Source organism: Bartonella sp. CL435QHHD (genome assembly GCF_042195095.1).
In the GTDB taxonomy this organism is placed as follows: Bacteria; Pseudomonadota; Alphaproteobacteria; order Rhizobiales; family Rhizobiaceae; genus Bartonella.
In genome coordinates this window covers 1-56,283 of record NZ_JBHINS010000054.1, presented here as the reverse complement: position 1 = coordinate 56,283, position 56,283 = coordinate 1, and the positions used below count along the sequence as shown (strand labels likewise).

Here is a 56,283-nt window from a genome sequence, read left to right as displayed (position 1 = left end):
GTTGATTTATTTTTATAACTATTTGAATTTAAATAGCTTTATGATTTCATTTTCTTATACAATGCACAAAAAGAGACGGTCACCTTCCATTCAATTGATTGAAACGTGGGAAAACTTGACTAAATGATGGGAAATTTTACTGCGTGATGAAGCGATCTGATTGAATTGTGAATGAACGAAACGAATTTTTCTCCTATTTGTATATGCCGTTATGTGCTCTATATAAGAAACACGAAAGTTAACGCTTTATTTATAAATTCTCCTCCTATATTACAAGGGGGTGTTCTCACATTTTTCTTGCATTGTTTTAAGCAGTATTAAGGGGTTGTCGTTCCCCAAAATGACTTCTTCTACAGCAATGAATTCACATCCAGTCTTTAAGACTTCATCAAAGGTTGAAAAATCGCTTCCTGCTTGGATAATGGCGGGGGTTTGCATAATTTCTGCCCACCATGTTGCTAACTGGAGATTGCGGGGGTGCGCTTGGGGTTTTTTATCAGCCCCGAGTTTTCCAAAGAACAGGTAATCAACACCTGTTTCCGCTGCAAGCATAGCACTATGGCGATTGCGTAAATTGCCAAAGCCTATGATTTTTTGTTCCTTTTGCTGATTTTTGAAGCTTTCAAGAGCGTTAAGATCATCTTCTATGTGCAATCCATCAGCCTTTATGCGTCCAGCAATGCGGCTGTCATCAGCGATGAGAAGGGCTGCGTCATGATGTTGAATATCTTCTGCGTAAGTTTGCGCTTGTTGTTGTAAAAAAGAGCCATCATCTTTCAACCTTTCAGAATCATGGAGGATGACGCATGCAAAAGACTTTGTTTGCAAAATTTGCTGCAAAAATGTGTGTGGGGTGTTGCGCCGAACATCAAGTGTTAAAATCAACTGAGGGAAAAGAGGTGGATCAATTGGTTTATTTTTTTGTTGTGTCATGTCAAATCCCTGTTTCTTAGAAAAAATAACGCTTAAAAATTAAAGTTTCATTCTATTATGCTTATTTGTGATAAAAGTGACCACCATTTTCACGTAGTTTAAAGGATTTGTGGGTGTGTGGGAGCCTGCTTATGAGAAATGAAAGTGTTTTAAAGCATAATATGTTGCCTTTTTGTTGTGATACACGTATGGACGTTTTTCGTTCTTTTGCCTTTAAAAAACTTTTGCCTTTTAAAAAATAAACGCTTAAAATGAAACTTGACACTTAAAAATTAAAATTTCATCCTGTTCATGCTTGTTGGCAATAAGGGTAAGCACCATTTTTATGGGACTTCAAGGGGGGTGTGACGTGTGGGAGTCCACTGATGAAATACCAAGGTATTCTTGAGCATAATACTCAACCTTTTCGCCGTGATACACGTATTGATGTTTTTCGTTCTTTAGCCTTATTGACGATTTTCATCAACCATATTCCCAGAACGATCTATGAGTCTTTTACTTATAGAAATTTCGGTTTTTCTGATTGTGCAGAAGTGTTTGTTTTGCTTTCAGGGATTGCTCTTGGGTTAAGCTTTCATGGACGGTTACAGCAAAAATCCTTTGCTTTTATTATCCGAAAACTTTGGTACAGAGCTCTGCAGCTCTATGGTGCATATCTTTTTACTACTTTTGTCACGTTAAGTCTTTTTTTTGCTGCCTTTTTATTATGGAAAACAGAAAAACTTTTATCGATGAACAATTTGGGACTCTTTTTTAAAGAGCCTAGTATCGCATTTTTGAGTACCTTAAGCTTTGGGCATCAATTGGGATATAATAATATTCTTCCTCTTTATATCGTTTTGATGTTTTTTGCGCCTTTTATCCTTTATTTGAGTTGTAAGCAGACAAAATGGCTGCTTTTGGGCTCCTTTACACTGTATCTTATCTGCGGATTTTATAAAATTGCTCCTCCTTCTTATCCTTTAAAGGGAAAGTGGTTTTTAAATCCTTTGTCTTGGCAATTCTTATTTGTCATAGGATTGACCAGTACTTTAGCGCTTAAACAAGGAAAAAAAATCGCTTTTCAGTCTTTTTGGATTGTTTGTGCGGCAGCGTATCTCTTGTTGGCGCTGTTATGGGTTCGCTTAAACTGGTGGGGCATTTTGGGGTGGCTTGGCTGGTCTTCCCCATTGTTGAACTTTAATAAAACCTTTTTAAGCTTGCCACGTTTACTCCATGTTCTTGCATTAGCCTTTCTCATTCTTTCTTTGCCGCGCATCAATAAATGGTTTTATGTCTCTCAGAAACATCTTTTAGCAATTTTAGGAAAACATAGTTTACCGGTCTTTGTAACGGGAACCATTTTTGCGATGTTTGGACAAATTATAAAAACAGTGATGACAGAAACGTTTTTTTCCGATACCCTCTTAATAATAACGGGTATTGCTTTGCAATTTGGAGTCGCTTATTATTGTGAAAAACGGCAATCTTGGCAGTGGTCATTTTCAAGGAAAATGATCCGTTTATAAAAAACATTCCTATAGTGTTTGTTGGGCACGTTAACCTTAGTATAAAAAGTGCGTTGCGCAAAAAAATTAAAAGAGGTAGCAGTTTTAAAAAAAGCGTTCTATACAGCAACAAAAGAAACTTTTTAATACTCTGTTCGTTGAGTGGTATAATTTTGTGCTGATACTTGGAGTATAAAAGCGTGAGTGTACATAAACGTCCATATGATGAACCTATTATCATGATTGAGCATAATGCTTTTGAAAATGCTTTTAATCGTCTCTATGAAGAAACAATGGCGCTGATTGAAAAAACCGCAGCGTATATTGACTCAGAAGGGAAATTAGTAGCACGCTCTCTTTCGGCAGAGGTTTCTGCAATCTATGCAAAAGAGGCTATGTATTTAAGTACACGACTTATGCAAATCGCTTCTCAACTCCTTCTTCTTCGCGCAGAGCGTGAAGGGGAAATGTCATCAGAACAAATAAAAAAAGAAATTGTAAAAGTGTCACTTCATACACTGAACATTGGAACTTGAAACCCCTCATTGGCATGAATTGCCAGAAGTTTTTCGCCAATTTGTTTCTCATTCATTGCGTTTAGAAGCGCGGATAACCTATATGCGTGCTGGGTGGGAAACTGCGGCCTCCTGTGCTCTAGAAGATGATAATCCAGTGGGAAAACAAATCGAATTGCTCAAAACAGCCTTTGGGCGTTCTTAGAGGTACTCCCTTGCTTTGTGCGAAGGGGAAATGTCATCAGAACAAATAAAAAAGACATTGTAAAAGTGTCACTTCATACACTGAGCATTGGAACTTGAAACCCCTCATTGGCATGAATTGCCAGAAGTTTTTCGCCAATTTGTTTCTCATTCATTGCGTTTAGAAGCGTGCATTTTTTTCATTTAGAGATGCTGCTGTAGTTTAAGCACTTTGGTCAATAAGCGGCGGCTTTATCTTGAACGATGATAATCTAGTGGGAAAACAAATCGAATTACTGAAACGACTTGTGGGCGTGCTGAGAATAATAGCTCCTTGCTTCTTTCTTGCGATATTTAGAGCAGTATACCCATTTTTTTTACAACCGAAATTTCACAACTAAAACTAATCTAGAGTGCTTTTTTCTGCCTAATTTCTATTTGAGCGTAGGAAATATCTTGAGCTTATAGCTTAGAGGGGGTGTATAAGTATTGATTGTAAATTATGGCATGGGATGGAGTATGGTTGGTTTTGTGGGAAATCGGCTTTGGTTGATTGCAGCTGGAATACTTTCTGTTGATCTATCGTGTGATTTTGTTTTGGTTATGATAATGATCTGGCTCTAAGATAGAGTAGGGGCTTGTACATCAATTTATTTATGCTCTATAATTTATGCCTATAAAGCTGCTGTAAAGTGTGTGTTAATGAGGATGATACACATTGTTACAGTTTTTGGGCTTCTTTTGTTTTGAATGGAAGGTATTTTCCTTCGCGTAAAATAAAATATCCAAAATAAAATGCCATATAGTGCCATATAATGAATGTCCCATGGGTTCCTTGTGCCCCTATGCAATGTCCCTCTCTACGCAATGTCATTGTGGTGTGATGAGTATATTCAAAAATATTTCTCAGTTCTTATTCATATCCGTTGAGCCTCTCTCATCTTTATGCTTGCAAAGGAGAAAGCCGGCACTATCATCATCTTTGCCAGTCCCCAATGTTGCGGCAGCCTTTGGAACTTGAGACAATTCATTAGAAGCATTATTTTTAGTCCTTTCTTGTACAGTTTCACTCTATACGGCAATCCCACGTTTCATATGTAAGAGAATGGTTTTGATTGCTTCAATATAAACAGATTTGTAATGAGAAAATCTTAGGATATTCGGGATTCTTATGCAACATACAAAATAATTAATTATCTTTATAAATCAACGTGTTGTCTTGTTATGGTAGCGCCATGCTATAATGTAAAAAGTTTTCGCAAAGTGTGTACCATCCGTTTCATAGCCTCTTTACACTTATGAATGTACAATCCAGCACTGCTCTATTTTCTCGCTTGCGATGTTTAACCGTTATGGCATTGGATATGATATAGAAAGGGAATTTTTATGCTTTAGAGGGTGCTTGATAGGGTGCTTGCTTGTGATGTGTGAATGGTTTTGATTGATTTCAGTTATGCTTCATAAAGATGCTGTTCGTTGCGTGTTATAATTGTATAAATTTGGGGGGATGATTATCTTTTTACTGGTTTTGTCTTGGGTTGCTGTTTTCTTTGTGGTCTTGTCTTTATTCACATCTTTATTCACAGGGGGGAAAAGTGTATAGACTGTAGTTTATGGCAGAGACGATTCGTATTATAGGCATTGATCCCGGATTACGGCGTACAGGGTGGGGCGTTATCGATGTTGCGGGTAATCGTCTTCAGTTTATTGCAGCAGGGACGGTTTCTTCTGATGTAAAGTGTGAGCTGGCTTCCAGACTATGTCAGATCCACAAAGGTCTTTCAGAGGTTGTGCATCAATTTATGCCCCATGAAGCTGCTGTAGAACATGTGTTTGTCAATAAAGATGCTACAGCAACTTTAAAACTTGGGCAAGCACGTGCAATTGCACTGCTGGTTCCTGCGCAAGCAAATCTTCCTGTTTTTGAATATGCGCCCAACAAAGTGAAAAAATCGGTTATTGGTGTTGGACATGGGGCTAAAGAACAAATCCATATGATGGTCAAAGTTCTCCTCCCACGGGCTGAATTTGATAGCAGTGATGCGGCTGATGCTCTTGCTCTTGCTCTTTGTCATAGTATGCACCGTAACAGTATTGACCGATCTTATCAGGCAAGGATAGCGATATGAGTGGGGTGGCAACATGATTGGCAAATTAAAGGGCACTCTTGAACATATCTTTGATGATCATATCCTTCTTGATGTGCACGGTGTGGGTTATGTTGTTTTTGTGTCAAATCGGCTGCGTCCTTCTTTACCCTCTGTTGGGGAGGCGTTAAGCCTTTTTATTGAAACGCATGTTCGGGAAGACGCAATCCGCCTTTTTGGTTTTGCTACAAGAGCTGAACAGGAGTGGTTTTGTCTTCTACAAAATGTTCCTGGAGTAGGGGCAAAGGTTGCTTTGGCAATCTTGGGTACTTTATCGCCAGATGAACTTGCACAGGCTATTGCTTTAAACGATGTTGCGATGATTAGTCGAGCGCCGGGCGTTGGTAAAAAAGTCAGTGAAAGAATTGTGGGTGAGTTGAAAAGTAAAACACTCCCCTTTGAACAAGCGCTCAAGACTGTTTTGGTTCCTCAGCGTGAGATGACCAATCAACCTGCGCATGATGCGCTTTCCGCGTTGATGAAGCTAGGGTTTGAACGGGAGCATGCATCCCGTGCTCTTGCTCTTGCGATGAACGCTCTTGAGGGGGAAACTGTTTCTTCTGCCCTGCTGATCCGCCATAGTCTCAAATTGCTTTCTTCTCCTACTTAAAATCAAGGTAACAATGCATAAAGATGAAGATAAACGCCTTCTGGGTTCCGCCTCCCTTCCTAACGATCCAGATCGTTCCTTAAGACCACAAGTTCTCGATGACTTTATTGGTCAAGAAGTGGCACGGGCTAATTTAAAAATATTTATTGAAGCAGCAAAAACGCGGCAAGAAGCGCTGGATCACGTTTTGTTTGTAGGGCCACCGGGGTTGGGAAAAACAACGCTTTCACAGATTATGGCAAAAGAATTAGGCGTTAATTTTCGCTCTACTTCAGGGCCGGTCATCGCTAAAGCAGGAGATTTAGCCGCTCTCTTGACCAATCTTGAAGAACGTGATGTCTTGTTTATTGATGAAATTCATCGCTTAAATCCGGCGATTGAGGAAATTCTTTATCCAGCCATGGAAGATTATCAACTGGATTTGATCATTGGGGAGGGGCCGGCCGCACGCTCGGTGAAAATTGATCTGGCTAAATTTACTTTGGTAGCGGCAACCACACGTTTGGGGCTTTTGACCACACCGCTGAGAGACCGTTTTGGCATCCCAATTCGTCTCAATTTTTATACGATAGAAGAATTAGAATATATTGTGCAGCGTAATGCGCGGCTTTTTGCCGTCAAGATTAGTGATGATGGTGCCCATGAAATTGCACGCCGAGCACGGGGGACCCCTCGTATTGCCGGACGGCTTTTACGGCGCGTTTGTGATTTTGCTTTGGTTAAACAAGCAAAACAAATTGACCAAAAAATCGCCGATGAAGCGCTTTCGCGCCTTGAGGTCGATCATCTTGGTCTTGATCCGCTTGACCGTCGCTACTTGCTTCTGATTGCGGAAACTTTTTTAGGGGGACCGGTGGGGATTGAAACGATTGCTGCTGCTTTATCAGAACCACGCGATGCCATTGAAGATATTGTTGAACCGTATTTGCTCCAACAAGGTTTTATTCAAAGAACTGCTCGTGGACGCATTCTAACTGAAAAGGCTTGGAGCCATTTAGGGCTTTCTGCTCCAGCCTCTACAACGTCTATACAAAGGCGTTCTCAACTTTCTGATGCTCAAGACAATTCATTACTTCAGACGTCTTTATGGGATGGGGAAGATGACTAAGGCATTTCTTCATTAAAAGAAACTATTTGAACATTTTATAGCAAGGTCATAAAATACAAGAGACGTGCTTCCTTTAACATATTCTGGTCGAAAAAGTTTGGCACTATTGAGGGTTTTTTGCTTTCCACAACTTCAACACAAAAATGTGTTCAATCTTTTGATTGATAAACAATTTGCTATATTAGCTATATTAGATGATTTTATGGGGCATGAAGTCGATGACAGAAATAACACCTTTTAAGAGCAATCATACAAACGCTTTTCATAATTTTCAGGTCCGCGTTTATGTTGCTGATACAGATTTTTCCGGTGTGGTTTATCATGCGCGTTATCTTGAGTTTTTTGAACGAGGACGTTCAGAGTTTTTACGAGATGCCGGTTTTAATAATAAGATGTTAGCAGCAGGGGTTGAGGGAGAAAAACTGTTTTTTGTTGTTCGTCATATGGAAATTAATTTTTCAAGACCAGCTAAAATTGATAATCTTTTAGTCGTTAAAACACGTGTTACTCATATCCAAGGGGCACGCTTTTTTATGGAGCAATCTATTTTGCATGAGATGACCACGTTGGTAACAGCCAAAGTTGAAATTGCTCTGATTAATGAGGAGGCAAAACCGCGACGTTTACCCAAAGAACTTTTTGCAAAAATTCTTGGTTAAAAGTATTATTCATTGAACCAGCAGCTTTAGGAGAGATCGGCAGATATAAAGTAATCTACAATCTAAAACTATACATTTATCATAGCCTAAATGTTTTCCAACAAGGTTACACGATACAGCAAAAGAAAACAGCTCTGCTACAACACTACAATAAATTGAAGATGATATTTCACAAAATTAAACACGCCTCATCCATGTTATGATTCAAAATCAATGTTTCATCATCCATTTTCTGTTATAAACTCAAGATATTTTTCTTTCTTTTGAAGAAAGGTTTGTTGGCATCAGAAAACAACAGAAAAGTACAAAAAAAAATAAATAAAAAATGGATTAAGATTTGTTTTTATAAAAATGCACATACCCAGCGCAATATTGCAATAAAGTGATAATAAGCCATTAGGTTGAAAATTGTCTAAAAACGCCCAAAGGGTGTTTTTAAGCAATTTGATTTGTTTTTTTACTGGATTGTCATTTGGCATCACAAGAGCGCGTGTTTCATCCATTTCTATCTATAATGCATCACTTTATGTGCGCTTCTAAGCGTAGTAAATGAGTGAGAGATCAATGTATATAAAGCAGAAATGCATTCTTGATTTAAAGTTTCAAAAGCATATTATTCTATATAATATATTGACTTAGAAAGATAAATTATCACTTCTCACGGGCACAAATTCCAATAGAGGAATAAAATACTTTGCATTTCAAATCTGTTCATGTTGAAACAATTAAAATCATTTGCTTACACATCATAAGAGAGCAATATAAATCATTGAAAAAATTGTAAAAATGTTCCTTATGTATCATTCTCAATGCAATAACGATCAAATATCGCAAGTGAGCAAAGAGAGCGAAGAAGCTGGTTTTCATGAAGTAAAGACGTGAAAAGGCTTTTTTCATATCACAGAAGCTTTTACGTTATACCATAGTGCCAGAGAGATGATAGGCATTGAAAGAGGCAAATTCACAACACAATGAGATTACATGAGACTTACACTAGATTATATAGGACTTGTAGGGGTGCGTGGGGGAGGCGCATTGTTGTGAGGTGTGGTAGGGTGGTTTAGTGTCGTTTTTTTGCCCGATGGTGTGATCTTATTAAAGAATGAGAGAAACAATAGCCTGAGGCAAAGCATAATTTTTCATGATGATAACATATTTATTTATAATGATCATTCACTGCGTTGCAATTTTTAGATAATTCTGAAACTTGTAAGATTTTTTCTTTTCAAGCTCTATTGCTGCGAATTAATTAAAAACATTTTCTTACATGTCACAAGCGGGGTTGATGAGTGGGTACAAAAACACTTAAGAAAGGAATAAAATGCTTCTTATGAATCTTTTCAAGTGCTAAGACTTATTGCAGCATTTTAAGCTTAAAACGCGTATGATGATTTAGCGTTCTTTTCATAAGCGTAAAGATGGTGGTGCATAATAGATTTTATATTATGCATTTTTATATCTTTTATTTTTATAGTATTTATGGAGAAGTTCTTATCGTTATATTTTTCATAAATGCTGTTGTGAAATGAGGAGGGGCCTGCATTGAGGGATGTCTCTCGTCATCACTTTTTAAGGAAATTTAAGAAACAAGTCTTGTTTTAGCGCATGGATTTATGTGAGACTAGAGTTTTTACTTAAATTTAGAAACTATAAAATAATCTGTTTTATAAAACTTTTAAAAATACACCTTTCATTTAGAGGGATAAAAATTATGCCGCATGGTGAACTAACAAATCCGGAAACAATTGGAATGTTGCATTTGTTTATGCAAGCGAGTTGGATCGTGAAAGGTGTTATGATTGGCTTGCTGCTCGCTTCCATCTGGAGTTGGGCAATTATTTTTGATAAAATTTTTACGTATCGGAGAATACGGCGTGAAATAAAGCAGTTTGAACGTACATTTTGGTCCGGCAAAGCGCTAGAAGATCTTTATGCATCATGCAAAAGTCAACGTACCAATAGTATATCCGCAGTTTTTATAGCAGCAATGGTTGAATGGAAAAAATCTCTTGAAAAAGGGACCCATACATCGAAAAGTTTGCAGAGCAGAATTGATAAGGCTATGGATTTGACGCTGGGACGTGAAAGTGAAAAAATAGAATCAAAATTAAGTTTTCTTGCGACACTGGGGTCTGCTGGACCTTTTATCGGACTTTTTGGAACAGTTATTGGTATTATGGAGTCTTTTCTTTCTATTTCAGCTTCTCAAAATACATCACTTGCCATTGTCGCGCCGGGGATTGCAGAAGCGCTTTTGGCAACCGCTATTGGTTTGTTTGCAGCAATTCCAGCCGTTATTGCTTATAACAAGTTGACTCATGAAAGTGCGCGCATCATTGCACAAATAGAAAATTTTGCCGATGAATTTTCAACAATTGTATCGCGGCGTATTGATGAAACACGCACAGCACCTTCCTCTTTATAAAAAGGAGCTTATCCATGGGCGTTTCTGTTGCTTCTTCTTCTTCTCGCAAAAATACACGTAGGCGGCATCATTCACGAAGCCAACTGATGAGTGAGATCAATGTCACTCCTTTTGTGGATGTCATGCTGGTCTTGTTGATTATTTTTATGGTCTCTGCTCCCCTTTTAGTGAACGGTGTTCCTCTAGATTTGCCTCGTAGTCAAGCGGGTCCCGTACGAGCTCAAAAGACACCCCTTACGGTTTCACTTGACGCGCAAGGGCGCTTTGCCATTAATCAAGATTATTATGAAACGTCACAGGCCCTGATTGCACACCTGAAAACTCTTCTGGAAGCAGATGCTACACAAAAAGATCAACGGGTTTTTGTGCGGGTTGCTAAAACTGTTGAATATCAGCAGGTATTAAAACTGCTGGCGGATATTCAAAAAGCGGGGTTTTCTCAAGTTGCGTTAGCAAGTCTAGCACAATAAATAATAAGTAATAAAATTGCGCATAACCGGTTGTTTTTAATTTTTTTTTAAAAAAGAGCATAGAGTGATTAAAAATGAAAAAATGTAAGGCATAAATAAGGCATAAAGAATGAATAAAGACTCCTATCATAGTATGAAACGAGGCTTGGCTTTATCCCTTGTGGTCCATGTCATTTTTCTCAGTTGGGGAGCCATTCAGTTTACAAGCTCTGTCTCTTTACCACAACCATTGGAAGCAATTCCCATTACTCTTGCTCCTTTAGTGGACGAGTTTTCTTCTCAACAAGGAGCCGTGAAGGCTCCTATCCGTGCAATCCCTGCCATAAAACCAACTATGCAGCCACAAGAGAAAGAAGATGCACGCCATATTGGAGAGGGACAAATAGATAGTCTTGCACCATTTCAACCAAAGGAAAAGCCGCGTCCCGTTGAAACAGCATCGCCACCATCAAGCGAGAACACATCAGAAACATTTGCACCAGAACTTACAAAACCAGAATTATTAGAAGCAAAAACAGAGGATGCGCCCAAGGTTGCACCTGAGATGCCTTTGGAGGCACCACCGGAGGATGCGCCCAAGGTTGCACCTGAGATGCCTTTGGAGGCCCCAGAGGATGCGCCCCAGGTTGCACCTGAGAGGCCTTTGGAGGCACCAGCAGAGGATGCGCCCAACGTTGCGCCTGAGATGCCGTTGGAGGCACCAGAGGGTGCGCCCAAGGTTGCGCCGGAGATGCCTTTGGAGGCCCCAGAGGATGCGCCCCAGGTTGCACCTGAGATGCCTTTGGAGGCACCAGAGGATGCGCCCAAGGTTGCGCCTGAGATGCCTTTGGAGGCACCACCAGAGGATGCGCCCAAGGTTGCACCTGAGATGCCTTTGGAGGCACCAGAGGATGCGCCCAAGGTTGCGCCTGAGATGCCTTTGGAGGCACCAGAGGATGCGCCCAAGGTTGCACCTGAGATGCCTTTGAGAGTGCCGGAAGATGCCTCTAAGGTTGCGCTCAAGCCTGCGCACAAAAATGAAGAGATGATATCGCCAAAAGAATTGGCTCCAACGGTCCCAAAAGTACCAGCAGAGCAGATTGTTCATCAAGCGCCCAAAATTGTACTTCCAGAAAAATCTCTTCTTCCACAGTTTAAACCAAAGTTTGACGAAAAATCTCCAAGGAAGAATGAGGCTGCATTGAATCAAAATACGCCAAAGCTTAACAAGAAAAACCAAGAGAAACAGACCATTGAAGATATTTTAGCTCTGGAGGAAAATAATTTGCTTAATCGTGCGCGGTCACAAGGAGGGGGGGCAAAACGTTCTCATACACCAGAAGCTTTGGGTGCAAGAAAAAATATTAATGATACCACAAAAATGGCACAAACATTGGTCAATATTGCGGGGGGATGTATTCAACAGAAGCTTAAACTTGTGGCGCTTGGCGGCGATTTAAAAAACCGTCCGGTTGTGCGGTTGCGATTTTATTTAGACCGTGAAGGGATGGTTGTGGGTGATCCTATCATTGATCCCGTAAGCGGCCTTGAGAGTCAACAAGCTATTATGATAAGGCAGGTGTACGCTGCTGTCTTTTCATGCCAACCTTATGCAGATCTCCCACGTGATCAATATGATCTATGGGGGCAAGGTTTTGACTTTAATGTTGATCCCCTCCAAGAAATAAGATGATAAACGAGAAAAAAGCGCTTAACGAAAGGACACATTCCATGATGACTATAACGAGACATAAAGTTTTTGCTTGGTTTATTGTCACTTGTGGGTTGTGGCTTTCAAGTATTTCATCGGGTTATGCGCAATTGAAAGGAACTATTTCGAGCGCTGATTTTAATCCCATTCCCATTGCAATTACAGACTTTATTTCCAATGATTCGATTGGGTTGAAAATATCTGCTGTGGTGACAGCCGATCTTGAACGGTCGGGGCTTTTTTTACCGCTTGATAAAGCAAATTTTTTTGAAAACATTTCTAATCCTAATAAACAACCGCATTTTGCTTCTTGGCAGAAAATAAAAGCGCAAGGTTTAGTTACTGGGCAAGTCATGAGAGAAATCGATGGACGTTTGAGGGTCGATTTTCGTTTATGGGATGTTTTTGGACAAAGACAATTGAAAGGACGGCGTTTTTATACCGCGACAGAACGTTGGCGGCGTGTAGCACATATGATCGCAGATGAGATCTATAGTGAGATGACAGGAGAAAGTGGTTATTTTGATACACGAATTGTTTTTATCGATGAAACAGGCCCCCAAAATGCACGCATTAAACGCTTAGCAATGATGGATCAAGATGGTGCAAATTTGATTTATATGTCTGATGGAAGTGAATTGGTGCTTACGCCGCGTTTTTCTCCAAAAAGACAAGAAATGACCTATATGGCTTATGAGGACAATCAAGTACCTCATGTTTATCTCCAACAAATTGAAATGGGGCAAAGAGAGTTGATCGGAACGTTTAATAACATGACAATTGCTCCACGTTTTTCTTCTGATGGACAAAAAGTTATCATGAGTTTGTTACAAAATGATGGGAGTGCCAATCTTTACACCATGGATTTACGAACCCGTACGATGACGCGACTTACAACAACTTCTGCTATTGATACTTCTGCTTCTTATTCACCGGATGGAAAACAAATCGTCTTTTCTTCAGATCGTAGTGGAAAGCCGCAAATCTATAAAATGAATGCGGATGGGAGTGATATTCAGCGTATTTCTTCAAACGATGGGAGTTATTCAACACCTATTTGGTCTCCACGGGGTGACTATATCGCCTTTACAAAACAATTAAACGGACAATTTTCTATCGGTGTTATGCGCCCTGATGGACAAGGAGAACGAATTTTAACCACGGGGTTTCACAATGAAGGACCAACTTGGGCCCCTAATGGTCGTGTGCTGATGTTCTTTCGCAAAAATCCCGGTATGGGACCAAAAATTTATACGATTGATATTACGGGTCGCAATGAACGTCAATTACCCACCCCCAATGATGCTTCAGATCCAGCATGGTCGCCTTTGCTCAATATACAATAAAACAAAATGCTTAAAAACAGAATATAGAAGGAATACAGTCTCAAGTTTAAACAATCTCAATAGTTTTTTAATTATTTAAAAGAAGGAATTGATTATAGTGGGCATGGGGAGTTATATAGGTTTCATCTATCATCTACGGTTGTTGATCGATAATGGAATTTCCTTGGGGGAAAATGCTTAAAAAAATTCAAAACAATACCTTGAAAAAATAGAGTCGAAAATTTTGAGATCTCTAGATTTCAATTTTTTATTCAAAGTGTCGCTATATATATTTTTTTAAGCTTCCTCTTCGATTTTGTTTGTGAAGAGTCCTCTTGTCAGGGGGGGCTGTTGCTCTTTGATGTGTTTTATTCAAGTACGCGGTTGTTTTAGGTCTGAATATTGATTGATTGGTAAGAGCAAAAGGACAGATTTTTAAGATAAATGACGTTATTTTAGAAATATACGATGCCATAAAGTTAATGCCATAAAGTCAAAAATTTATCCGCAACAGATTAGAGAGATGTACCGCCTTTTTGTACAATACTTTGCTAAACAATCAGCTCTGGCTTTCTATTTGCTTATTTTTATTCTGTGATGTTGTAAAAACACTGTCCTTTGAAGTGTGGTGATATAGGGCGTATAAATAGGACGTATAAATAGGACGTATAAACCTCCTTGATATATTCTAAGTGTTTTTAAGTGCGTGGCGAATATTTAGGGGAGTGCATGTTTGTTGAGCCTTAAGTTTCAAGCGAATTCCATGGGTGATTCGTCATAGGAATACGTTAGGAAAATCCCAATTGTTTAGAGGCTAGATCATTTTCATCACTTGAGAGCGGAGAGGAGGTTCATCTTAAAGAACAAAAAGATCAAATAGAGAGGGGATATAGGGATAATTTTTGGGGCATGTAAGAAAGGCGTGAGGCTACAGAGTTTTGTATGCTTTCTTTTTTTGGTTATGTTTTCTGAAATTAATTGCGGTTTTCTTGTTGCACTGACAGCTTTTCCCCGCTATTGACGCGGGGCTTTTATATGTGCGGATAAAGAGGAGAGGTGACAGATGCTTTTGAAGCCCTCATGAATGAAGAGAGGGCTTATGCAAATGATGGGAATTATACAGACAATTTTGCCAAAATCTCATCACTGACATCAAAATTGGCATAAACATTTTGCACATCATCATCTTCTTCTAATGTTGAAATCAGCCGTAAAACGGACAAAGCTTTTTCTTCATCTATTGGTGCAAGGGTGGTGGCTTTCCAAATCGTTTTAATCGATTCTGCTTCACCAAGTTTTGCTTCAAGTGTTTTGGAAACTTCACCAATATCTTCAAATGCGCAGGTAATATGATGTCCGGTTTCTTCTGATTGCACATCTTCGGCACCGGCTTCAATTGCTGCATCCATGATGTTATCGGCTGTCCCTGCTTCTGGCTTATAGATTATTTCACCAATCCGATTAAACATGAAACTGACCGATCCTGTTTCCCCTAAGGCTCCTCCTGATTTTGTGAAGGCGGCGCGCACATTTGAAGCGGTGCGGTTGCGGTTATCAGTTAAAGCTTCAACAATGACGGCAACGCCACCTGGTCCATAGCCCTCATAGCGTACTTCATCATAATTTTCGACATCGGCGCCTGACGCTTTTTTAATCGCGCGTTCAATATTATCTTTCGGCATCGATTGTGCTTTGGCATTTTGAACAGCCAGCCTTAAACGTGGATTCATGGCTGGATCAGGAGCACCTTGTTTTGCTGCTACGGTAATTTCGCGTGCAAGTTTAGAAAATATTTTCGAGCGCATTGCATCTTGACGCCCTTTACGGTGCATAATATTTTTAAATTGTGAATGGCCTGCCATAGTTTTCCTTCCTATTTGAGGGCTTTCTTTCCAGTTGGATACTCTTTAGAATTTAAGGCGATAAAGCACGCATCCCACCAGAATAAATGTGCCACAGCATGAGGTGAAATAATCGAATAAACCCTTTATAAGAAAATTCATCTTAAAGGTAAAGACACCTTAGTTGAGGATCATTACAAGAGAGATCTCTTGTCGTTGAGCAAAAATAACGCTATAACAGAATGTAATCTCATAGCAAAATGGTTTATTCCATGCCTCGCTTTGTTTTAGGAGTGGTTGGAGAGACCTAAACATATAAAAAAGTTCCAGTGCTCTTGAGTGGGCGGTAACCTGCCTCATAGAAGAGGCGCAGAAGAGGATTTATAAAAATGGCAACGCAACTTTTGATGCCCAAAGCAACAGCTGTTTGGTTGGTTGATAATACAGCTCTTTCTTTTGATCAGATTGCAGAATTTTGTAAATTGCATGTCTTGGAAGTAAAAGCTATTGCCGATGGTGATGCGGCTTATGGTATTAAAGGTTTAGATCCGATTAGTTCTGGGCAATTGACGCGCAGTGAAATTGCACGGGTGGAGGCTGATCAAAACGCACGATTGAAAATTTCTCAATCTAGGGTGCATATTCCTGAAAAAAAACGTAAAGGGGCGCGCTATATCCCTCTTTCTCGACGCCAAGATCGTCCCAATGGTATCCTATGGTTGGTTACAAACCATCCCGAGTTGAAAGATGCACAAATTGCACGGTTGATTGGGACAACAAAAGCGACAATTGAACAAATCCGCCTTAGAACCCATTGGAATAGTGCAAATTTGGTTCCTCTTGATCCTGTAGGGCTTGGTTTGTGTTCGCAAATCGATTTAGATTTTGAGCTCCAGCGTGCGGCGAAAAATCGCCCTGTTGCTGCAGAAGAAGATAGGTCGTTGCTTCCCGCTTCTGTGACGGAAAACGCTGCTCTAGAGGAAAATGAGAGTGAAGACAATCTGCATAAGACTTTTGACGCTGATAAAGTTTTTGCAAAGCTGAACGCGCTGCAAAAAAATCGTCAAGATCAAGATCAAGATGATGCATAAAAAGCCATGACGCATAAGGGAAACATTTCTTATGGAAATGTTAGAGGAATGGCCAAAGAGAAGAAAAATTGGCAGAGACTTAAAAGTAAAAATGAGGACGAAAAAAAACAGAAAAAATTTCGTCTTCATTAGGAATTAACGGTTATTCTTAAAAATATTTTTAAGAATTGACCCTTCTTTACGAAATTCAAGGAGAAACGGACTATGCGCTCTACCAAAAAAACCATCTCTCATTCCTTAGCTATCCTCTTTCTTTTCTCACTATGCTTGGGTGGGTGTGGCAAAAAAAATGTTGGTGCACTTAACGGTATGAATGGCGCTTATATGAATGATGCTGGTTTGAATCAGATGTCACCAGGTTCAGGACAAGAATTTACGGTTAATGTGGGTGATCGCGTGTTTTTTGGTCTCGATTCTTCTTCACTTGATGCTGATGCTGAACGTATTTTAACGCGCCAAGCAGAATGGTTGCTTCATTATCCTTATTATTCTATTATGATCGAAGGTCATGCTGATGAGAGGGGAACACGTGAATATAACTTGGCACTTGGACAGCGCCGTGCTGTTGCTGTGCGAAACTATTTGGTGTCTCTAGGTGTGTCTGCACAACGGATTCAAACAATTTCTTACGGAAAAGAAAGACCTGTAGCAGTATGTGATGATATTTCCTGTTGGAATCAAAATCGACGTGCTGTGACAACGTTGAATGACATGAATAGTCATTAAAAAGAAGATTGTTTGTTTCAACTATTTAATAAGCTCTTAAGGGGAAAAAAGAATGTATCGTAAAATCAATTGGAAAACACTCTTTTATATGGGGGTTTTCATAGCTTGTTCTACTTCACTTGTTCAAAGTGCGGCACGAAAGGCTTCCGAATATCCTGCACATGATACGGATAAAGTTGATGCAGTTGATAAGGCAACTGATGATGTTAAGAAAGCGCCTGAAGCAGCCGATAAAGCAGCATCTGATGCGGCGGAAAAAGCCACTGACGCTGTTGATAAGGCTGTCGATGATGTGAAGAAAGCACCTGAAGCAGCTGATAAAGCAGCATCTGATGTGCTAGAAAAAGCCACTGACGCTGCTGATAAGGCTGTCGATGATGTGAAGAAAGCACCTGAAACAGCTGATAAAGCAGCATCTGATGTGCTAGAAAAAGCCACTGACGCTGTTAATAAGGCTGTCGATGCTGTGAAGAAAGCACCTGAAGCAGCTGATAAAGCAGCATCTGATGTGATAGAAAAAGCCACTGACGCTGTTAATAAGGCTGTTGATGATGTGAAGAAAGCGCCTGAAGCAGCTGATAAAGCAGCATCTGATGTGATAGAAAAAGCCACTGATGCTGTTAATAAGGCAATTGATGCTGTAAAAGAAGCGCCTGAAGCAGCTGATAAAGCAGCATCTAGCGCGGCGGAAAAAGCCACTGACGCTGTTAATAAGGCTGTTGATGCTGTTAAAGAAGCGCCTGAAGCAGCCGATAAAGCAGCATCTAGCGCGGTGGAAAAAGCCACTGACGCTGTTGATAAGGCTGTTGATGCTGTTAAAGAAGCTCCTGAAGCAGCTGATAAAGCAGCATCTAGCGCGGTGGAAAAAGCCACTGACGCTGTTAATAAGGCTGTCGATGCTGTAAAAGAAGCACCTGAAGCAGCTGATAAAGCAGCATCTAGCGCGGTGGAAAAAGCCACTGACGCTGTTAATAAGGCTGTCGATGCTGTAAAAGAAGCACCTGAAGCAGCTGATAAAGCAGCATCTAGCGCGGTGGAAAAAGCCACTGACGCTGTTAATAAGGCTGTCGATGCTGTAAAAGAAGCACCTGAAGCAGCTGATAAAGCAGCATCTAGCGCGGTGGAAAAAGCCACTGACGCTGTTAATAAGGCTGTCGATGCTGTAAAAGAAGCACCTGAAGCAGCTGATAAAGCAGCATCTAGCGCGGTGGAAAAAGCCACTGACGCTGTTAATAAGGCTGTCGATGCTGTAAAAGAAGCACCTGAAGCAGCTGATAAAGCAGCATCTAGCGCGGTGGAAAAAGCCACTGACGCTGTTAATAAGGCTGTCGATGCTGTAAAAGAAGCACCTGAAGCAGCTGATAAAGCAGCATCTAGCGCGGTGGAAAAAGCCACTGACGCTGTTAATAAGGCTGTCGATGCTGTAAAAGAAGCACCTGAAGCAGCTGATAAAGCAGCATCTAGCGCGGTGGAAAAAGCCACTGACGCTGTTAATAAGGCTGTCGATGCTGTAAAAGAAGCACCTGAAGCAGCTGATAAAGCAGCATCTAGCGCGGTGGAAAAAGCCACTGACGCTGTTAATAAGGCTGTCGATGCTGTAAAAGAAGCACCTGAAGCAGCTGATAAAGCAGCATCTAGCGCGGTGGAAAAAGCCACTGACGCTGTTAATAAGGCAATTGATGCTGTAAAAGAAGCTCCTGAAGCAACCGATAAAGCAGCATCTAGCGCGATGGAAAAAGCCACTAGTGTTGCGGAGCACCAAGGGATTATTTTAGAGAATCAACAGGCTTTATTTAAAGATTATGATTTAGATAAGCTTTTGCATAAGATACGAATGGTGCTTGAGCATAACAGTCTAAAAAATGTTAACAAGCAGTTTCACGAGCTTTTTGATACAGAAGCCTCTTCTGTTTATTCTTGTTCTTTTGAAAAGTCTGCTGTAGATGAAAAATCTCAGACTGTAAAAGAAGAGATAGAGCAGGACCATAGTACAGGTGATCAGACAAAGGTTGCTGCTGTGGAAGCTAAGGTGGAGAGCCATGATCATGAAAACAGTCAACCTTTTAACAAAGCGCATGAAGTAAGTGCTCCAATTGAAGCACATCAGAGTGACAATCTTTCTTCTTCTAAAGCTTTGTATAAGGAAGGGTATGATTTTATTCGTTCTGCTAACTATGTTGATGCTGAAAAAAGCTTTTGCGCTTTTCAAAATCGTTACAAAAAAGATTCTTTGAGTGATGATGCTTTATTTTGGTTGGCCGAATCTTTGTTGGGGCAAAAACGCTATCATGAAGCAGCACAAGTTTATCTTACCGCATGGTATGCAGATAAAAAGAAGCTCTATACCTCTGAGATTTTGCTGAAATTAGCAAGAAGTATGGTCGCTCTTGAGCCAAATAAAGACGATTGTGCTCATTTTGTGAAAAAATCAAAACGTCAACAAACATTAGCATCTGTTTTTTGTAAACCTGCAAAATAAACAGCGAGGTCGTTTTCGGTGTGCGTTAGACTGGCAAGAAATCTCTTTAAAACATCGGATTTTATTCAATGTCAGAAGTTGATTCTTGCCGTCTCAGGGGGAAGCGATTCTTTGGCTTTGATGTTTTTGGTCAAAGAGCATTTGGAAACTCTCGCATTTCCTCCAGAAATGATTGTTGTCACGGTTGATCATCAATTGCGTAAAGAATCGATGCGTGAAGCAGAAACTGTTGCGAAAATTTGTCGTGTCCATGATATTCAACATATCACTGTGCGATGGGAAGGCGAAAAGCCAAAGACGCATATTGCTTCCAGCGCGCGTGTTGCACGCTATGATCTCTTGGTTAAAGAAGCACAAAAACAAGGCGCATCACTTATTATGACGGGGCATACACTCAATGATCAGGTTGAGACCTATCATATGCGGTATCAACGTCTCCAAAAGAATAGAGGTGCTTTATATAGTGAAGCTGTTGCTATGCGCGATGAGGTTTATGCCAGTGGTTTTGCTGGTGCTTTGCGCGGTGAAGCCGAGGGTATACGTGATGAGGATCATACCAGAAAAACGAGAAAAAATATTGCCGAAAAAAACTATGGTCCCCTTTATGAGCGCGGTTTATCCTGTATTCCGCGTGAGGCGTTGTTGCATAGAAAAGTGCGTTTGATTCGGCCACTCCTTGGTGTAAAACGCCAAACATTACGGAATTATTTACGCTTACAAGGACAAACATGGATTGATGATCCAACCAATGAAGATCGCAATTTTGAACGTGTGCGCGTGCGTCAATCTCTTTCTCCACAAAAATTGGCTTATATTGCTCAAAAAATAAATGAAGCCGCATTGCAGCGTCGTCAACAAGCCAAAAATATTGCTGATTTGATCTTAGCGCTGGATATTACTGTCCAACATGGGCGTTGTTTCATAGCAAAGCCTGCGCTGTTTTTACAGAAACATTCCAGTTTTCCTTTCGTGGTGGGGCTCTTTGCTGTGCTGATGGGAGGGGGATTTTATTTGCTCCCCAATCAGAAATTAAGCATGCTTGTTCAAAAACTCTGTCTCGATTCTCCAGAAAAGAAGCGTTTTACTTATGCGGGTTCTGTTATTGAATATAACAAGCACGGAATTTCTTTGTGGCGTGAAGGGCGAAATATGAAAGAGGCTATCGTTGAGCCAGATAAAACTTTTATATGGGATGGGCGCTATCATATCACAAATCATGGATATGAGGCTATAAAGGTTGGAGCCGCAAATTTAGAACAGCTGAAATTTTTATTAAAAAATAGCGATTTTGAGCTTGAAAAGCCTCATTTTCCCTCTTTACAATCGCTGCTGATGATCTCAAATCATAAAGGGTATGATATTCCAGAGTTGATTTCTCAAGCAGTTGTTCATAAACATGTTATCGTCAAGCGGATTATGGCACCTTTCGATTGGCTTTCCTCACGAGAAGATGCTGCCTTGGTGAATGTTGTGGAACCTTTTTTTAATATTGAGGTGAAAAGATAAAGGAAAATTACTCTAAAAGAAAATAAACAGCTTCTCATCCCTTGGCAAGGGGCTGACAAGGTTATATGTTAAGGGGAACTGTTTGAAATCTATATTTGATTAAGTGGGCTGAATATGAATTCCAATTACCGCTCTCTCCTTATTTGGGGAGTTATTGCCTTGATTTTGATTGTGTCGTTTTCTCTCTTTAATGGAGATAGCCAACGTTCTGGTGGTGGAGAAGTCTCCTATTCTGAATTTTTGCAAAAAGTTGAGAATAATGAGTTGAAATCTGTGACCATTCAAGGTCAAAAATTAACAGGGAAAACCATTGAACATAGAGCTATTTCAACCTATGCTCCTCGCGATCCAGGTTTGATACAAAAGTTGGAAAGCAAAAACGTCAATGTTAAAGCTATTCCTGAAAGCTCTGGAAATAGCATTTTCCTCAATCTCCTCTTTTCCTTATTACCTGTTATTATTATCGTGGGGGCGTGGGTCTTTTTTATGCGGCAAATGCAAAATGGATCACGTGGTGCAATGGGATTTGGGAAATCGAAAGCAAGATTGCTTAATGAAGCGCAAGGACGTATTACCTTTAAAGATGTTGCTGGCGTTGAAGAAGCAAAGCAAGATCTTCAAGAAATTGTTGAATTTTTACGCGAACCACAAAAATTTCAACGCTTAGGGGGGCGTATCCCACGCGGTGTTTTGCTTGTTGGTCCTCCAGGAACCGGTAAAACTTTGCTAGCACGTTCTGTGGCAGGTGAAGCCAATGTGCCATTCTTTACCATTTCAGGGTCTGATTTTGTTGAAATGTTTGTTGGTGTTGGGGCAAGCCGTGTGCGCGATATGTTCGAACAGGCTAAAAAAAATGCACCTTGTATTATCTTTATCGATGAAATTGATGCTGTAGGGCGCCATCGGGGGGCTGGTCTTGGCGGTGGAAACGATGAACGTGAACAGACCTTAAACCAGTTGCTTGTCGAAATGGATGGGTTTGAGCCCAATGAAAGTATTATTCTTATTGCCGCAACAAACCGTCCTGATGTGCTTGATCCTGCTTTATTGAGACCAGGGCGTTTTGATCGGCAAGTTGTTGTGCCAAACCCTGATGTTTCTGGGCGTGAGCAAATCTTGAAAGTGCATGTGCGCAACGTGCCTTTAGCGCCTAACGTTGATTTGAAAATTTTGGCAAGGGGAACACCAGGATTTTCCGGTGCGGACCTGATGAATCTGGTCAATGAAGCTGCTCTTATGGCTGCGAGCCGTAATAAAAGAGTTGTCACGATGCAAGAATTCGAAGATGCCAAAGATAAGGTGATGATGGGGGCTGAACGTCGTTCAACCGCTATGACACAAGAGGAAAAAGAACTCACTGCTTATCACGAAGCAGGACATGCTATTGTGGCTCTTAATGTGCCGGTTGCTGATCCTGTCCACAAAGCAACAATCGTTCCAAGGGGAAGAGCATTGGGAATGGTGATGCAATTGCCTGAAGGCGATCGCTATTCTATGAGTTATCGGTGGATGATTTCTCGTTTGGCTATTATGATGGGTGGACGTGTGGCTGAAGAATTAAAGTTTGGAAAGGAAAATATCACCTCCGGTGCTTCTTCTGATATTGAGCAAGCAACGAAATTAGCACGCGCAATGATCACACGGTGGGGATTTTCTGATCTGCTTGGAAATGTAGCTTATGGCGATAACCAAGATGAAGTCTTTTTGGGTCATTCTGTTGCGCGAACACAAAATGTCTCTGAAGAAACAGCACGCATGATTGATATGGAAGTGCGTAAGCTTATTGATGATGCCTATAAAAATGCGACAAACATTTTGAAAACAAAAAGAAAAGAATGGTTTGCTTTGGCACAAGGTTTGTTGGAATATGAGACTTTAACGGGAGCTGAAATTAACGAAGTTATTGCAGGAAAGCCTCCTTCACGCACACAGAAAGATGAGGGTGCTGCGCCACGGGGGTCTTCTGTTCCAAAAACTGGAAAAATGAAGACAGAGACAACAGTGGTAGATGAAAAAAACGCTGAAGCAGTCTCTAAAACAGCGCCTCATAAAGTAGAGACCGATAAAGGCGAGGCAGATAAAGCAGAGGCAGCTGTTGGGAAAAAAACAGCAAAATCCAGTAATGTTGCGCTTAAGGAGGCTCAGTCTAAAGAAGTGCAATCGGATGAGACTGAGAAAAAAGCACAAAGCACAAAAGGTACTACAAAATCAGTCAACCGCTCTAAAAGTAATGCTGAAAAGAAGTCCAATACTGCGGGAGATGATAAAGAAAAATAAGAATTATTTAATACCGCTTGAGTGACGATGTTTTAGGAAAACTTCTAATTTTTTTGAGAAAGGCGCAAGTTTTGTTTGCGCCTTTCTTGTAATATTTGCAAAAATATGGAAGCAAAAAATTAAGCAAAGCCGTTGTATTATGACGGCTTTAGCATGCTACAAGGCGAGGTGGACTGTTGCTTTTCTAATGTGGTAGGGTTGTGAGGTTAGGCGATAGATTTCCTTGCTGATTTTGTAGGGTATGAGGTTTGGTGCTGGGTTTCTTTACGGATTTAGCAAGTGTGTGAGATTATCCGTTGGTTGTATTAAAGGGGTGTATAGAGCATTTTGAGGAGATAATATTGCTTTTATGTGGAAGGGTGTAAACATAATTGCTTGAGAGTGGTTTAGATGTGTAGATGGTGAATAGGGGGCTTGATTGTTTAAATGCATGAAGGTTTAGATCAATGATCTGATTTTATACGGGGAGCGGGGGGACTATTGTACCAAGGGGGCTTGTTAGGGGTTTAAGGAAAAGCCAAGGGAAGAATTATATATTAAAGGAAAGAGGCATGGTGCAAAAATATTTTGGTACAGATGGAATTCGGGGGAAAGCCAATTCATTTCCTATGACACCCGATTTTGCCATGAAGGTGGGGATGGCTGTAGGGGTTTTATTTCGCTCACAACATCAATCTCATCGTGTGGTGATTGGAAAGGATACACGATTATCTGGTTATATGTTGGAAAACGCTTTGGTTTCAGGATTGACTGCTGCGGGGATGGAAGCTTTTTTATTGGGTCCAGTGCCAACCCCTGCTGTTGCAATGCTTTGCCGCTCTTTGCGAGCGGATCTTGGAGTGATGATTTCTGCTTCTCATAATCCGTTCTATGATAATGGAATTAAACTTTTTGGTCCTGATGGTTTTAAACTTTCAGATGATATGGAAGCCAAAATTGAACAATTGATCGATACAGATCTTTCAAAATCTTTAGCAAGTTCTGCCGAAATTGGTTATGCAAAACGGGTTGAGGGGGATATTTATCGTTATATTGAATATGCCAAACGAACTTTGCCGCGTGATGTTCGCTTAGATACTGTGCGTATTGTTGTGGATTGTGCCAATGGGGCTGCTTATAAAGCGGCTCCCCGTGCTTTATGGGAATTGGGGGCTGAGGTTTTTGCTATTCATGATGAACCCAATGGGACCAATATTAATCAAAAATGTGGATCAACCGATTTAAGCTCTTTAAAACGAAAAGTGCATGAAGTGCGTGCTGATGTGGGAATTGCTCTTGATGGAGATGGAGATCGTGTTCTCATTGTTGATGAAAAAGCACAAACGGTTGATGGAGATCAGTTAATTGCTGTAATTGCTGAAAATTGGCATAAAATGGGACGATTACGGTGTAATGGTGTTGTCACAACGATTATGTCAAATCTTGGACTAGAACGTTTCTTGAATAGCAAAGGGTTGCACCTTGTAAGGACAAAAGTTGGAGATCGTTATGTTGTCGATGCCATGCGCCAAAAGGGATATAATGTTGGTGGTGAGGCTTCTGGCCATATCGTGCTCAGTGATTTTGGTACAACGGGTGATGGCTTGGTGGCTGCATTGCAGATTTTAGCCTGTATGAAGGAAAGTCAAAGCCCTATGAGCCAATTGTGTAAACGGTTTGAACCTGTACCGCAAATTTTAAAAAATGTAACGATTAAAAATAAAAATGTCCTGAAAAAAAATCCAGTCAAAACGGCCATTGATCAAGCAGAGAAGCGGTTGGGAAAAGAGGCACGGCTGGTGATCCGTGCTTCTGGAACTGAGCCGGTTATCCGCCTTATGGCTGAAGGCGATGCACGAGAAGTATTGGACACTGTCGTGACAGAGTTGATGGATGTTATTATTCATCATGATGTACGCATGGGGACTGCACTTGAGGAATCTTGATTTTTTTGAGAAAATTATCAGATCATCTTTGAATAAAGGTCTGATTTTAATGCGGGATTTTGGCAATTACAAAAGGTATGATTATTAACTCTGTTAGTGATGTAATAACGGTAATGGATACTCTATCTACGAACAAATTAAATAAAAAAGGGAAAAGTCTAATTCTAATAACTACAATGCGTATAGAGTTCTCTATAGTTCGTAAGATATAAAAAATATGCCTTTTTTTGATTTTCCTTTTTCTTTTACTTATTCGTAAACCGGTTATTAGTTTAACAGAGTTTGTAGGGGGGGAGTTTATTAGTGTTATTCATTCTTTTTACTGGACATACAGCGGGTGCAGCGCCCCATGAACATCAAACAGCAATGGTCATTGTGGTTATATCATCTTGATGTTTCTAAGTGCCGCTGCCAATTGGAGATATGATACGCTCCTATTACGTTTAGCTCCTCCTAATTATGAACTTATACTTTTCCAATAATTAGTAGAATAATGAGAAAGAGATGAGAATAAGCAATTTTTTCACGACAGTTCTAATGTTTATAAAGTAAAAAAAGCCGTGTGATGTAAAAATAATGAACATTTTTTGGATCTTGGAGGGGGACACTCTATATTCATTTATGATTTTAGGATTTAAACATAAAAGGATTGAAGCCTTCTATAATACTGGTACGACTGAAGGGATTAGAACCGCCCATGCTCAAAAATTAAAGCGTATTCTAAGTGCTCTTGAAGGAGATGTATCGCCAAAAGATTTTGAGTTATCCGTCCTTTTGGTTACATCTGCTAAAAGGTGATTTCAAGGATTATTAGTCAATTACTGTAAATGGAAATTGTCGCGTAATATTTCGCTTTGATAGCATAGATGTCGAAATGGTTGATTATCTGGATTATCATCAAAAAGGAGATCTAAACAATGATGAAGAATCCTTCACATCCCGGTGAATTATTGTGAGAAGATGTGATCAAAGAGCTTAGTTTATCCGTTAATGAAGCAGCAGAGTAGCTTGGTATATCTCGTGTAGCACTTTCTAGAGTTTTAAATGGAAAAGCCGCTATGAGTGCTAATCTTGCTATTAGGCTTGAAATGTCTGGTGTAAGCACAGCACGTGCTTGGCTTGCTATGCAAACAAATTATGATCTATCAAAAGCAATTTTTTAACAACAGTCTCATGATCAAGATTGCATAAAAGAGTTTCAAATGGCAGTTAAGTTTTTGCAACAGAGACGTATACAAGAGCTAAATCATGCGTATGAGCGTACAAGGTCAAAAGATGTAACGCGGATAAGACAAGGCAATAAAATCTTGTTTCTATAGTCTGTTTGGCTATAATAAATATAAGCAAAGGAGGGTTTTAATATGTTGAGTGAAGAGGAAATTAAGCTGCGTCGCTTTTATGCTGAAAATGCATTGGCAAGCCAACGTTTAGAGGGATTAGAGCCAGATCCAAAAGTCGTTGAGCAAATGGAACGTGTTATTATTGGAGAGCTCGAAACAAGTGATATCCTCAAAGATTATATGGAGAGGGTAAAACGTGGAGAAGTATAAGGGGAGCGGTGATTCTTATACTGATCCTGAAACTGGTGTGATGTATAATCGGTTTGGTATTAAAGACAAAGCCACGCTGCAACGTGTAGAATCTACGATTTCTTATGTGAAATCTTTCGAATTTGTACATACTCCTATTGGTGGTAAGTTTGATCTGGATTACATGAAAGAGATTCATAGAAGACTGTTTGGCGACATATATGAATGGGCGGGACAAGTTCGTTTAGTGGATATTGCCAAAGGCAATAGTATGTTTGCTAGTTATAATCAGATTGAAAGTTATGCACCGAAGATTACAAAAAAGCTTGCAAAAGAACAGTATCTGCGTGGTCTTGGCGCTTATGACTTTAGCCAAAGGGCTGGGTATTACATGGGCGAGTTGAATGCGTTGCATCCGTTTCGAGAGGGGAATGGGCGCACTCAGCGCGAATTTATGGTGCAACTTGCTCGTGAAGCTGGTTATCATATCAACTGGAAGGGTATTGAGCGACAAGAAATGACACGTGCGTCAATTGAAGCACATTTTGGTAATTCAGAATATCTGTCTGCACTCATCTATAAGAACCTTACCAAGTTTACAGAAAATAAAAGGGATGATGTTTCTCAAGGTATTGGCAAAAATATTGCTTTTTGCGTTGATCTTAATAAAGAGTGCTTGGAACAACAAAAAGAGAAGATTGAAACTCCTTGGGATAGAGAAAAGACAAGTTTTGCTAAACGTCAAAAAGAAGAACTTGAACAATTACAAAATGATTTGAATGTTGTTGCAAAAGCAACAGAAAAAGCTCCATACCTTGCTGCTTATATAGATAATTCTAATCTAGAACAGAAGGTGCTAAGCGCTCTTAGAAATAAAAAATCTTACATTGATGTGTTTAAGGAGTTAAACAGTCATTTAGCATCTATTTATAGAGATCCACAAGAGGCTGCGCTTAGGATTGAGCAAACGATTTTAGCAGGTAAAGGCGATAAACTCTCTGATATTTTGGATAGGGCACCTGATAGAGCGGGCGAACTGCGTGGATCAGATCGTTTTATCGATAAATTGAAGGCTACAGGAAAAGAACGAAAAGAAGCGCTTTATCATGTTCCTCTTGCACTTTCTTCTATTAAACTGCTTCAATCCTTTTATGAGAATTCTTATGAGACGCTGATGGTTAGTGTTACACGGGAGCGTGAACAGTTAAAAGTTGAAGTCCCCTCGCTTTCACAAGAAGCAGTGACTTTTATGAAAAATGTTGAAGCTGGTTGTGATAGTTATTCAAAGATACCAGAGCAGGTTAATCAAGAGTTTTTAAAGCTACAAATTGTTTTAGATAAACGTTTTGGACATGATGCCATTCATAAATATGGTTTTGATTTATCAAAAGCAATCCCCAAAGAACAGTCTCATGATCAAGATTGCATAAAAGAGTTTCAAATGGCAGTTAAGTTTTTGCAACAGAGACAACAGGAGAAAATCAACGCAATAGCGCGTGCAAGATCAATAGATATGATACGGTAAGGGCAAGGATAAAGCCTTATGCTGTATAAGCCCTATTAAGCCATACGGTAAAAGAGAGGTAATCAAAGGAGGTGTTTAATATGGGTGTGACAAAAGATGTTGTACGTGCCTGCATAGATAGGGCGTTAAAAAAATCCGGTGAAATATTAGCAAGTTTAGGACTTACGGTGTCTGATTTCATCCGTATTGCTTTGACAAAAGTTGTTCATGAAAAAGGATTGCCGTTTGATATGTCTATTTCTAATGCGAAAACGCTTAAAACTTTCGAGAAAAGTGACAAGGGTTAAGAGAAGTGACAAGGGTTAAGAGAAGTGACAAGGGTAAAGAGATATAGCTGAAGATAGGTAAGATTTGTTTTGTCATTTGGATATTTGATATTTCTGATCATTCACTTCAAATTAGCTTTTAATTTACATCATTATCGTTATGGGTGTTTCCGTATATTGAATGATGTATGCAAACCGTGATTGAAATGGCAGCTTATTGAATTTCTGCAAAAGAAGAAGGCATATCGCCTGAATAATTATTTGATATTGTTTCTTTTATTGCTACTCATTCAGATGCTGGTGGTCTTATGCAAGGTATGAGAGAAAGCCAAGGAAAGTTAGGTTTAAAAGCATAAGAGTAAAAGTGGGGGATATAAGGTTATACCCTTTTTTGGTGGTTAAAATATTCCGGTGTTGATCGAAGATATTTACAGTCAATCATCTTGAGGTAATTTGACAAAATCAGAGAGGAATGCGTTGAAGAAAATTTTTATATTGCGCCTTGATGAATATCGAAAAGAATAATAATGGATAAGGCACATAAAGCAGGATCTCGTATATTACAAGGTGCTCGTGAAGCTCTTGTCTGAAGTTAAAGGTGAAGCGGATACTAAATTTGGTATCTATATTCCTGCAAATGTTGATGTCAAAAAAATCAGAAAAAATATAGGGTTATAGATATCATTTTCGGCACGTTTTGGTTTTCCTGTGGGGCGCATTCGTGATTGGGAATGGGGATGATATTTTTACTTCTTTTTACTTGTTGTTTTCGATTATTGACACTGAACTTGAAGCGATTAATCGTGTTTTTAAGAAAGCTCTATTGGTATAAAAGGGGTGTGAGGGGTAGCGTTTTTTAAAAAGCATCACGGCGTTTGAAGGGGTCGTAATAGATTTCTGTTACACGAAATTTTCCTTCGAGGCGTTTACATTGGATGATGACATCTATCATCGAGATTAATAAGCCGCGGATATCATCGCGCGCTAAATTACCACCACCGTCACTTTCTTTGACTAAAAGGGTCATTTGTTCAAAGGCTGCAAGGGCTGTTGAGGCGTGGACGGTGGTAATGGAGCCGGGGTGACCAGAGTTGACATTACGGATGTAGTAAAAGGCTGTACCATCACGCAGCTCTTGTAGAAGGATTCTGTCGGGGCGCATGCGTAAGCCTGATTCAAGCAGTTCTTTTGCACCTGCTTTTGCTAAGCCTTGGTTATCTTTTGAATAAAAGAGCTGCACTTTGTTGGCGTGCGGAACGACAAGTTCTGGTGTGTCTTCAATGGTGAGAATTCGTTCATAGTCAGGGATTTTTGCAATTAAAGCTTTGGAGAGGGTTGTTTTACCAGAACCGGTTTTGCCCGATATTAAGATATTTTGTTGTGTAATAACGGCTCTTTCTAAAAAGGTGCAAAAGTCTTTGGCCAGAAACAAATCTGTTAGTTTTTTGTCTGTATCAGAGAGTTCGGATAACCGTTCTGTCATTTGTTGCGTGGGTGTGAAACTGGTGTTTTGGGCAACAGAAAAAAGATTGTTTTCATGTAAACTTTCAAGAGAAAAAGTGCGTGATGAAGGTTTACGAATGGTCATGCTAATGGTATTGGCTGCAACTGCTGGAGGCATAACAATTTGTATGCGTTCGTTGTTTGGCAGTGTTGCGGAGAGAACGGGATTTTCTACACTGATTTTTTGTGTTGTGTAGGCAGCAACAACTTTTGCAATCCCTTCTAGTTCGCTGTAGGTTAGTTCTTTTAAGATGTGGGTTTGCCAACCATTGGGACCCTCAACGATTACTTCGCCAGGGCGATTGATAACAATTTCAAATAAATTCTCATCATTGAGGAAATCATCTAAGATCTTTAATTTTGTTAAGACGATGGAGGCGCGTTCTGCATTTTTTGCTGATGGCATAATGTGACTTTATTGGCTTAATGAAAAAAGGAATAGCTGGGAGTAGAGCGGTTTCTTTTGCTCTTTACGACTAGTTTATAGACAGAGGAAAAATCGAGATCTTTTGCTACGAAAATGTTGACGAGTTCGCCTTGAAATTTTTCTAGGGTAGGAGGGATGTTGATTTGATTTTCAAGAGCAATACTGGCGGCCTCTTTTCCAGTGTTGTTTGCGCCTTCAAAACCGCCGCCTCCAGAGTTGTTTGAACCTTCTTTATTGGAATTGCCTACTATTTTATTTGTTAAAACTGTTGTGGCACCATCAATAACGGTGAGTAAAAGGGAAGAGCCAAAGCGTTCCCACCAATGGGTGTTGATGTTGCCATCAAAACCGGCTCTGCCTAAACTGTCGGTTGCGGGTGAGGCAAGGTCGATGATGACACCGGTTGGGGTTTTTGCTCTTGTCCAGAGTACAAAGAGGCGAGATTGACCTTGTTTTATCCCTCCGCGGTATTCGCCAATCACTTGGGTTCCTTTATCAAGCAAAACAACGCGCCCATTGTCAGAGAGGATATCACGGTTGATGATGCAGCTTGCAAAGCCTGGTTGCTCACTGTTTAATGCGGTTTCTAAGATACAGGGGATAGAGGTTCCCATGGCGATGATAAAGTTTCTATTGCCGATGAGTTTTGCTTTTGCTTCTTCTGTTTTGGTAGGCTTTAATAGGGTTGCAAAATTTTGTGTGTTTTGAAGGGCAGGAGAATTTTGCGCATTCGCGAGATTTTCAAGGGTATGGAATTTTTCAAAGGGGTTGAGAGTCGTGTTGACGATGTCTTTTAATTGAGATTTAGAGCCTTTGGCAAAAGCGAGAACAGGGGCACGTCTTGCGGCATCAAGTAGTGGGTCATCTTTTTTGGGTTCTTGTGCGAGTGGTTGTGGGGGTGGTAAGGTTATTGGCGCTATGTTGGCACGCGGGTCAGAGGGCGCGAGCTCTAAAGGGGCGAGGGAATTGTGAAAGCTTTTTTCTTGTTTTTTATGAGCTTTTGCGGTGTCTTTTTGTTCTGTGGGGGAGGATAAGATGTTCCAGAGCACATAGCCGCAGATTCCTATACAGGCTATTGCGACAACTATTTTTTTGCCAGCGCTTTTGGCGCTATTGTTTTTGCCATCCCCAATAGATCCGCGATCTTCGATGATTGATTTATCACTCATGTGTTGTCCCCTTCAATTCCCGCTTATTTAAAGATCTGATGCAATTTTACGTTCAACAGATGGTGAGGTTGTTCCGGTATTTGGATTTGTGCCTTTTGGTTGATAGGCTTCGTTAAAGACGCATAGGACGTTTTTTCCCTGTCTTAGGGTGAAGCGTGCGCTAATGGCATGGACAATCACCATGTTGCCTCTTGTGGTTTTGGGAACCAGCGATTCTGTACCGTCATTGCTGACAATGTAAATGGCAGGGATTTCTTGGTTGTCTGGAAATGTAAATGTTGTGGTTTTGCCATTGTCATAAACGGAGGAGGGTTCGAGAGTGATAGAGCCTTGAGCGGTGTAAGCCCAATTGCGAGGTCCGTAGGTTTCAGAAGCGTTGAAGACATTATCGATACGCTGGGCTTGTTGTTTTTCTTGTCGCATAAGGGCTGCGAGTCTTCTTTGTTCTGCTTCTTCTTGTGGGTAGCGAAATTTCACAAGGAAATATGTTTCTTGTCCAGATGAAATTTCCCCATCTTTGACCATGAGTTCAAATTGATAGGAGCGCTTTGAGCCATCAAGCTTTGTGGTGACGACTTGGAGATTGGTAATGGGTTGGACTTCCCGCGCTTTTAGGAAAAGAATATTGCCAGCGGGGGCGACTTCCCATGCAACGCTGTTGCCAATTGCTACATGGGCAATTTCTTCATTGGGAGAAAATTCTATTTGTACCGATGAGCGTATGGAGCCAATAATTTTTGTGACATTATAGGCATCATAGTTGATAAAGCGAATGCGGCTATCGCTTGGCGCACGGGTGGGAAAAATACTGGCATGGCTAGGCGTTAAAGAAAGGGTAATAGCGATGTTAAGAATGAGAAAAAGAATTTTTTTTGTCATGATCAGTTGACCACTTCCGGATCGGTTCTATATTCACTAACAATAAACCCTAGAGGATTTATCAAACGGTTTTGGACAGAGATAGGGGCATTGATATATTCAAAGGTAAGTGTTGCAACCCAGTGGGTGATGAATTCTTTGTTGGTTTCATTGTCATGAATGGTTCTGTAGTAACGCACTTGGGCGACATCGTCATTGATAAAGGAGATTGATTTTATTGTTATTGTAACAGCGGCGTGTTTATAGAGAATTTGAGGACTTTGGGGATTTCTTGCTCCATACCAGCTGGCAAATCTTTCCTGTTCTTCAGAAGAAGAGAGGAGGGAGACGGTTTGGAAGTTGTGTTGTGTTTCTTCTGTGGTGAAGCCTTCACGGGAGCGGACATATTTTGCAGCAAAGTAGCGTGTGATTGCTTCGTCGACATTGGTGGGACCTTCTTTTAAGGCTTCCACAACTTCGGTGATGCCGGTTGAATTGTCGACGCGGATGACAAAAGGTTCCACGGTTTTAAGGGGTGTGAGGGTGATGACCGCGAGAGAAGACAGTATTGCAACAGCAACGGCGATGCCGGCAATGGCAAGCGAGACGCGGGTGGTGCGGCGTGAGGCGAGCATGCGATCTTGATCGAACGAGCGTGCTTCAGCAATGTATTGTTCTATATCTTTTTCTTTCATGCTTTTTGCCCGCAATTTTTGTAAGATTTGATTTCTTCATCCGTTAATTTTTGTGCCAGAAGCATTTCCAGCTTACCTTCTACGGGTGAAGGGGTGTTGTTACTGATGATAATGGGCGTGGGCGTGGGTTTTTTCCCTTCCCAATTCCACATTGATCTGTTGAGTGGACGTTTAGAATATCCATCACACTTTGGGAGTGACTTCAGTGTGTTTGGTGAAGACACACAGCCACTGAGAAAGAGAAATGGTAAGATAATCCCAATTTTTTTAAATTCCCGCATTTGAACTTAGACCTTTTTTAATAGTGATGCTAATTTTTTAATGCCCCTTGTTGCTGCATTAGCAGCTCGTCCACTTAGTTGAGCCGTTGCTTTAGCAACTGGTCCTGATCCTGTAAGGGAGGCTCCCCCAGAGGCTAAAGCTGATGCGATATCAGGGAGTCTGAGGAAAAGAAAAATACCACCAAGACCAACAACCAAGAACTGAATTAAAGTAGTGAAGATATTGTCAACACCTCTTGAAAAAATGTTCATTGAAATGTTAACATATAAACCACCAAGCAGCACGACTAACACATATAAAATGATGAAGTTTGCAACTTGCCCTAACCATGCTTCTGTGAATTTTCTGGTTGAGAAAAACATATAGAGGCTTATGAAGAGTGGTCCTATTGATAGGACAAGAAACAAACCCAATTTAGCAAATAATGAAACAACAAAACCGACTAGACAAAAAAAGGCAGCAACTACTAGGCAGATAAAACCAGCAATCCATGTCGCAATAAACATCCCCATTTGAGTCAGACCCGTGTACTGGTTTGCTGCGTCCAAAACCTGTGCTCCAGCTTGGTTCATCATATTGTCCCATACATTTCGATCCACATGTGCTCCTTGTGTGACATTTGAAATGGCATTTGGCAGATCATGGAAAAATATACCACTGACCCACTCATTATAAACATCGGCGTTTGTGGCAAGTGAAACAACGATGCCGAGTTTGAAAGTTGTCGCTATAAATTCCCATAAGGGCATGGAAGAACGCCCATAGATGATATTGTAGCCCATAAATATAATGTAAATTGTACAAGACAGCTTAAGCGGAGCACCTAAGCTTGATGAGAGATTGTGAATGATTTCATTCATTGTCTTTGTAATGGGATTCATCAACATATCATCTATGTCAGTAAATACGCCTTTGGTTACTATTGCCATTGAGATGCTCCGTTATTTATCGTGTCTTAATGGTTATTTTGTTGTTGTTCAGCTTCTCTTTTAGCGCGTTCTCTTGCTTCTCGTTTAGCTCTCATTTTTTCAATCCAAGCGTCTTGTTCAGCTTTCAATTTTTCCATTGATTTGCGATTTTCTTCGTCAATTTTACGACTTCTTTCTGCTGCTTTTGCTTCATATTCTTTCTGAAGTTCTAAAAATGCTAACCGCATGTTTTCACAATTCTTTGAAGTTCCTGCAAATCCACATTTAGCATCCCATTCTAGGCGTAATTTTTCATCTTTTTTAAATTCAGCGACGCTATAAGTTTTTTCACATCCAGCTGTGATGAGCCCTGTGCAAAGTAGCAATGTTGTTATGAGAACTTTATTCATAGATATTTCCCCTTCTTTCTTTCAGTTTTACAAGTTTTGAGCACAATCTTTAAATTCTGCTATGTTCTGGTTTTTTATAACCAGTGATGATAAATCTAGGGCACAGACATAATGTTGCCATAAATATATTGTATAGTCTGTAAGGCTCTTTAAGTTGAGCAGCTAAAGCGCAATAGATGTTATCCATTGTTTTTGTAATGGGATTCATTAACATATTGTCTATCTTAGTGAATATGCCTTTGCTTTCTACTGCCATTTAGATGCTCCGCTTTTCATTATGTCTTAATGGTTATTTTGTTGTTCTTCTGCCGCGCGCTCTTTTGCTCTTCGTTCTTCCTCAGCACGTCGCTTTGCTTCTTGTTCAGCTAATTTTTTTTTAGTGTTAGCTTCCATTTTTTGAAGTCTGGCTCTCATTTCGGCTTCGGAATCTCTAATCATTTTTTGAAACTTTTCATCATCTTCACGCTCTCTTTCTTCAGCTTTTGCTTCATATTCTTTCTGAAGTTCTAAAAATGCTAACCGCATGTTTTCACAATTCTTTGAAGTTCCTGCAAATCCACATTTAGCATCCCACTCTAGGCGTAATTTTTCATCTTTTTTAAATTCTGCGACGCTATAGGTTTTTTCACAACCAGCAGCGATAATTCCAGTGCAAAATAGCAATGTTGTTATGAGAACTTTATTCATCAATATTTCCCCTTTTTCCTTTCAGTTTTACAAGTTTTGAGCACAATCTTTAAATTCTGCTTGTGTTATCGGTTTTTATAACCAGTGATGATAAATCTAGGGCACAGACATAATGTTGCCATAAATATATTATAAAGTGCATAAAGCTCTTTAAGTTGAGCAGCTAAAGCGCAATAGCGATGTGTAATGGTGCTATCCATTGTCTTTGTAAGGGGTTCCATCAACATATTGTCTATCTTAGTGAATATGCCTTTGCTTTCTACTGCCATTTAGATGCTCCGCTCTTCATTATGTCTTAATGGTTATTTTGTTGTTCTTCTGCCGCGCGCTCTTTTGCTCTTCGTTCTTCTTCAGCGCGTGTTTCCGCTCTTTGTTTTTCGAGTATTTTTTGAGTCTCAGCTCTCATTTTTTCAAGATCAGCTTTTTGTTTCGCCATAAATTCTTCATATCTTTTGCGATTGTTCTCTTCCGCTTGACGCTCTCTTTCTTCAGCTTTTGCTTCATATTCTTTTTCAAGTTCTAAAAATGCTAACCGCATGTTTTCACAATTTTTTGAAGTTCCTGCAAATCCACATTTCGCATCCCACTCTAGGCGTAATTTTTCATCTTTTTTAAATTCTGCGACGCTATAGGTTTTTTCACAACCAGCAGCCATAAGCCCTGTGCAAAGTAGCAATGTTGTTATGAGAACTTTATTCATGATTAATGACTGTCCTGTTTCTTTTCAGATTCTTGTTTATCGTCATTTGTTGAGCCAGTTCTCCCCCATCCCCATGTTGGAAGACTCTCACGATAAGCTTGCTCTGCGTTTTTACAATTTTGCGAATCGAGATCCCCTGATGTCATACATTTCATTTTCCATTTTTCGTATAATTTGTGATCTTTTTTAAATTCTGCGACGCTATGGGTTTTTTCACATCCAGTGGTGATCAGCCCTGTGCAAAATAGCAGTGTGGTGATGACGATTTTCTTCATGGCGTGCTCCAGATCTTATCTATTCTTTTCTGATCCTCTTTAATTCTAGCTCGCCATTCAGCGTCTTCTTTAATTCTCCGTTTTTCAGCTTCAGCTTCCCATTTTTCAATTCGTTCTTCTTCAGCGCGTCGCTTTGCTTCTTGTTCTGCTCTCCATTTTTCACGTTCAGCTTTTCTTTTAGCTTCTTCTTCTTTTTGCTTTTTTTCCCATTCTTCTCTACGTTTACGGTTTTCTTCTTCTGCCTTTTTCCTGCGTTCTGCCGCAAGTTCGTGATCGGCTACTCTTACATTTTCACAATTTTTTGAAGTTCCTGACCATCCACATCTCACAGCCCATTCTTCAAATAATTTTTTATCTTTTTTAAATTCTGCTACGCTGTAGGTTTTTTCACAGCCAGCTGTGATGAGCCCTGTGCAAAGCAGCAATGTTGTTATGAGAACTTTATTCATTATTTATTGTCCTGTTTCTTTTCAGATTCTTGTTTATCGTCATTTGTAGAGCCAAAGCCTTTCCAATTTTTACGGTTTTCAAATTCAGCTTGCTCTGCATTTTTACAATTTTTCGAATTCAAATCCCCTGACGTCAAACATTTCACTAATACTTCTTCCATCAGTTTTTTATTTTTTTTAAGTTCTTCTACGCTATAGGTTTTTTCACATCCAGTGGTGATCAGCCCTGTGCAAAGTAGCAATGTTGTTATGATGATCTTGTTCATGTTCAAGCCCCTCTTTTTTCTCGTTTATTGACCACGCATTTTTTGGGCCAAAGCTTTGGTTCGTGCTTTAAATTCTTCCATTTCACGTCTTTCTGCCGCTTTTTCTTCTGCTTGTTGAATCATCGCGGCGGCTTGCATTTGGAGAACTTGTGTTTGGAGTTTTGCTTGTATCGCTTCTAGTTGTGCTTGAATGCCTTGAATTTTACCCGCATCTTCAGTACTTCCAAGTTCGTCAAGAAGCTTGGTAATGTTTTTTTGTGTTTCACTGGCTTCTTCGTAGACGTCTTGTCCTTTTGCTGCTTGTCCTACTACGCGCTGTTCGGCTTTTTTTACTTCCTGTGCGTAAAAAGCATCCACGGCCTCTTTTGATCCAGCACCCCCTGAGGGCTCTTTGTATTTAAGTTCTTCTTGCCATTTTTGCGTGTTTTTGCTGCCGCCGCCGCCGCCACCGCCGCCACCACTGCCCATCGATTGTTGAAAGTGGTTAAAATCTGAAGGCAGGGCGCCACTGCTCCCTTGCTTGTTAAACATCTCTTTCAATCCCGAAATGTCAGGCTTGACATTTAAGGAGTTATATAATTGTTTCGCTTGATCGAGTTGGCTCTTTAATTGGTCAAGCTGTTGTTTGCCTTGTTGAATTTGTTGTTTCAATTGCTCAAGTTGCTTTCCCCCTTGCATAAAAGATTTTAAATCGAATGTAGGCATTTGTGCGAATGCATTTGTTTGAAAGCCAAATGAAGCTGCATAGACGGCTGTTGCCAATAAAAGTTTTTTCATTGCTTTGACCTTTCTTGAAAAATAGGAAGCCATTTTTCTGGAGATTGTCCAACTTCATCCATAATGGTCTCTAGGAGTTCAATATTCTTGGTGGTGCCACTTAAAATGGCTATTTCATCATCAAAGCCGCGTAAATTTAGTTCTGCTACAACTGAACTTTGTCCTTGTTTGATGAGAAAACGCCGTGACTCACGGCTTAATTCTGATTGTATCAGGTTAAATTCTCTGTCTGATAATTTAAAACCTTCTACATAATCCCCATGATTGCCCTTTTGATTGGGAAAATAAATTTGTGTTGGGCATTGCTCTATAATGGTGTGGGCAATGGTCGAATTGATCGCATCTTTGGGAGATTGCGTTGCAAACAACATCAAACCATTTTGTTTACGGATAGTTTTCAGCCTGTCTTGCGCAAAGGCTTTAAAGGAATCATCCTCTAAGGCTTTCCAAAATTCATCAATGACAATGATAATACGACGCCCATCAATCAGAGACAAAATTCTATGAAAAAGATACATCATCAAGGGGGGACGAATTTCATTATTGTCTAAAAAATCCGTCATGTCATAACCAATAAATTTTGCATCAATGCCAATGTCGTCATCAGGATTGTCAAAAACCCACCCTAAGGCATTGCCTTTACACCATCTTTCTAAACGACCCGCTATCCCCTCCCTGTGCGTGGTGTCAAAAAACATTTGTAAGGCGGAGATCGTCCGTTGTTCTTTGGGTAATAAGGCAAGTTGGTCAACAGCAGCAGAAATATCTTGTCTTTCTGATTCACTGATCTTTTGATCTTCAGACGAAACAAGCTTTATAATCCATTGGCGTAAAAAAACTCTATCTGCTGGATTGTTATAGTCTAAGCCTTTTAGCGGTGCTATGCCTGTCGGTCTACCATTCTTCAAGGGCATATAAGTGCCGCCACCCGCTCTGACAAAAAGTTCTGCGCCCCGATCTTTGTCAAAAAAGACCATATTGGGATCATGCTTTTGAAGTTGCGCTAAAAGAAAATTGACAATAACCGTTTTCCCAGAACCAGAGGGACCACAAACAAACGTATTGCCTAAATCACCAAAGTGAAAGTTAAAATAAAACGGTGAACCAGCAGAGGTTTTCATCAAGGCTACCGCTGGTCCCCATACATTGCCATCTATTTTCCCAACCGGAAAAGAATGAAATGGAGAAAGCGCTGCATAATTGCGGCTTGTTATTGCACCAGAGCGGGTGCGATAAGCATAATTGCCAGGCAATTGTGCCCACCAAGCCGCTGCTAACCCTAAATCTTCCCGCGCAATGACAGCCCCACCATCTGTAAGACGAGAACGCGCTTTGGCAAGATTATCCGCTAACTCTTGCGGCGTATCAGCAAAAACTGCCAATGATAAATGATGTTCCCCTAAAACAAAACGATTGGATTCAAGATCATCAAGCGCATCATCCAGTTCCATAATTTGTGAACCTGCTCGATCTCCTGCATTGACCATTTGATTCTGTTTGCGCCCCATAATCTGTTTGGCAGCATTTTTGCTCTTGAAAATAAAAGATTGGGTGAAAATAAACTCAAAGGGAAGGGTGAGCAAACCATCCGCCATGCCTACCCTGGTTTTTGCTGGATATTCTTTCCAACCAAACATGCCCGCAAACCGCTGTGCCGCCTCGGTGCGTATTTCTATGATCTCTTTTCCAAAAATGAGACGGTCTGAATAAACAGTCGAAGCTATCGTCCCCCATGTGAGAGGGATACGTTCACGACGACCTCCCACCAATTGGTGGATAAACTCACTTTGCTGCGAATAAATATTGCCTTCATGTTCATAAAGACTCAATCTTCTTGCACCATAGCGCTCTAAATTTTGAATAAGATCTGTTGTAATATCTTCAAGCTTGCGAATGGACTCTGCATCAACTTCTGTCTTTTCTTGCTTGGCTTTGCCTAAACGTTTGAAAAATTCCACTAATTTATCCGTTTGATCAACGTGTGGATTCCACAAAATCGAAAGATAAAGCTCATTGCGATAAAGCTCCTGTGAAATCATCCGGTCGCGATATTTATCATCTAATTGCTTGGCAAATGCCGATCTGAAAGTCCCATCCGGATAAACAGTTTCACGCTTTCTGATAATATGGCTATAAAGCGCTATCCGTTCATCCGCTATGTTTTTAAACAGATTATTGAGCTGTTCGTGAAGCACATTCAGATCAATAATATCCGCTGTCTCAAAGTTAATGCCTTCAAGTTTAATAACGCTCATGAGAGCGCGTGAATCCAGCGCAATGATGTGCTTGTTGACATGGCGCACATAAGGAATGATCGCCTCTGGCTGCTTTTCACGTTTGCGCTCTGTTCTATTCATTATAATTCCTCATAATTACGAATTAATCGTAATGGAGAAATACTTCCCCCACCCCATAGACTCGAATTTCTGGCAAAAATAGATGTCTTTTGCCATGTCAGAAGAATACGAAATTTGTTATGGTCATGCTTTAGGATTTCCTTGAATATGAAATGCAGCATCACACCAAAGGTTAGAAAAAAAATATTGCCTGCCATAATGAACAATATCATCGTTCCTATCCCATTTAATCCCATAGCTTCCACCGTCACGCCTGCGATCATTGCAGGGCGCGTGCAAGCAAGAAATAACGTATCTTCTGTTAGCTTGTCGTGCTCTTTCATGGCTTTGAAAGGCAAAGTTTAATTAGGAAAGCATTGATACGATTTGCGATGCACCCATAACAATGCCGATGCCAACACAAACGAAAAAAGCTTTACGCATTTCAACATAACCAGCAATCCATGCAAGCCCAATACCAGCAACGGCAATGGTTGCGATTGATTTTGCAATGTTTCCTGTTAAAGCTTCAATTATTTTTTTAAGTGCATCGTCAACTTTTCCGAAGTCACCTGCGGCAAATGCTGGTTCACTCAGTGCGATGAAGGCAATAAACAGCATCAATGCTGCTGTTAACCATTTCTTTTGGGTGTTGGATAGAATAGTTTTTTGTAAGGTATGTTCATTAATGAACGAATTATTCATGTTTTTCATGAAAATTCCCCCGCTTTATGTTTAAGTTGATCATAAAATTAATATTCAAAATATTAATCGGGAATCATATAAATGAAAAAAATAAATTTTTCTATCGATAAATTAATAATATTTAATCTTTTATTATTTAATGAACAATAAAATACAGCAATATTCAAAATGATACTTTTAAAATATCTTCGATCAGCGCCTAAATATATTATCTTAATTTGTATTATTATTTTAGGATACTTTTATTTAAGTCAACATAATGAACAACTTACTCAAACTTCTTTTTTAAAAGGATCAGAAAAGACAATTGGAAACCCCGTTCAAAATCCGAAGTCACAATTGATAGATTATGCAAACCAACAAGACGTAAGCCAACAAAATGTGGTATTGCATCCAGAACCACTCGCATCACAATTTTATGAAGAAAATGTGCCGGTCTATTCCGGTGCTATACAGGTTACAAGTGGTGTGACCTTTAAAATGATTACGCTTGTAGATGATGGGTGGAGAAAAAAGATCATCCGTGATATCCGCTTATATGGTGTGGAAAGCTGTGAAATGAGGCAATTTGCCTCACGCAACGGAGTTAAGTGGCCTTGCGGTGCTTTTGTTACGGCTTGGCTTGTTTCAAAAACAATTGATAAAAAGGTTACTTGTCGGCAAGCACGTGTCGTTCAACAGGTTCATTATGCACAATGTTTTGTAGATGGGGTTGATCTGGCGCGGTTGGGGCTTGCTGAAGGGTTGATGGTGTTGACAAAAGATCAGCATCATTTTCCATCCCCAGCAGACTATAAAACCCTACAATCTGCTGCTCAAAAAGCACAAAATGGTTTATGGTCGAGCCAATTTCAACAACCAGAAGATTGGCGAAGAGATCATGGAAGCTATAATCCCATTGACCATAATTAATAAAGCGTTCTCTCAAGCGCTATTTAAAAATCAAGACAATATTCTACTGCAAATCTTATCAGAAAAAAGTTAATTATAATCCACACAGTCCTTGGTGGACAACGCTCGTTATGGAAAATTGTTGTGTTTAAAGCTCGCTTACGCATATAGGTTGCTCACTACAGCGCTATGGAAGAGCGCGTTTCCTTCCCCTAAACAAAATAGTCATTGTAACAAATATGAGTGTTCAGAAAAATCTGAACACATGCAAACTACTGATGTGACCTATGGTCATGAAAAAAGGCTTATGAAAAAATAGAGAAAAGGTAAAACTGAAAACACCTTGCCTTCAAAAAACAACCAATTGCTTCAAATCAAACCAGAATTTTTAATGTAAGTTTTGCCTTATGTTGTTATGTTCGTGAAATATGGGTTGCAATCTGAAAGAGAGTGTAGCGGTTCTATGGAATTTTTAGCAAAATGAAGGGGATTTTTTTTCAGGCTTTTGAAGAAGCTAAAGAGACTATGAGGAAAAAAGTGTGCTTTCTTTTGCTATAAAAGAAAGCACACTGAGGGGGAATTTAGAGTGACAGTTTTACATATTTTACTTTGAAAAGCGGTCTTTTTTATCTTTTTTCCACAAAAAATAAGTTGCAAGTCCGAGAATGGGAACACCCAATTTGGCAAAAGGGAGATGTTGACTGAGAGCTGCAAGGCTGGAAACGGTCGCATCTGTCATGAGTTTGTGGCGTTGTTCTTCTGTCTTTTTTTGTTGGTCATAGCGTTGATAAGTTTTGAGAACGCGACTGATAATAAGACCTAATCCTGCAAGAGAAAGACAAATTAAAAACATGATACTGGCGGCAGCAAGAGGCTTCATAACAGAACATAACGCAATAAAACCGATGGTACATAAAAAAAGCAAAGACATGAAGAATGAAATGCCAATAAACCCATAGAAAATTGCTTGAAGGCGTACTTGCTTGACTGTGCTTTTAAGCCCTCCACCGACAAGATGGTTTAAAAGAGGCGCGATAAACTTATGCATTGCTTAACGACGCAGTAATTGAGAAAGAATAAAACCAACCCCTGCGGCAAACAAAACGCTTTTGCCAGGATTTTTGCGAACGCATTGATTCATGGTTTGTTCAAGATCACTGATTTTGTCTTTTGCTTGAGACATCATGTCTTCACCACTTTCTTTCGCTGAGTGATATAGTTTTTCCGCTTTGTCTTTGGCGGCGTTGAATTTGTTTGCACCAAGATCTGTTAGGGTTGAGGTAATCCCTGAAATTTCAGTGCGTAACGTTTCTAATTGTCCTTGTAGGTCTTTTTGTTGGTCTTTTTCTACGGCTGATTTATCGTGCTGTGTTGTTTTATTATGGGCCATGGTATTTTTCCCTCTTGATTCATTATATTTGTATTGGTGTGTTCATAGTGATCATTTGCATTGGAGTGAAAATTTTCACTGCTTGAGTAACGCCAAAAGCTTTTTTTGGTTCCTTTCATTTTGTCGAATTTAAAACTGTTTTTGATAAAATAAATCTTTCCTATACGATATGCTTTGTCTGTAAAGGGTCGCATCTGTTGAGAATTGTCTTATGCTTTTGCAGCAATTTAGCACCATTCTTCAGTTTCTCGTGGCGCAGTTTTTTATAAAAGTTTTTTAAAAAGCCTGTTGAGGTTTATTTTTTAGGCTTGTGACAGGTAAAAAACATCGTTGTTGCGATTTTGCGGCAGAAATAATGTCATTTTTATGCTTTTGCAGAAGAAAAAGAAAATAATATTGCGGCTCTTTGCTCTCTATGTATTTGGGGGCAACACGCGCTCCCCATGATACTTTTGGTCAGTTTAAAATATTGCGATCGTTCTTTTTTTAAACGTAAGGTATATTTTTATTTTAGGGTAGAAGAGGTACTTCAGTGCACGGGTTTTTAGAGATGTGCGTATCCTTTTCTTCAAGAGTTTTATGATATTTTTGCTGCTTGTTTCATGTAAGAAAATATTTTGTTGGCTTTAAAAGAGCCGCTGAAATGAGAGAAACTTTGCGATATGAGAGATTTATTTAACAGGAACGATGATAAATTATTCTTATAAATTAAAATATTATATGCGATACTTCTTGTAAGTTTATCATTTTGCCTAATTTATGCAATAAATTGATTGGGTAAGATAAACTTGTTGAATTGTTAGAGAAAAATTTCTTGAGTAATTTCTTTAGAATTAAGAGAGAGCTTGTGAAATAAAACTATACTTGATTTATCAAGTTTTCTTTCTTAAGAGGAATACACAAGTGACGTTAAAAGGGTAGTGGCATTTTGGAACAGTGATGCTATGCGGGGTGACGATCCAGCTCATAAATAAAGATAAGAGCACAAGAATGTGAGATAAAAATGGAATCTGAAACAGTCCCTTTAGATAAAACAGTCCCTTTAGATAATATGTCTGCTGTATTGACAGTGCATGATTTTTCTCCTCTTTCTATGTTTATGGCTGCTGATTGGGTGGTGAAAGCCGTTATCATTATTTTGTTACTTGCTTCTCTTATGTCTTGGACAATTGCTTTTGTGAAAATTGTTGAGATCACTTTGGTAAAACGAAGAGTACGTCATGAACTTCAATTGGTTCTAAATGCTCAGACTCTTACGCGTTTGGCAGCTAGCTTGAAAGAAAGCAAAGGGGCTGGTGTGTTTTTTCTCAAAGAAGTCCTTAAAGAGGTGTATCTTTCTGCACAACAGGTTCATTTTTCTGCTCCTGAAGGGATAAACGAAAGCTCTGGTGAAAAAACCAGTACAGAGGAAAGGGCACAAACGATTGAAGATATTCTCTTTTATGAGGAGAGCAATCAATATGAAGATGTTTCCCGCGATGTTCGCGATGCTAAGGCTCGTGATGTTCATGAAGGTTTAAAAGAAAGGGTTCATTCACTTTTGTCACGCTGCTTGCTGGCTGCTACACGCCGTGTTGCATGTGGAAGCGCTGTTCTTGCAACTATTGGCGCAATTGCTCCTTTTGTTGGTCTTTTTGCAACTGTTTGGGGAATTATGAATTCTTTTATTGGGATTGCTCAGTCTCAAACAACGCGACTTGATGTGGTGGCGCCTGGAATTGCTGAAGCCTTATTCGCAACGGCTGTTGGGCTTTTTGTGGCTATTCCCGCCGTTGTTATGTATAATAGCCTTATGCGTGCTTTGAGTGGTTATCGTAGTGATTTAGGTGATATCGCTGCTGCTCTTGAAAGGCTCTTGAGCCGTGAACTTGATAGACAAAGACAACAGAAAAGTCATAAAAAATGAAAGCAAGCCTTAATAATGATTGGGATATAGACGAGAGTGGGTTGCAAAGCGAAATCAATGTGACCCCTTTTATTGATGTTGTATTGGTGTTGCTTATTGTTTTTATGGTTGCAGCGCCTTTGGCAACATCTGCCATTTCCGTTCAGCTTCCTTCTATAACTCAAGCACCTTCAGTGGTTCAGTCTGATGAACCTCTTTATGTTACGTTGCAAAAAGATCGTTCTCTTTACATTGGTGATCATCTTGTAGAACAAGCAGCTTTGAGAGAAGCTTTGTTGAGGGAAACGACGCAAAATTTAGAGACAAAAATTTTAATCAAAGCGGATAGCGAAATTGATTATGGTGCTGTCATCGATTTATTAAATCAAATACGCATGGCTGGATATCATAAAATCGGTCTTGTAGGATTGCAAAACTCTACCAATCTTGTCTCAAGAGGTGAGATCAATAATAAAACAACAGGGGTAGCGAACGCTGCTGTCGATGGAGCGGGTGGTAACGTTGTGGGGCATGTGGATGCCGTAACAACGAGCACTACGGGAAACGCTAATATTCCAGCCGATGCCTCTGATCAGTGATAAAAAACAGCCTTTGTTGCAGGAAGCAAAGCATATTACTCAAAGTCGTAGAGTGAAATTGATGAGGGTTCCGTGGATTTATTAAACCAAATACGCATGGGTTTGATATTATGCAGGGGGTTCATATATTGAATCGGTTTTTTAGGATTAAGCACTACTCATCTTGCCGCAAGAGGTGCGATCAAGAAAACAGCAGAGGCGATTGTTGTGTGTCTTAATACATCTTAAAGCTCTTTTTGCGGCGGTGTTCATAAATGGTATAACGGTAAAGCCCCCGTAAAATAATCAAAAAATCTATCGAACCTCACTCTCTTTATGCTTAATAAAAGAGTAAGCGAGCACCATTATCGTATTTATATTTTTTTCCCAAGACAGTGTTAATATACGTATTCATTGTAGGCATTTTTTCAGTTTTTATCTGTATGCTAACCACGTTTGGAATGTGAGAAACATGCTTTTGATTGATTTAATATCAATAGGCTTGCCATGAAACAATCTTACAGTATTGAGATTTCTCATTTAAGTTGAAAGACAATTCATTATTATTATAAATCAATATGATGTATAGATTGTCGACATTACAAGCAGTGTGTGAACGCTCAATGGTTAATGCCAATGTTTTTGTTATGGGGGAGGGGTATCTGGTGTTAATGAAGTTTTGTATAGCGCACGAGACGTAATTGAGAGATGATTGTTTAGAGCAGCGTTTAGTGAAAAAACTTTGAAAGCAAATGCGCACTCCTTCTGCACTTTAAAAGCGCAAAGAATTTCCAGTATGATGTATAGATTGTCGACATTACAAGCAGTGTGTGAACGCTCAATGGTTAATGCCAATGTTTTTGTTATGGGGGAGGGGTATCTGGTGTTAATGAAGTTTTGTATAGCGCACGAGACGTAATTGAGAGATGATTGTTTAGAGCAGCGTTTAGTGAAAAAACTTTGAAAGCAAATGCGCACTCCTTCTGCACTTTAAAAGCGCAAAGAATTTCCAGTATGATGTATAGATTGTCGACATTACAAGCAGTGTGTGAACGCTCAATGGTTAATGCCAATGTTTTTGTTATGGGGGAGGGGTATCTGGTGTTAATGAAGTTTTGTATAGCGCACGAGACGTAATTGAGAGATGATTGTTTAGAGCAGCGTTTAGTGAAAAAACTTTGAAAGCAAATGCGCACTCCTTCTGCACTTTAAAAGCGCAAAGAATTTCCAGTATGATGTATAGATTGTCGACATTACAAGCAGTGTGTGAACGCTCAATGGTTAATGCCAATGTTTTTGTTATGGGGGAGGGGTATCTGGTGTTAATGAAGTTTTGTATAGCGCACGAGACGTAATTGAGAGATGATTGTTTAGAGCAGCGTTTAGTGAAAAAACTTTGAAAGCAAATGCGCACTCCTTCTGCACTTTAAAAGCGCAAAGAATTTCCAGTATGATGTATAGATTGTCGACATTACAAGCAGTGTGTGAACGCTCAATGGTTAATGCCAATGTTTTTGTTATGGGGGAGGGGTATCTGGTGTTAATGAAGTTTTGTATAGCGCACGAGACGTAATTGAGAGATGATTGTTTAGAGGTGCGTTTAGTGAAAAAACTTTGAAAGCAAATGCGCATTCCTTCTGCACTTTAAAAGCGCAAAGAATTTCCAGTGAAAGAGTGGTTGGAATAAGTATGTGTGTTATTTTGAGAGGAGCGATTTTTCAGAGCTTCTTAAGTGTGTCCCGTTGAACCAAAACCTCCTGTTCCACGGCTCTCGTTATGGCTTTGGGTGTTTTGCTCTGGTTCAATGGCGCAAACATTAACTTGAGATACGGGGGCGATGACTGTTTGGGCAATGCGCATGCCCTGTTTAAATGGAAAAGTCTTCTTGTCCTAAATTGATAAGAAGGAGTTTGACTTCACTTCCGGATAGTCACACTCAATCGTTCTTAGAGTGTTGAGGCATGTGATGCCCGTGTTTTAAGGCTAAGCCAGAGCGTGGACGGATGCGTGCTTCAAACCCCACGTGATAAATGAAAAATGAGACCTGTTGGAATAAGTGCCCGCTGCCCAGGGGCAAGAACAAGCGTTTCTTCTTTACCAATTTGCTGCTTGTAAATCCAAGACCCGCAGAACCAGCCGTTGCGTAATGAGGAAGCTTTCTTGTCCCAAGTGCAAGATGCTGAACGGATAAAGTCTGGGCATGTGAAGATTGAGAAGAGACAGGAGAAGAGTAAGGATGCCCGTTTAGAGGGGCGTTTAGTGAAAAAACTTTGAAAGCAAATGCGCACTCCTTTTGCACTTTAAAAGCCCAAGGGGTTTTAAGTGAAAGAGTGGTTGGAATAAGTATGTGTTATTTTGAGAGGAGCGATTTTCAGAGCTTCTTAAGTGTGTCCCGTTGAACCAAAACCTCCTGTTCCACGGCTCTCGTTATGGCTTTGGGTATTTTGCTCTGGTTCAATGGCGCAAACATTAACTTGGGATACGGGGGCGATGACTGTTTGGGCAATGCGCATGCCCCGTTGGATTGAAAAGTCTTCTTGTCCTAAATTGATAAGAAGGACTTTGACTTCACCACGGTAGTCACTATCAATCGTTCCTGGAGTGTTGAGGCATGTGATGCCGTGTTTTAAGGCTAAGCCAGAGCGTGGACGTATTTGTGCTTCAAACCCAAGAGATAAATGAAAAATGAGACCTGTTGGAATAAGTGCCCGCTGCCCAGGGGCAAGAACAAGCGTTTCTTCTTCTCCAATTGCTGCCCGTAGATCAAGACCCGCAGAACCTGCTGTCGCGTAGCAAGGAAGTTCTAAACCTTGTCCGTGTGCAAGACGCTGAACAAATAAAGTCTGGGCACGTGAAGATTGAGAAGAGACAGGATGGTTGTTTAAAGGGGCGTTGGTTTCAGTGTGCGACATGATCAAGGCATTTCCAAAATATGAGGTCTAGAAGAAAATGATACTTTAACAAAAGATATCTATAAAACCAAGTCGATAAAGGTGTGTGGATATAGGTTGTCCCCAGAGCTTGCTTATCATCTCTTACTGACCTAAAATATTCCACAACACCACCTAACATTATCAATGGCATTTTTCAATAATGGCATCATCAAGGATGGCTTATGCCTAGGGGCATGCGCTTATTTGAGATCTAAATTATGGTTACAGATAAGATTTTTTAGATACTACCGATAAGAATACCCGTGGCAAAAACCAGAGCACCACCAATGATGACCTGTAAAGAGGCGCGCCAAAAGGGAGTGGACATGAATTTGTTCTGAATCCAGACGATGGCGCCTAGTTCGAAAAAAACAATGATAAAAGCAATAATTGTCGCTACATAAAAAGAGTTGATCAAATAGGGAAGAGTATGACCTAGTCCTCCTAATGTTGTCATGATGCCGCTGGCAAGACCTCTTTTTAATGGCGAACCACGCCCTGATAATTTGCCGTCATCATGGGCTGCTTCTGTAAAACCCATTGAAAGTCCCGCACCAATTGAAGCTGAGAGCCCTATCAAAAAAGTTTGATGCGTGTCTCCCGTGGCAAAAGCTGCGGCAAAAATGGGGGCAAGGGTAGAGACAGAGCCATCCATTAATCCTGCAAGACCTGGTTGAATCCAAGTCAAAAGTGTTTGTCTTTGCGTTTTTGAAGGTTTTTTTATGGTGTGATTTGCCGCTGTTGTTTTTTGGGAGGGATGGCGGCTCTTTTCTTTCACAAGAGAAGTTTTGTCACATAATGAACCGATAGTGTTTGCACGATTATGACAAGAAAGGCACAAAAGTTGCTTATAATTTTTAAGCTCTTGAAGCCCCATAGCGGTAAAAACCGCGGCTTCCTTAGAGGAATAAGGTTCTAGAGCTTTTGCATATTTTAAATAGAGCGCCGCATGTTGCTCTTTTAATTTGAGCGCTTTAAGTATCACGTTTTGTGCTGAACGAAAGGACAGAGCTTTACGTTGTACAAATGAAAAAAACGATCTCAACATTTTCTGTTCCTCTGCACTTTAGAATAATTCTAAAACATAAGAAAAATAAACCGAAAGTCAATCTAAAAGTTAAAAACTGACAAATTACAAAAAGGTTGCACTGAGAAAAAAGGTGCTGGGATGCTGAGAAAGTATAAGGAGATTCATTAAATGGAGACGACAGGGGCGCATGAAAGAAATGATTACGTGAAAAAATTTAAGAGACAATGTGCTTTATTTTGCTACAGGGGCGTTTGAATGGAGCATTCTAATGTATTGATGCTCGAGAATATAGGAAAGGAATAAGCTAGCATCATCATTCATTTGATGCGTTCAAAAGACTGTAACAGCTCTTGGAATTTGAAATGATTCTTTTAAAGGAGATCTTTATTCAAGGGATAAAAGCCCATTTCGCGAGGGGCCCCCGTGAAGAGTATAGAAGGGTAGAGCCGCAAAATTTCCATGAAATAATATAAACTCCATTGAGTCTTCTTAATCTTTACGCTTCATAAAAGAGCAAGCTGGCATCATCATACACCTTAGCTCCCAGTGTTGCGACAGTCTTTAGCACGGTTCATTATAGGCATGGCATTTTATTGTACAGTTTTACGCCACTCATTCTGCTTGTGGAGGTGTAAGACAGTATTCTTATGATATTTACGCGCATTTTAGCGTTGTTACAGCTTTTGCATTTAGGTGGATTTGTTAGCGTGTAACGAATTATCTTTTGTGCTGTAATTGCAGGGGCAGGTTTAAGGGTGGGAGTGCATAAATGACAGAGATATTATCATATCAAATTGTTTGATCACGCATAAAAATTTACACTTTATGAAGGGGCATTTATCGCCTTGTAACTTGCCTGATATCTTGTATGAAAGCCCAAAATTCAGTAGGATTCTCTCATTTCAAAACTTCTTATCTTAAATCAATTCAAATCATTTTTTTGTGTATCACAAGGAAGGGTGTGGGTGCTGTGTTTTTATTTAAAGTATGGGATGAGTTGAAATGTGAAAAGTGCATAATCTCTACGCGTTAACAAACGTTTTTGATGTTTTTAAAAAAGAGCGAAATTGTGCAGAAAAAAAGGGAGCATATATGGAAATTGATGATAGTTTAGAATGGTTTTTGGGTTTGCACAAACTAACAATACCGCAGGCAGCGCTTTTAATAGTTGGATTAAATCCAGGAAAGTGTTTGTTTCACGATGAAACAGAACCAGAAAAGAGTGATATTTACGAAGATAACCTTTCCGTATCATCAGAGAAAACTGCTTGTTTCCGAGGAGCTTATAATGCCATAGTTCAGGCAGGAAAAGACGATCAATTAAAGATAGAATGGTCGAGTTTTTCTAATTATATAGAGACATATTCTTCATATGTTCTCGTTGATGATTTAAAAAAATGGCTTTTATTGCGTGGTCTGCGTCCTGCGTTTTTTTTCCCTGAGGATAATTTTGCTGAGACTAAGGATCAAAAATATGCGTTTCAAGATCCAACGCATCCACGTTATGCTCCAAAGCTTGCTGCTATTGTTGCGGCATGGGAAGCGGTGAGTGAGGCTGAGGGTGGTAAAACTGTTAAAGGAACGCTTATAAAGTGGCTTAGTGACAATGCCTTTCAGTACAAGTTGGTGGATGATGATAATTTACCAAGAGAGAAGCTTATTGAGGAATTAGCGGCTGTTGCGAATTGGGAACCTACCGGAGGGGCGCCTAAGACACCTGCCAATTAATTTTATCAAAAGAAAAAAAATAAAAAGATCAGTAAAATTGCGCTGTTTTTTTTTGATAATTTTGAAGATAATCTCTTTTTCTGGGGGAGATTTTTACTTTTCTTCCCTAGATTATAAGTAATTGTTTTTCAATGAAAATAATTTTTATAGTGTTCCTCTGACTGTTCAGGCGGGGGAAAATAGACATTTTGGGGCAGTAAAATTTACCCTGTAGTTTTCGTAACTTACCTCTCTATTTTTGTTTGATTTTTTTGGGCACTTTGCAATCCATTATAAATTGAAATGAGAATGCAACATGAGAAAAATATTTTCTTTTTTTACGGTGCGTGGAAGTGCAAAAAATCCTCAAGTAAATGCACCGATAAATACACCGATATTGGAGCAGCCTGTTGCCGATGAGGTGGTGCGTAAATCGTTTAGAATAGGTCTATTGTCGTGTTGGTTAAAGTTTGAACTTATCCTTGTTATGGAAAAGGTCAAAGCTGAGCGCCATAGGCTTTCTCCATAAAGAAATCTTGTCATCTATGAGCGAGTGAGGATTTCTCTTGAAAAATTTGCACAATAGCAAAACTCGTTAGCAAAACCCGTTTTGTGGTGTAACAAAAAGGATGTCATAAATGATTATCTCATCATAAATATGCTTTAAGAATAACCCGTGCGTGGCGAAAGTCTATGGCGTAGTCGCTATAGATTTTTGCTCCGTGTGTGATGATCAATACTTTTGTTTATCTCTTGTCAATACAAGTGCCCATGAAAGTGATGAGAGTCTATTGCTCCATTGTGATGCTTGGTGGTTCATGTTTAGAAACGACAAGTGTATTAAATGCGATAGGGCTGATAGAAAGGAAAACGTATCCTGTAAAAATAGGTGTGTCTTTAAAATAAAGCTGATAAACGAAATTATTTTTTTATCTACCTTTTATATGGTGAGAAAAAAGGCATTCAAAGCGCAAGCATAAGCAATTCAGCAGTAAATCCCAAAATAGCATAGATCGTTTCTAGGAGAAGAGGGAAGAAAATCTATCTGCAAAAGCTATGTTAGCTCGTGTGACCGGTGAAATAATGTGGTTAGGGCAATAAACAATTGTTTTTGGTGAAGAGATAGAAATCGGTTGGGTGTTGATTTCTGGTTTATTAGAGAATTTTCTTTGTTACCTCGTCAAATACGATCGTTTGAGGTGTGGTCATATAAAGCGAAGCTTTTTTTCAATCTTGGAAAGATATTCCCATTGCGGAAAATCATATAAAGTTTAAGCAACGGCAGCACGATTTTTTGTGCAATGAAATGATAAGTATGTACAATATCTCGGTAATCTCCATGGGAAACTTTACCGGATCCAAGGTGTGGATATTGTCTTCTGCTTACCCCAAATCGCAGATATTTCAAAACAACAACGGTGGAGCAAAACAACAACGGTGGAGAATGAATGTTGGATATGTTCTAGGGAAGGTTGCAAAAAATGGCAGTTTTCAAAAAAATACTAAAAATGACGAAAGGAGCGGTTTCCCACTCCTTCGTTCCTATCTCCCCTTGCGGGGAAGCGGCCACCATTACTGATGCCGTGTATGCTGATATAGGTACACTTATTTTTCCCAAAAGTCAATACTGTAAATGCGGTAAATATTTGAGCATCAGAGCTACAACTTTATGAAAATCTTCGCAGGATAACCTTGGAACGGTACGTGAGCAACTTAAACGACTTACAGAAACTGTTGTGACATAATTGCAGATAATCCATGCTTTTTTATTCTCTATGGGAGATTGTATTGGATACGCAGCGGGATTATTGGGTTGTGATTTCGTTGAAAAAGGTAAAACTGTCACATTTCCATATAATTTTGCATTCTTAGAAAGCACTAAAACAGGCCGCTTTTTCCAAAATTCAGGGAGTATCGAATCATGAGGAAAATCGCACCAAAAAACTTGCCTGATGCGTGGTGCCGATTTGATTCGTGGTTTTATATGAGGTGGTTTTTCGTAAGGCGCATTTAAATCTCTTTCTTTTATATGCTCACGCCATGCATTATGATCATGTTCCATCATAACACATGGTTCTTCAAGTTTGGTTATATCTAAGGAAATAGGTGATAGGGTAGAAGGCTCTGTATTCTTATCTTCAGCCATAGCAGACCATTTATATTTATTGGTCCCCTCACTTATTATTTTACGGCTTTTCTATCACGAGTTTTTATCAAAATGTTGCTTATAAGTACAGAGAGGTGAAACCATAAAATGGATGTATCTGCTTATTTTTGTCTTTATGAGTACAACGCTAGAGGAGGGATGTTGGTGACTCGTTGGTGTTGGTGGGTTGGTTTGGCGGTGGGGTGGTTTTGGGTGGGGATTGGTGACTGGAGAGTTGTTGGTTAGGGGGGAAGCGATTGGAGAGAACGAGTGAACGCGGTTTCGTTTCTATTTTATGGTTAGAGTTTTTTATTGCTTGAAAGAATGCCTTTTGAAGTAATATAGAGGCTTATAAGGCTGAAAAATAGGCTTGAGACGACATTCCAACCGGCAAATGAAAGAAAAAGAAAGCGTGCGGATGCTTCAGAACAAGAAGGGGGATGAATGTTGTTTAATTGGCTGAGCAGCTGGTTAATGTCTGAGGTTTTTCTGACTGCGCTTAAACCACAACTGAGGGGAGCAGCCCAAAAGCCATATTCAACACCCGCATGATAAATGGCTAAAACAAGGCTGATGCACATTAAGACAAAAACACACAAAAATAAAAGTTGTACCCAAGCAGTTATGCGAAAAAAATATGCCCCAAAACCTGCTAAAAGCAAAAATGGTATGGCCCCATAATAGGGGAAACGCTCTATGAGACATAAATCGCAAGGAAGATACCCTCCGAAATGTTCAAAACCAAGGGCAATACCTATTGTGGCAGACAAGCAAAAAGCAAGAAAAAAAGCCCACAAACTTTGTTCTTTTCTGCTGGGTTCAAGATGAAGGTGCTTGTGTAAAAGTGGGTGAGAAGACAAAACGCATGCCATTAAGTCTGTTCCTTATAAAAGCTTCCTGTTTAAAAAAGCTATGAAAATCCCATAAATTAAAAGGAGGCTAACACAACCAATGAGAACAATCCATTTGAAATGCTGTACTAAAAAATTCATTGCTTTTTGTCCAAAATGTTTAATCAGCCACGCGAGAAGATAAAAACGAGCGCCTCTAGAAAAAATACAAATAAGCATGAAAAGTTCAAGACGTACACTCATTACACCGGCCAAAATTGTGACAATCTTGATGGGGGGAAGATGAAAAAAACCTGATGTTATCAGTAAAATGATTAGAAATTGCAGGGTTGCACTATTTTTCAGAGATTCAAAACTTTCAACCTTACCATAAATTTCTAAAATGGGTTTGGCAAGGGTATCATAGGCAAAATGTCCGATAAACCAACCGGCAATGCCTCCTAATACAGAACAGATTGTCGCAATCAAAGCATAGCGATAAACCCGCTTTTGATGGATAAGAAGCATCGGAATATATAAAACATCTATGGGAATTGGAAAAACAGAACTTTCAATAAAGGCAATGAAACCAAGCCAGTGTGGTGCTGTACGCCGATTTGCTAAAGAAATCGTCCAAAGCTTTAATTTGTTTAATATCATGAGGCTTTTTATAAGTTTAAGAGGTAAAGACTTTACAAATGAGATTGCTATAAATCCGGTAGAGAAATCCAATAAAGAAAATATTCCATAAAATAGATCAGAAAATGATATGAATTCTTAAAAAATGAGAAGTCTTCTGTTGACGAATCTGTGCTTCTTCATATAGTGCAAAGGAATAATCGACAAGTCTATCTTTTATAGTCCTGTCTTTTATAAAAGTGTGCGGGTGTGGTGGAACTGGTAGACGCGCCAGACTCAAAATCTGGTTCCGAGAGGAGTGTCGGTTCGAGTCCGACCACCCGCACCACTTCATAAATATTTCCCTTTATCCTGTTATGGCGCATCACTTTGGTTTATAAAACATGGGATTTATAAAACATGGGGGGATTTATAAAACATGGGGGGATTTATAAAACATGGGGGGATTTATAAAACATGGGATTTATAGACCGTGTTCAATGTTTTGCATGTTGAATGAAAAACCTCGAATACCGTAGGATTCTCTCATTTCAAGTCTGCTTATAGTAAATCAACCAAAATCATGTCGCTCGTACGTTACAAGCTAGATGAGCTCGCGTGGAGTGAAATTTTACAAAAAATGAATAAAAATGCCTCTTATGCCGTTTCAAGGGCATCATTGGAGGTAAAGTGTATGATGGATGGTGCCAGCTTGCACTTTTATGAAGTGTAGAGATGGTGCTCTATAGATTTTATATTCTTGTAGGTGCTTTCGCAAAATGGGCTTGAGGGTTTTGAGAGATGTTTCTTTAAAACACGCATGTGAGTTGGCAACCAAAGTGTCTTGAATTTGAGTGTGTTTGGTTTGAAGCGTTGTCGTATGACATGAGGGGCGTGATCGCCAAAAAGATATGTGAGCAACAAAAGCATGAGGCAATGCGTAATCTCCACTCTTTAAAAGACAGAGTTTTAGAGGTTTAAAAAATAGTGCTTTAGAGGCTCTATAGATTTTATATTCTTGTAGGTGCTTTCGCAAAATGGGCTTGAGGGTTTTGAGAGATGTTTCTTTAAAACACGCATGTGAGTTGGCAACCAAAGTGTCTTGAATTTG

General features: G+C 39.8%; 56 protein-coding genes, 1 tRNA gene and 4 pseudogenes. 33 read left to right on the top strand and 28 right to left on the bottom strand.

Annotation, left to right across the window (positions count from 1 at the left end; translation table 11 throughout):
- Window positions 1-270: 270 nt before the first annotated feature.
- On the bottom strand, window positions 271-933 hold the full coding sequence (locus ACFILH_RS02945; protein WP_375658040.1) for a thiamine phosphate synthase: 663 nt from the start codon (window positions 931-933) through the stop codon (window positions 271-273).
- Window positions 934-1,298: 365 nt separating this feature from the next.
- On the opposite strand from ACFILH_RS02945, the gene ACFILH_RS02940 reads away from it, so the two are divergent.
- From ACFILH_RS02940 to tolB, 11 genes and pseudogenes are all read left to right on the top strand, one after another.
- A complete protein-coding gene (locus ACFILH_RS02940; protein ID WP_375667335.1) occupies window positions 1,299-2,441 on the top strand; it encodes an OpgC family protein in 1,143 nt (380 codons plus the stop codon).
- 179 nt (window positions 2,442-2,620) lie between these two features.
- A pseudogene (locus tag ACFILH_RS02935) lies at window positions 2,621-3,140 on the top strand (DUF1465 family protein).
- A 467-nt stretch (window positions 3,141-3,607) separates the two neighbouring features.
- Window positions 3,608-3,742 (top strand): hypothetical protein, encoded by a 135-nt coding sequence (locus ACFILH_RS02930; RefSeq protein WP_375656466.1) that lies wholly within the window; start codon window positions 3,608-3,610, stop codon window positions 3,740-3,742.
- A gap of 989 nt (window positions 3,743-4,731) precedes the next feature.
- On the top strand, window positions 4,732-5,247 hold the full coding sequence (gene ruvC / locus ACFILH_RS02925) for a crossover junction endodeoxyribonuclease RuvC (RefSeq protein WP_375637576.1): 516 nt from the start codon (window positions 4,732-4,734) through the stop codon (window positions 5,245-5,247).
- A gap of 13 nt (window positions 5,248-5,260) precedes the next feature.
- On the top strand, window positions 5,261-5,875 hold the full coding sequence (ruvA, locus tag ACFILH_RS02920; protein ID WP_375667333.1) for a Holliday junction branch migration protein RuvA: 615 nt from the start codon (window positions 5,261-5,263) through the stop codon (window positions 5,873-5,875).
- A 13-nt stretch (window positions 5,876-5,888) separates the two neighbouring features.
- Complete coding sequence (gene ruvB, locus ACFILH_RS02915; RefSeq protein WP_375630934.1) at window positions 5,889-6,983, top strand: Holliday junction branch migration DNA helicase RuvB; 1,095 nt, start codon at window positions 5,889-5,891, stop codon at window positions 6,981-6,983.
- Window positions 6,984-7,201: 218 nt separating this feature from the next.
- Window positions 7,202-7,642 carry a tol-pal system-associated acyl-CoA thioesterase gene (gene ybgC / locus ACFILH_RS02910; RefSeq protein ID WP_273790465.1) on the top strand — a complete coding sequence of 147 codons (441 nt, stop codon included), beginning with the start codon at window positions 7,202-7,204 and terminating at the stop codon, window positions 7,640-7,642.
- Between the two features lie 1,711 nt (window positions 7,643-9,353).
- Window positions 9,354-10,067 (top strand): protein TolQ, encoded by a 714-nt coding sequence (gene tolQ / locus ACFILH_RS02905; protein ID WP_273790464.1) that lies wholly within the window; start codon window positions 9,354-9,356, stop codon window positions 10,065-10,067.
- 14 nt (window positions 10,068-10,081) lie between these two features.
- Window positions 10,082-10,537: a protein TolR gene (tolR, locus tag ACFILH_RS02900; RefSeq protein WP_273790463.1), complete on the top strand. Its 456-nt coding sequence runs from the start codon at window positions 10,082-10,084 to the stop codon at window positions 10,535-10,537.
- Between the two features lie 109 nt (window positions 10,538-10,646).
- Window positions 10,647-12,209 carry a cell envelope biogenesis protein TolA gene (locus ACFILH_RS02895; RefSeq protein ID WP_375667332.1) on the top strand — a complete coding sequence of 521 codons (1,563 nt, stop codon included), beginning with the start codon at window positions 10,647-10,649 and terminating at the stop codon, window positions 12,207-12,209.
- A gap of 38 nt (window positions 12,210-12,247) precedes the next feature.
- Window positions 12,248-13,573, top strand: coding sequence for a Tol-Pal system beta propeller repeat protein TolB (gene tolB / locus ACFILH_RS02890; RefSeq protein WP_375654367.1), 1,326 nt, complete (start codon window positions 12,248-12,250; stop codon window positions 13,571-13,573).
- A 1,094-nt stretch (window positions 13,574-14,667) separates the two neighbouring features.
- Here tolB and ACFILH_RS02885 read toward each other — a convergent pair.
- Window positions 14,668-15,414, bottom strand: a complete 747-nt coding sequence (locus tag ACFILH_RS02885) for a YebC/PmpR family DNA-binding transcriptional regulator (protein WP_254492472.1) — start codon at window positions 15,412-15,414, stop codon at window positions 14,668-14,670.
- A gap of 368 nt (window positions 15,415-15,782) precedes the next feature.
- Between ACFILH_RS02885 and ACFILH_RS02880 the strand changes: the two genes are divergently transcribed.
- The 11 genes and pseudogenes from ACFILH_RS02880 (at window position 15,783) to ACFILH_RS02830 (ending at window position 28,738) form a co-directional block, all read left to right on the top strand.
- Window positions 15,783-16,484: a DUF1013 domain-containing protein gene (locus tag ACFILH_RS02880; RefSeq protein ID WP_273790461.1), complete on the top strand. Its 702-nt coding sequence runs from the start codon at window positions 15,783-15,785 to the stop codon at window positions 16,482-16,484.
- A 204-nt stretch (window positions 16,485-16,688) separates the two neighbouring features.
- Window positions 16,689-17,210 (top strand): peptidoglycan-associated lipoprotein Pal, encoded by a 522-nt coding sequence (gene pal / locus ACFILH_RS02875; protein ID WP_273790460.1) that lies wholly within the window; start codon window positions 16,689-16,691, stop codon window positions 17,208-17,210.
- A gap of 52 nt (window positions 17,211-17,262) precedes the next feature.
- Window positions 17,263-19,689, top strand: a complete 2,427-nt coding sequence (locus ACFILH_RS02870) for a tol-pal system protein (RefSeq protein WP_375667331.1) — start codon at window positions 17,263-17,265, stop codon at window positions 19,687-19,689.
- A gap of 18 nt (window positions 19,690-19,707) precedes the next feature.
- Window positions 19,708-21,195 (top strand): tRNA lysidine(34) synthetase TilS, encoded by a 1,488-nt coding sequence (tilS, locus tag ACFILH_RS02865; RefSeq protein WP_375667329.1) that lies wholly within the window; start codon window positions 19,708-19,710, stop codon window positions 21,193-21,195.
- A 114-nt stretch (window positions 21,196-21,309) separates the two neighbouring features.
- Window positions 21,310-23,472 (top strand): ATP-dependent zinc metalloprotease FtsH, encoded by a 2,163-nt coding sequence (gene ftsH / locus ACFILH_RS02860; RefSeq protein ID WP_375637580.1) that lies wholly within the window; start codon window positions 21,310-21,312, stop codon window positions 23,470-23,472.
- Between the two features lie 551 nt (window positions 23,473-24,023).
- A complete protein-coding gene (gene glmM, locus ACFILH_RS02855; protein ID WP_375617881.1) occupies window positions 24,024-25,397 on the top strand; it encodes a phosphoglucosamine mutase in 1,374 nt (457 codons plus the stop codon).
- Window positions 25,398-25,973: 576 nt separating this feature from the next.
- Window positions 25,974-26,195 (top strand): hypothetical protein, encoded by a 222-nt coding sequence (locus ACFILH_RS02850; protein WP_375643271.1) that lies wholly within the window; start codon window positions 25,974-25,976, stop codon window positions 26,193-26,195.
- Window positions 26,196-26,359: 164 nt separating this feature from the next.
- Window positions 26,360-26,560, top strand: a pseudogene (locus ACFILH_RS02845) (HigA family addiction module antitoxin).
- A 198-nt stretch (window positions 26,561-26,758) separates the two neighbouring features.
- Window positions 26,759-26,947, top strand: a complete 189-nt coding sequence (locus ACFILH_RS02840) for an antitoxin VbhA family protein (protein WP_273790453.1) — start codon at window positions 26,759-26,761, stop codon at window positions 26,945-26,947.
- On the top strand, window positions 26,934-28,451 hold the full coding sequence (gene vbhT / locus ACFILH_RS02835) for a type II toxin-antitoxin system protein adenylyltransferase VbhT (RefSeq protein WP_375637581.1): 1,518 nt from the start codon (window positions 26,934-26,936) through the stop codon (window positions 28,449-28,451). The genes ACFILH_RS02840 and vbhT overlap by 14 nt, the downstream gene beginning before the upstream one ends.
- Window positions 28,452-28,531: 80 nt before the next feature.
- Window positions 28,532-28,738 carry a type II toxin-antitoxin system RelB/DinJ family antitoxin gene (locus ACFILH_RS02830; RefSeq protein ID WP_375637582.1) on the top strand — a complete coding sequence of 69 codons (207 nt, stop codon included), beginning with the start codon at window positions 28,532-28,534 and terminating at the stop codon, window positions 28,736-28,738.
- Window positions 28,739-29,573: 835 nt separating this feature from the next.
- On the opposite strand, the gene virB11 is transcribed toward ACFILH_RS02830, so the two are convergent.
- The 18 genes and pseudogenes from virB11 to ACFILH_RS02740 form a co-directional block, all read right to left on the bottom strand.
- Window positions 29,574-30,626 carry a P-type DNA transfer ATPase VirB11 gene (gene virB11, locus ACFILH_RS02825; protein ID WP_375630942.1) on the bottom strand — a complete coding sequence of 351 codons (1,053 nt, stop codon included), beginning with the start codon at window positions 30,624-30,626 and terminating at the stop codon, window positions 29,574-29,576.
- Between the two features lie 17 nt (window positions 30,627-30,643).
- Window positions 30,644-31,816 (bottom strand): type IV secretion system protein VirB10, encoded by a 1,173-nt coding sequence (gene virB10, locus ACFILH_RS02820; RefSeq protein WP_375667327.1) that lies wholly within the window; start codon window positions 31,814-31,816, stop codon window positions 30,644-30,646.
- Window positions 31,817-31,843: 27 nt separating this feature from the next.
- Window positions 31,844-32,695 (bottom strand): P-type conjugative transfer protein VirB9, encoded by an 852-nt coding sequence (gene virB9 / locus ACFILH_RS02815; protein WP_375630944.1) that lies wholly within the window; start codon window positions 32,693-32,695, stop codon window positions 31,844-31,846.
- Between the two features lie 2 nt (window positions 32,696-32,697).
- Window positions 32,698-33,369: a virB8 family protein gene (locus ACFILH_RS02810; RefSeq protein WP_375630945.1), complete on the bottom strand. Its 672-nt coding sequence runs from the start codon at window positions 33,367-33,369 to the stop codon at window positions 32,698-32,700.
- On the bottom strand, window positions 33,366-33,650 hold the full coding sequence (locus ACFILH_RS02805; protein WP_375620968.1) for a type IV secretion protein VblB7: 285 nt from the start codon (window positions 33,648-33,650) through the stop codon (window positions 33,366-33,368). The genes ACFILH_RS02810 and ACFILH_RS02805 overlap by 4 nt, the downstream gene beginning before the upstream one ends.
- 6 nt (window positions 33,651-33,656) lie before the next feature.
- Window positions 33,657-34,580, bottom strand: a complete 924-nt coding sequence (locus ACFILH_RS02800; RefSeq protein ID WP_375667326.1) for a type IV secretion system protein — start codon at window positions 34,578-34,580, stop codon at window positions 33,657-33,659.
- Window positions 34,581-34,606: 26 nt separating this feature from the next.
- A complete protein-coding gene (locus ACFILH_RS02795) occupies window positions 34,607-34,969 on the bottom strand; it encodes an EexN family lipoprotein (RefSeq protein ID WP_375667325.1) in 363 nt (120 codons plus the stop codon).
- A 49-nt stretch (window positions 34,970-35,018) separates the two neighbouring features.
- The gene (locus tag ACFILH_RS02790; RefSeq protein WP_375667324.1) at window positions 35,019-35,225 is read right to left on the bottom strand and encodes a hypothetical protein; all 207 of its coding nucleotides are present in this window, start codon (window positions 35,223-35,225) and stop codon (window positions 35,019-35,021) included.
- A gap of 26 nt (window positions 35,226-35,251) precedes the next feature.
- The gene (locus ACFILH_RS02785; protein WP_375667323.1) at window positions 35,252-35,656 is read right to left on the bottom strand and encodes an EexN family lipoprotein; all 405 of its coding nucleotides are present in this window, start codon (window positions 35,654-35,656) and stop codon (window positions 35,252-35,254) included.
- A gap of 65 nt (window positions 35,657-35,721) precedes the next feature.
- Window positions 35,722-35,925, bottom strand: a complete 204-nt coding sequence (locus tag ACFILH_RS02780) for a hypothetical protein (RefSeq protein WP_375667322.1) — start codon at window positions 35,923-35,925, stop codon at window positions 35,722-35,724.
- Between the two features lie 26 nt (window positions 35,926-35,951).
- Entirely contained in the window at window positions 35,952-36,356 is a 405-nt protein-coding gene (locus ACFILH_RS02775; RefSeq protein ID WP_375667321.1) for an EexN family lipoprotein, read from the bottom strand.
- 2 nt (window positions 36,357-36,358) lie between these two features.
- The gene (locus ACFILH_RS02770) at window positions 36,359-36,631 is read right to left on the bottom strand and encodes an EexN family lipoprotein (RefSeq protein WP_375659735.1); all 273 of its coding nucleotides are present in this window, start codon (window positions 36,629-36,631) and stop codon (window positions 36,359-36,361) included.
- A gap of 137 nt (window positions 36,632-36,768) precedes the next feature.
- Window positions 36,769-37,080 (bottom strand): annotated as a pseudogene (locus tag ACFILH_RS02765) (EexN family lipoprotein); the annotation flags it as partial.
- Window positions 37,080-37,346, bottom strand: coding sequence for an EexN family lipoprotein (locus tag ACFILH_RS02760; RefSeq protein ID WP_375667320.1), 267 nt, complete (start codon window positions 37,344-37,346; stop codon window positions 37,080-37,082). The pseudogene ACFILH_RS02765 and the gene ACFILH_RS02760, both read right to left, overlap by 1 nt.
- Before the next feature lie 24 nt (window positions 37,347-37,370).
- Complete coding sequence (locus tag ACFILH_RS02755; protein WP_375667319.1) at window positions 37,371-38,123, bottom strand: type IV secretion system protein; 753 nt, start codon at window positions 38,121-38,123, stop codon at window positions 37,371-37,373.
- The gene (locus ACFILH_RS02750; protein WP_375643284.1) at window positions 38,120-40,480 is read right to left on the bottom strand and encodes a VirB4 family type IV secretion/conjugal transfer ATPase; all 2,361 of its coding nucleotides are present in this window, start codon (window positions 40,478-40,480) and stop codon (window positions 38,120-38,122) included. Before ACFILH_RS02750 ends, ACFILH_RS02755 begins: the two co-directional genes overlap by 4 nt.
- Window positions 40,480-40,803 (bottom strand): type IV secretion system protein VirB3, encoded by a 324-nt coding sequence (locus ACFILH_RS02745; RefSeq protein ID WP_375628050.1) that lies wholly within the window; start codon window positions 40,801-40,803, stop codon window positions 40,480-40,482. Before ACFILH_RS02745 ends, ACFILH_RS02750 begins: the two co-directional genes overlap by 1 nt.
- A gap of 22 nt (window positions 40,804-40,825) precedes the next feature.
- Window positions 40,826-41,173: a TrbC/VirB2 family protein gene (locus ACFILH_RS02740; RefSeq protein WP_375657485.1), complete on the bottom strand. Its 348-nt coding sequence runs from the start codon at window positions 41,171-41,173 to the stop codon at window positions 40,826-40,828.
- Between the two features lie 159 nt (window positions 41,174-41,332).
- Here ACFILH_RS02740 and ACFILH_RS02735 point away from each other — a divergent pair, with 159 nt between their 5' ends.
- Window positions 41,333-42,076: a nuclease gene (locus tag ACFILH_RS02735; RefSeq protein WP_375667318.1), complete on the top strand. Its 744-nt coding sequence runs from the start codon at window positions 41,333-41,335 to the stop codon at window positions 42,074-42,076.
- A 583-nt stretch (window positions 42,077-42,659) separates the two neighbouring features.
- On the opposite strand, the gene ACFILH_RS02730 is transcribed toward ACFILH_RS02735, so the two are convergent.
- Both ACFILH_RS02730 and ACFILH_RS02725 read right to left on the bottom strand, forming a co-directional pair.
- Window positions 42,660-43,103, bottom strand: coding sequence for a hypothetical protein (locus tag ACFILH_RS02730; protein WP_375630955.1), 444 nt, complete (start codon window positions 43,101-43,103; stop codon window positions 42,660-42,662).
- Between the two features lie 3 nt (window positions 43,104-43,106).
- A complete protein-coding gene (locus ACFILH_RS02725; protein WP_375613241.1) occupies window positions 43,107-43,445 on the bottom strand; it encodes a YqjD family protein in 339 nt (112 codons plus the stop codon).
- A gap of 1,003 nt (window positions 43,446-44,448) precedes the next feature.
- On the opposite strand from ACFILH_RS02725, the gene ACFILH_RS02720 reads away from it, so the two are divergent.
- The 6 genes from ACFILH_RS02720 to ACFILH_RS02695 all read left to right on the top strand — a co-directional run bounded on the left by ACFILH_RS02720 (window position 44,449) and on the right by ACFILH_RS02695 (window position 47,481).
- The gene (locus ACFILH_RS02720) at window positions 44,449-45,351 is read left to right on the top strand and encodes a MotA/TolQ/ExbB proton channel family protein (protein WP_375630956.1); all 903 of its coding nucleotides are present in this window, start codon (window positions 44,449-44,451) and stop codon (window positions 45,349-45,351) included.
- Window positions 45,348-45,929, top strand: a complete 582-nt coding sequence (locus ACFILH_RS02715; protein WP_375659711.1) for a biopolymer transporter ExbD — start codon at window positions 45,348-45,350, stop codon at window positions 45,927-45,929. Before ACFILH_RS02720 ends, ACFILH_RS02715 begins: the two co-directional genes overlap by 4 nt.
- Before the next feature lie 775 nt (window positions 45,930-46,704).
- Window positions 46,705-46,827: a hypothetical protein gene (locus ACFILH_RS02710; RefSeq protein ID WP_375654362.1), complete on the top strand. Its 123-nt coding sequence runs from the start codon at window positions 46,705-46,707 to the stop codon at window positions 46,825-46,827.
- 95 nt (window positions 46,828-46,922) lie between these two features.
- Window positions 46,923-47,045: a hypothetical protein gene (locus ACFILH_RS02705; RefSeq protein WP_375654362.1), complete on the top strand. Its 123-nt coding sequence runs from the start codon at window positions 46,923-46,925 to the stop codon at window positions 47,043-47,045.
- Between the two features lie 95 nt (window positions 47,046-47,140).
- Window positions 47,141-47,263, top strand: coding sequence for a hypothetical protein (locus ACFILH_RS02700; RefSeq protein WP_375654362.1), 123 nt, complete (start codon window positions 47,141-47,143; stop codon window positions 47,261-47,263).
- Between the two features lie 95 nt (window positions 47,264-47,358).
- On the top strand, window positions 47,359-47,481 hold the full coding sequence (locus ACFILH_RS02695) for a hypothetical protein (protein WP_375654362.1): 123 nt from the start codon (window positions 47,359-47,361) through the stop codon (window positions 47,479-47,481).
- Between the two features lie 155 nt (window positions 47,482-47,636).
- Here the strand turns inward: ACFILH_RS02695 and dut (ACFILH_RS02690) are convergent.
- From dut (ACFILH_RS02690) to ACFILH_RS02680, 3 genes and pseudogenes are all read right to left on the bottom strand, one after another.
- Window positions 47,637-48,207 (bottom strand): annotated as a pseudogene (dut, locus tag ACFILH_RS02690) (dUTP diphosphatase).
- 82 nt (window positions 48,208-48,289) lie between these two features.
- Window positions 48,290-48,820 (bottom strand): dUTP diphosphatase, encoded by a 531-nt coding sequence (gene dut / locus ACFILH_RS02685; RefSeq protein ID WP_375637785.1) that lies wholly within the window; start codon window positions 48,818-48,820, stop codon window positions 48,290-48,292.
- A gap of 259 nt (window positions 48,821-49,079) precedes the next feature.
- Complete coding sequence (locus ACFILH_RS02680; RefSeq protein WP_375637786.1) at window positions 49,080-49,889, bottom strand: VIT1/CCC1 transporter family protein; 810 nt, start codon at window positions 49,887-49,889, stop codon at window positions 49,080-49,082.
- A 1,074-nt stretch (window positions 49,890-50,963) separates the two neighbouring features.
- On the opposite strand from ACFILH_RS02680, the gene ACFILH_RS02675 reads away from it, so the two are divergent.
- Both ACFILH_RS02675 and ACFILH_RS02670 read left to right on the top strand, forming a co-directional pair.
- A complete protein-coding gene (locus tag ACFILH_RS02675; RefSeq protein ID WP_375667317.1) occupies window positions 50,964-51,599 on the top strand; it encodes a hypothetical protein in 636 nt (211 codons plus the stop codon).
- A gap of 295 nt (window positions 51,600-51,894) precedes the next feature.
- Window positions 51,895-52,107, top strand: a complete 213-nt coding sequence (locus ACFILH_RS02670) for a hypothetical protein (RefSeq protein ID WP_375667315.1) — start codon at window positions 51,895-51,897, stop codon at window positions 52,105-52,107.
- 1,092 nt (window positions 52,108-53,199) lie between these two features.
- On the opposite strand, the gene ACFILH_RS02665 is transcribed toward ACFILH_RS02670, so the two are convergent.
- Window positions 53,200-53,724, bottom strand: a complete 525-nt coding sequence (locus ACFILH_RS02665) for a type II toxin-antitoxin system PemK/MazF family toxin (protein ID WP_273790913.1) — start codon at window positions 53,722-53,724, stop codon at window positions 53,200-53,202.
- Between the two features lie 108 nt (window positions 53,725-53,832).
- On the opposite strand from ACFILH_RS02665, the gene ACFILH_RS02660 reads away from it, so the two are divergent.
- A complete protein-coding gene (locus ACFILH_RS02660; protein WP_375643294.1) occupies window positions 53,833-53,970 on the top strand; it encodes a hypothetical protein in 138 nt (45 codons plus the stop codon).
- A gap of 53 nt (window positions 53,971-54,023) precedes the next feature.
- Here the strand turns inward: ACFILH_RS02660 and ACFILH_RS02655 are convergent, their stop codons facing one another.
- A complete protein-coding gene (locus tag ACFILH_RS02655) occupies window positions 54,024-54,596 on the bottom strand; it encodes a disulfide bond formation protein B (protein ID WP_273790912.1) in 573 nt (190 codons plus the stop codon).
- Window positions 54,597-54,608: 12 nt separating this feature from the next.
- Window positions 54,609-55,214, bottom strand: coding sequence for a YqaA family protein (locus tag ACFILH_RS02650; RefSeq protein WP_273790911.1), 606 nt, complete (start codon window positions 55,212-55,214; stop codon window positions 54,609-54,611).
- A gap of 222 nt (window positions 55,215-55,436) precedes the next feature.
- Here ACFILH_RS02650 and ACFILH_RS02645 point away from each other — a divergent pair.
- Window positions 55,437-55,521 (top strand) — tRNA-Leu (locus tag ACFILH_RS02645).
- Window positions 55,522-56,283: the final 762 nt, after the last annotated feature.

What these genes read in the sequence shown, in the direction of transcription:
- ACFILH_RS02790 (WP_375667324.1), bottom strand. Translation starts at nt 35,225, where the DNA reads ATGGCAGTAGAAAGCAAAGGCATATTCACTAAGATAGACAATATGTTA.
- ACFILH_RS02665 (WP_273790913.1), bottom strand. Translation starts at nt 53,724, where the DNA reads ATGGCTGAAGATAAGAATACAGAGCCTTCTACCCTATCACCTATTTCC.
- ftsH (WP_375637580.1), top strand. Translation starts at nt 21,310, where the DNA reads ATGAATTCCAATTACCGCTCTCTCCTTATTTGGGGAGTTATTGCCTTG.
- ACFILH_RS02740 (WP_375657485.1), bottom strand. Translation starts at nt 41,173, where the DNA reads ATGAAAAACATGAATAATTCGTTCATTAATGAACATACCTTACAAAAA.
- ACFILH_RS02770 (WP_375659735.1), bottom strand. Translation starts at nt 36,631, where the DNA reads ATGAAGAAAATCGTCATCACCACACTGCTATTTTGCACAGGGCTGATC.
- ACFILH_RS02675 (WP_375667317.1), top strand. Translation starts at nt 50,964, where the DNA reads ATGGAAATTGATGATAGTTTAGAATGGTTTTTGGGTTTGCACAAACTA.
- ACFILH_RS02755 (WP_375667319.1), bottom strand. Translation starts at nt 38,123, where the DNA reads ATGAAAAAACTTTTATTGGCAACAGCCGTCTATGCAGCTTCATTTGGC.
- ACFILH_RS02725 (WP_375613241.1), bottom strand. Translation starts at nt 43,445, where the DNA reads ATGGCCCATAATAAAACAACACAGCACGATAAATCAGCCGTAGAAAAA.
- ACFILH_RS02830 (WP_375637582.1), top strand. Translation starts at nt 28,532, where the DNA reads ATGGGTGTGACAAAAGATGTTGTACGTGCCTGCATAGATAGGGCGTTA.
- ACFILH_RS02760 (WP_375667320.1), bottom strand. Translation starts at nt 37,346, where the DNA reads ATGAACAAGATCATCATAACAACATTGCTACTTTGCACAGGGCTGATC.
- ACFILH_RS02705 (WP_375654362.1), top strand. Translation starts at nt 46,923, where the DNA reads ATGATGTATAGATTGTCGACATTACAAGCAGTGTGTGAACGCTCAATG.
- ACFILH_RS02810 (WP_375630945.1), bottom strand. Translation starts at nt 33,369, where the DNA reads ATGAAAGAAAAAGATATAGAACAATACATTGCTGAAGCACGCTCGTTC.
- ACFILH_RS02870 (WP_375667331.1), top strand. Translation starts at nt 17,263, where the DNA reads ATGTATCGTAAAATCAATTGGAAAACACTCTTTTATATGGGGGTTTTC.
- pal (WP_273790460.1), top strand. Translation starts at nt 16,689, where the DNA reads ATGCGCTCTACCAAAAAAACCATCTCTCATTCCTTAGCTATCCTCTTT.
- virB11 (WP_375630942.1), bottom strand. Translation starts at nt 30,626, where the DNA reads ATGCCATCAGCAAAAAATGCAGAACGCGCCTCCATCGTCTTAACAAAA.
- virB9 (WP_375630944.1), bottom strand. Translation starts at nt 32,695, where the DNA reads ATGACAAAAAAAATTCTTTTTCTCATTCTTAACATCGCTATTACCCTT.
- ACFILH_RS02745 (WP_375628050.1), bottom strand. Translation starts at nt 40,803, where the DNA reads ATGAAAGAGCACGACAAGCTAACAGAAGATACGTTATTTCTTGCTTGC.
- ACFILH_RS02785 (WP_375667323.1), bottom strand. Translation starts at nt 35,656, where the DNA reads ATGAATAAAGTTCTCATAACAACATTGCTATTTTGCACTGGAATTATC.
- ACFILH_RS02940 (WP_375667335.1), top strand. Translation starts at nt 1,299, where the DNA reads ATGAAATACCAAGGTATTCTTGAGCATAATACTCAACCTTTTCGCCGT.
- ACFILH_RS02735 (WP_375667318.1), top strand. Translation starts at nt 41,333, where the DNA reads ATGATACTTTTAAAATATCTTCGATCAGCGCCTAAATATATTATCTTA.
- ACFILH_RS02800 (WP_375667326.1), bottom strand. Translation starts at nt 34,580, where the DNA reads ATGGCAATAGTAACCAAAGGCGTATTTACTGACATAGATGATATGTTG.
- ACFILH_RS02720 (WP_375630956.1), top strand. Translation starts at nt 44,449, where the DNA reads ATGGAATCTGAAACAGTCCCTTTAGATAAAACAGTCCCTTTAGATAAT.
- ACFILH_RS02885 (WP_254492472.1), bottom strand. Translation starts at nt 15,414, where the DNA reads ATGGCAGGCCATTCACAATTTAAAAATATTATGCACCGTAAAGGGCGT.
- ruvB (WP_375630934.1), top strand. Translation starts at nt 5,889, where the DNA reads ATGCATAAAGATGAAGATAAACGCCTTCTGGGTTCCGCCTCCCTTCCT.
- ruvC (WP_375637576.1), top strand. Translation starts at nt 4,732, where the DNA reads ATGGCAGAGACGATTCGTATTATAGGCATTGATCCCGGATTACGGCGT.
- ybgC (WP_273790465.1), top strand. Translation starts at nt 7,202, where the DNA reads ATGACAGAAATAACACCTTTTAAGAGCAATCATACAAACGCTTTTCAT.
- ACFILH_RS02850 (WP_375643271.1), top strand. Translation starts at nt 25,974, where the DNA reads ATGAACATTTTTTGGATCTTGGAGGGGGACACTCTATATTCATTTATG.
- ACFILH_RS02695 (WP_375654362.1), top strand. Translation starts at nt 47,359, where the DNA reads ATGATGTATAGATTGTCGACATTACAAGCAGTGTGTGAACGCTCAATG.
- dut (WP_375637785.1), bottom strand. Translation starts at nt 48,820, where the DNA reads ATGTCGCACACTGAAACCAACGCCCCTTTAAACAACCATCCTGTCTCT.
- virB10 (WP_375667327.1), bottom strand. Translation starts at nt 31,816, where the DNA reads ATGAGTGATAAATCAATCATCGAAGATCGCGGATCTATTGGGGATGGC.
- ACFILH_RS02750 (WP_375643284.1), bottom strand. Translation starts at nt 40,480, where the DNA reads ATGAATAGAACAGAGCGCAAACGTGAAAAGCAGCCAGAGGCGATCATT.
- tolB (WP_375654367.1), top strand. Translation starts at nt 12,248, where the DNA reads ATGATGACTATAACGAGACATAAAGTTTTTGCTTGGTTTATTGTCACT.
- ACFILH_RS02730 (WP_375630955.1), bottom strand. Translation starts at nt 43,103, where the DNA reads ATGCATAAGTTTATCGCGCCTCTTTTAAACCATCTTGTCGGTGGAGGG.
- ACFILH_RS02945 (WP_375658040.1), bottom strand. Translation starts at nt 933, where the DNA reads ATGACACAACAAAAAAATAAACCAATTGATCCACCTCTTTTCCCTCAG.
- ruvA (WP_375667333.1), top strand. Translation starts at nt 5,261, where the DNA reads ATGATTGGCAAATTAAAGGGCACTCTTGAACATATCTTTGATGATCAT.
- ACFILH_RS02670 (WP_375667315.1), top strand. Translation starts at nt 51,895, where the DNA reads ATGAGAAAAATATTTTCTTTTTTTACGGTGCGTGGAAGTGCAAAAAAT.
- ACFILH_RS02775 (WP_375667321.1), bottom strand. Translation starts at nt 36,356, where the DNA reads ATGAATAAAGTTCTCATAACAACATTGCTACTTTGCACAGGGCTTATG.
- ACFILH_RS02780 (WP_375667322.1), bottom strand. Translation starts at nt 35,925, where the DNA reads ATGGCAGTAGAAAGCAAAGGCATATTCACTAAGATAGACAATATGTTG.
- ACFILH_RS02700 (WP_375654362.1), top strand. Translation starts at nt 47,141, where the DNA reads ATGATGTATAGATTGTCGACATTACAAGCAGTGTGTGAACGCTCAATG.
- ACFILH_RS02715 (WP_375659711.1), top strand. Translation starts at nt 45,348, where the DNA reads ATGAAAGCAAGCCTTAATAATGATTGGGATATAGACGAGAGTGGGTTG.
- ACFILH_RS02650 (WP_273790911.1), bottom strand. Translation starts at nt 55,214, where the DNA reads ATGATATTAAACAAATTAAAGCTTTGGACGATTTCTTTAGCAAATCGG.
- tolR (WP_273790463.1), top strand. Translation starts at nt 10,082, where the DNA reads ATGGGCGTTTCTGTTGCTTCTTCTTCTTCTCGCAAAAATACACGTAGG.
- ACFILH_RS02880 (WP_273790461.1), top strand. Translation starts at nt 15,783, where the DNA reads ATGGCAACGCAACTTTTGATGCCCAAAGCAACAGCTGTTTGGTTGGTT.
- tolQ (WP_273790464.1), top strand. Translation starts at nt 9,354, where the DNA reads ATGCCGCATGGTGAACTAACAAATCCGGAAACAATTGGAATGTTGCAT.
- ACFILH_RS02895 (WP_375667332.1), top strand. Translation starts at nt 10,647, where the DNA reads ATGAATAAAGACTCCTATCATAGTATGAAACGAGGCTTGGCTTTATCC.
- ACFILH_RS02710 (WP_375654362.1), top strand. Translation starts at nt 46,705, where the DNA reads ATGATGTATAGATTGTCGACATTACAAGCAGTGTGTGAACGCTCAATG.
- ACFILH_RS02805 (WP_375620968.1), bottom strand. Translation starts at nt 33,650, where the DNA reads ATGCGGGAATTTAAAAAAATTGGGATTATCTTACCATTTCTCTTTCTC.
- ACFILH_RS02655 (WP_273790912.1), bottom strand. Translation starts at nt 54,596, where the DNA reads ATGGCATGCGTTTTGTCTTCTCACCCACTTTTACACAAGCACCTTCAT.
- ACFILH_RS02795 (WP_375667325.1), bottom strand. Translation starts at nt 34,969, where the DNA reads ATGAATAAAGTTCTCATAACAACATTGCTACTTTGCACAGGGCTCATC.
- glmM (WP_375617881.1), top strand. Translation starts at nt 24,024, where the DNA reads ATGGTGCAAAAATATTTTGGTACAGATGGAATTCGGGGGAAAGCCAAT.
- ACFILH_RS02680 (WP_375637786.1), bottom strand. Translation starts at nt 49,889, where the DNA reads ATGTTGAGATCGTTTTTTTCATTTGTACAACGTAAAGCTCTGTCCTTT.
- ACFILH_RS02660 (WP_375643294.1), top strand. Translation starts at nt 53,833, where the DNA reads ATGGATGTATCTGCTTATTTTTGTCTTTATGAGTACAACGCTAGAGGA.
- ACFILH_RS02840 (WP_273790453.1), top strand. Translation starts at nt 26,759, where the DNA reads ATGTTGAGTGAAGAGGAAATTAAGCTGCGTCGCTTTTATGCTGAAAAT.